Source organism: Proteus sp. fly-1013 (assembly GCF_040140245.1).
Lineage (GTDB): Bacteria > Pseudomonadota > Gammaproteobacteria > Enterobacterales > Enterobacteriaceae > Proteus > Proteus mirabilis_B.
Map to the genome: position 1 here is coordinate 1 of NZ_JBEEWD010000012.1, position 57,671 is coordinate 57,671.

Consider the following 57,671-nt stretch of genomic DNA (forward strand, 5'->3'; position numbering starts at 1 on the left):
TTCCGGTCTTCTGCGTTGTTGCGAGGAGGTGCATTCTACATCTTCCTCATTCAGTGTCAAGCGTTTATTTTCAAGGCTTTTCACTTTTTTTCTTCGTTCTCTCGGCTAACTCACTTAGCGTGGTTTGCCGTGACAACGAGGGCGCATTATAGGGAGTTTTGTGAAGCTGGCAACACTTTTTTTGAGTTTTTTTACTGACCGTTGAATTTTCAATCAAATTGCACTTAAAGCGCCAGTTTTCTGAGCGATTCGAAGCCAAAACTTGCTAAAACAGGTTTTAGTAATTCGCTATTCTCATCTTCTTTTAAGCAATAAGCGAAGCTAATTTCATTTGAACCTTTTATTTTCGCTTGATTTACGACCAACCACGCAGTTCTTCGTGCAATTGCAGCACCAGAATCGATAATTCGTGTGCCATCAGGTAAAACAGAAAGAAGTTCATCCGCTAATAAAGGGAAATGAGTGCAACCTAGTACCACTGTATCCGGTGGCTCTTTCATTTTTAGCCAAGGTGTAAGGATTTTGCGAAGCTCATCTAAAGAAACCTCTTCACCATGAAGTTTTCTTTCTGCCAGTTCCACCAGCTCAGCCGAACCTAAAGAGTGAACTTTGCAATCAGTTGCAAAGCGTTCAATAAGTTCATGGGTATAAGGACGTTTAACTGTTGCTCTGGTCGCTAATAATCCAACCACGCCATTACATGTTAATTTAGCCGCTGGCTTAATCGCCGGAACAACACCCACAATAGGGATCTCTGTAAACTTGGCGCGTAAAGCAGGAAGACTTACTGTACTAGCTGTATTACAAGCAATAACAATTGTGGCGAGATCATGTTTTTCAGCAACCGCGCTAACTATTCGAACAACACGGTCAATAATGAACTCTTGTGATTTTTCACCATAAGGGAAAGCTTCATTATCGAAAACATAGATATAGTGAGCCTCCGGTAGTTTTTCACGGATCTCACGATAAACAGATAAACCGCCAACCCCTGAATCAAAAACTAATACAGTAGGGTTAGCGGTAGATAGTGCATCAGAAGTTGTAACTTCCTGTGAGGAAGTATTCTCGTCCTGGCGTGCGATAGCCATAAGCTGTCTCATAATCTTTATCAAACAGGTTGGCTATTCTACCACGAATTGAGAGATGTGATGTAATAGGATATGAAGCAGTTAAGTCCCAAATACTCACTCCACCTAAAGAAACATTCTCATAAGTTCCGTAATCTTTATCTGTGCGCTGACCGATATATTGGTAAGTCACACCCATATCGAGTTTCTCGATTTGCCAATCAAGTTGATATTTCAACTGTTGACGAGCACGACGATCAAGGCGTTGATGCGTTTCTTTATTTCTTGCATCTATATATTGTAAGTTAAAGGTATGATGAAAAACCCAAGTATCCATTTCACCTGTAAATTCCACACCTTTAATTAATGCCTTTCCAACATTGTAATTACGGTATGGATAGTTCGATTCACTTTGGATCAACGAATCAACATCATTACGATACGCAGTTAATCGCCACGCTAAAGGCCCCGTTAATCCTTCAAAGCCCCCTTCCCACTGTTTACTCTTTTCGGGTTGTAAGTTCGGATTACTTCCCCATTCACTATAAAGTTGCATTAGTGTCGGTGCTTTAAATGCCGTACCATAACCACCAATCACACGATAACCGTCAACAAACTCCCAACCTAGGTTAGTTTGCCAAGTGGTATGCCAGCCATATTCTGAATGCTTATCAGAACGTACTGAGGCTTCGGCGATAATCTCACCTAATTTTTGCTGTCCTGTTAGATATAAGCCAGTATTGTCGAAGTGTTCTTTATTAGGAAACCCGTTAGAACCCGCTTTAATGGATTGACGTTGCCAATCAACACCACCACCAATACTGCCATTCCCTAATAAAAGGTGATTTCCCCACTGCACATTATATTGTTCAGAGTTGGTAAAACGGCTTCCTTTACCATAGCGACCATAACGAGGATCATAGTCATAATCTTTGGTGTAGTTATAACTGGTATTTAAAGAAGAAGAGTAGTTATCGCGATGAAACTTCACGCCACCATCATAGGTACGGCTAAATAGAGCTCTTGTATCCGTTAATGTATCGTTATAACTGTCATAATAAGCATCATAAGCGGTGCGATTATCAAAACCATAAGCTCGTGCATATAAAGAAACGTCATCATTAATATCATGATTAACCCCTAACCACAGTGACTTATTCATAAAGCCATCACGATCAGGTTGTGGATATCCACCAGTATTTCCATTCGCTTCTACATCATAACCTTTGGTATAGAGATAACTACCTGCTGCGGTTAATGTTGTTCTATCCCCGACTTTCTGTTTTACCGAACCATCATATTCTTGATAACCATGAGAACCCATTGTGGCATTAAGCGTTCCTCCTTCCGTTTTTCTTTCTGTGAGGATATTAATCACGCCGCCAATCGCATCTGAACCATAAACAGAAGAACGAGGCCCTCTTATATATTCAATACGTTGAACAAGAGAAAGGGGAATTTGGCTAATATCGGAACTACCAGATACGTTAGCCTGATTTAAACGCACACCATCCACTAAAATAAGAACATGACGAGATTCAGTTCCACGTACATAAATAGAGCTCATCTGCCCTATTCCGCCGTTTTGCCCCACATCAATACCCGGCATTCTGCGTAATACATCAATAACACTATTACTCTGCCAACGATCGATCTGTTCACGTTCAACAACAGTGATAGGCGCTAGAATAGAAGAGTTAGGCTCTTGAAAACGATTCGCGGTCACACTTAATGTATCGCTGTTATTCGCAAACGCACCAAAACTGCTCACCATTACACTCAAAGCCACACTCGAAGCCATACTAGAAATAAGAAAAACTTTTTTATTATTCATGAAAATCTGCATCCAACAGAATAAGTAGCAGGATGCCGCCAAAATTAAATAAAGCGCGTATTTAATTTAAGATGCGACAGGTCTTCGGCAGGTCTTCGGACTCTAGGTTAAATAAACAATTTTGTATATTTAAGATAATGACTTCCCACCGCACTTATAAGGTGCTTTGTAGTGTCTTTTATTATCCTTGATCCTATTACCGCTGCGCGTCAGTTCTGGCTTTGCACCAGATTCCCTTTTCACTCCTATTAGGAGACCGAATAACTATGCTACGATTTCAAATCCACTGAGTCCAGAAATTGAACATGAAGAATACTGGACATCTTCATGAGGATCTCTACAATTTCGCTCGCTTAACTTTATTACTGCCAAAAAAAGGCGAGATACCATGCAGAATTCATTACCAACGCAAACATATCAGTCTCAACTGAATGAAAAAACACAACGTCTACAAACAATGATGGCTCCTTTTAATGCGCCTGAAGCAGAGGTTTTTTCATCACCAGAACAGCATTATCGTATGCGTGCGGAATTCCGTATCTGGCATGAAGAAGATTCTCTCTATCATATTATGTTTGACCAAGAGACTAAGCAGCGTATTCGTGTTGACCAATTTCCGGTTGCCAGCCAACTTATTAATAAAATGATGGCTGCCTTGTTAGCAGAAATAAAAGATAAACCGACACTCAGAAAGAAACTGTTTCAGATTGATTATCTTTCTACGTTGAGTAATAAAATTATTGTCTCACTGCTTTATCACAAGAAAATTGATGAAACTTGGCAACAAGAAGCAATGGCGTTACGCCAATCATTAATTGCTCAAGGTTTTGATGTGCAATTAATTGGTCGTGCATATAAAACAAAAATTATGCTCGATAACGATTTTATTGATGAAGTGCTACCTGTCGCTGGCAAAGAGATGATTTATCGCCAAGTTGAAAATAGCTTCACGCAACCTAATGCACAGGTCAATATTAAGATGTTGGAATGGGCATTAAAGGCAACAGAAAATGCAAAAGGCGATCTGCTTGAGCTGTATTGTGGTAACGGTAACTTTTCATTAGCACTCGCACGTAATTTTGATCGCGTACTGGCAACAGAAATCGCCAAGCCTTCTGTTTATGCCGCACAATATAATATTGCAATGAACAATATTGATAATGTGAAGATTATTCGCATGTCTGCTGAAGATTTTACTCAAGCAATGAATGGAGTAAGGGAATTTAAACGCCTAGAAGGGATCGATTTAAAAGATTACCAATGTGAAACCATTTTTGTTGACCCACCTCGTAGTGGTTTAGATGAGAAAACTGTAGAGTTGGTTAAAAGTTACCCTAGCATTTTATACATTTCTTGCAACCCAGAAACACTGTGCCAGAATTTAGAAACGCTAATTAAAACACATAAAATCAGCAAATTAGCTTTATTCGATCAATTCCCATACACCCATCATATGGAATGTGGCGTGTTATTAGAAAAAAGATAACTGCTTATTTCACTTGTTATAGATAAAAAATCTCCAATAGCACCAATAAAAACAAAAACACCAGCAAGATAACTTGCTGGTGTCAAAATTTCGCTGTGTTTACAACAAAGAGATAAGTACAGACTAGTACTGTTCTGCTTGTGATGCTCTTTCAGCTTCTTCTGCTTGTAGGCGTAAGCGTTGGCGCTGTTTAAATTGACGATAAATCCACAACGCAACAATAACAATACAAACAGAAGAGAAAAAGTTTGAACCCCATTCAGGGTTAACGGTTCTGGTGTAAGCGTTATAACCGAATAGACCTAATAAAAAGAATGAAAAAATCAGCTTAGGCATACCATCGGTCATAGGTTGATTTAAATAACGCTGATATAAACAGTAAACTGCCAAGATTAAACTGATGAGTGGGAAAACTGACCACGTCTCAATAAATGAATTAAAAAAACTCGAATAAGTACCATGTAAAGCGACACCAATGACTGTGGCAAGTAATAGCGTGCTTTTTTCACAGCGATTTTGTTCCATCATTTGTCTCCTTTCTGATGCGTTTTTTTCTTTATCTCTAGGTTATCTTGTAGAGGTATTTGCGTTTCTTGCTCGCGTCGATACCAATAATAGGCACCTTTAGCAATCATTCGCAGTTGTATAACTAATCTTTCTTCTAATTGTTGACGCTTTTCAATATCAATATCCAGTGCTTCTGCGCCTGCACTAAATACAATAGTGACCATTGCTTCAGATTGCATTTCTGTAAAATAACGTGGCATATGACTTTCTTGCTCAAGGTAGTCTGCCAGTTCTGCAATAAAATGTTGGATCTCTCGTGCGACTGCGGCACGAAATTCCGCCGAAGTCCCAGAACGCTCACGCAATAATAATCGAAACGCATTAGGATTATTGCCAATGAATTCCATAAAAGTTGCTACTGATGTTCTAATAACACTGCCGCCTTTCGCAATACGTTGACGTGCTTGGCGCATTAATTGACGTAACATCAATCCACTTTCATCAACCATCGTGAGTCCTAGTTCATCAACATCTTTAAAATGACGATAAAATGAGGTAGGTGCAATACCAGCTTCTCTAGCCACTTCTCGTAAACTTAGGCTTGTAAAGCTACGCTCGGCACTGAGTTGGCTAAAAGCAGCTTCAATTAAAGAGCGACGGGTTTTTTCTTTTTGTTTAGCTCTGATGCCAATATTATTACTCACGGAAATCCTGATAATCCTAATTTGGTTTATACTCAATATATCAAACTTTGTTAAAAAAGCAGTGCGTACAATCATCTCTCAAGACACATTCTCATAAAAACTCAACAAAGTGTGACTAATGCCCTTAATGTCAATTGGGCTATTATTCATTCTAATGTTAATATAGCGTTGTCGGTTTGTATAAAACAGGTCTCTTCCTATGCAACATTCTCATTTCGATGCAATTGTGATCGGTTCAGGTCCTGGCGGTGAAGGCGCGGCCATGGGGCTTGTTAAACAAGGAAAGCGCGTCGCAGTTATAGAACGTTATAACAAAGTCGGTGGTGGCTGTACTCACTGGGGAACCATTCCTTCAAAAGCCCTACGCCACGCTGTAAGTCGTATTATCGAATTTAATCAAAACCCGCTTTACAGTGACCAATCTCGTCTTATTAACTCCTCTTTCTCTCAAATACTTCGCCAAGCCAGTACCGTAATTAGTCAACAGACTAAAATGCGTCAAGGTTTCTACGAGCGTAATAATTGTACAATGTATTCGGGCGAAGCTGCGTTTATTGATGAGCACAGGATCAGCGTGCGTTATCCTGATGGTACTTGCGATATTCTTTCAGCAGATAATTTTATTATTGCAACAGGCTCACGCCCTTATTGCCCACCAGATGTCGATTTCTCTCATTCTCGTATTTATAACAGTGACACTATTCTCGATTTAGAGCATGAACCTCACCATGTCATTATTTATGGTGCTGGTGTTATTGGTTGTGAATATGCCTCTATTTTTAGAGGATTAAGAGTAAAAGTAGACTTAATTAATACTCGTGATCACCTATTGTCTTTCCTTGATCAAGAGATGTCTGACGCGCTTTCTTATCACTTCTGGAATAACGGCATTGTTATTCGTCATAATGAAGAATATGAAAGTATTGAAGGTGTCGATGATGGTGTGATTGTTCACTTAAAATCAGGTAAAAAAGTCAAAGCAGATTGCCTACTTTATGCGAATGGTCGAACAGGAAATACAGACACACTTGGCTTAGAAAACGTGGGTATTAAAACAGATAGTCGTGGACAAGTTTCTGTTAATGCACATTACCAAACCAGTTGCGAACACATTTATGCCGTCGGTGATGTCATTGGTTACCCAAGTCTGGCTTCAGCCGCTTATGATCAAGGTCGAATTGCAGCTTTGGCGATCACAACCGGAAAATCAGAAACACATTTAATTGAAGATATTCCTACGGGGATCTACACCATTCCTGAAATTAGTTCTGTTGGTAAAACAGAGCAACAACTCACTGCAATGAAAATTCCTTATGAAGTGGGTCGCTCTCAATTTAAACATCTAGCAAGAGCACAAATTGCAGGCATGAATGTAGGGAGTTTGAAAATTCTCTTCCACCGTGAAACCAAGCAAATTTTAGGTATTCACTGCTTCGGTGAGCGTGCCGCTGAAATTATTCATATCGGCCAAGCGATTATGGAGCAAAAAGGTGAAGGCAATACTATCGAGTATTTCGTTAATACTACCTTCAACTATCCAACAATGGCAGAAGCCTACCGTGTTGCTGCACTTAATGGTTTAAATCGCTTATTTTAATGCGTTTTGTTTTTCTGCATAAAATGCGGTCATATGTTCACGGATTGTCTCTGCTAACTGTTCATAACGATTACGCAAAGGCGATCCGGGACGATAAACCAAAATAATAGAACGTGATGGATTGGGATCAGTACATTCTAGATAACAAACCCCATCACGTTTTTGTTCTTGAGGTACAGATAAATCAGGTAATAACGTGATCCCACTACCAGCAGCGACCATATTACGCAAAGTTTCTAAACTCGTTGCTCTAAAATGCGTATCTTCTTTAGCACCCGCTTGGAAGCAGAACCCTAACGCTTGATCGCGTAAACAGTGCCCATCTTCTAACATTAATAAACGCTGACCTGCTAAGTCGCCCATCGGCACAGACTCACGTTCATGCCAAGGATGTCCTTCATAAATTGCTAACTTCATTGGCTCTTCAAATAGAGGCACTTCAATAAATGGCGCACTCTCTTTTACCATTGCTAAAATTGCACAGTCGAGTTTTCCGCTATCTAACTGAGCTAATAAGCTATGAGTTTGTGCTTCATGAAGATACATCTCTAACTTAGGGTAGTTTTTATGTAATTCAGGAATGATATGAGGCAATAAATAAGGGCCAACCGTAGGAATAAGCCCAATATGTAAAGGCCCTGCCATACTTTCACCTTGCAATGAAGCCATTTCTTGTAGCACTTTAACTTCCCGTAAAACGGTTTTCGCTTGATCCACCAGCAACAAACCTTGTTGAGTAAACAGAACTTTACGGCTAGTTCTTTCAAGCAACATCACGCCAAGTTCATCTTCAAGTTTACGAATTTGGCCACTTAATGTTGGCTGACTCACATGGCAAGAATCTGCCGCACGACGAAAATGTTTATGCTCAGCTAGAGCCACCAGATATTCCAAGTCACGGATATTCATTGCAGATCCCACATTTATTGCTGATAGTTAATGTCTATAGATAATATAGTAACTGATAAATTTTTCTATCAGTCGAATGTTATTCTGTCTCTCTTTTTCAATATTTTTTGAATAAACAACCCAAACAAAACTAATTACTTCGTACTCTAAAGAATCCAAGATGGGTATAGATATTATCGGCAATTTAAAATAAAAGAACAGGGCGACATTCACCCTGTTCTTTTTGAATAACAGTAAGTTGTCTCAGATAAACGCTTTTCTTATTTATTTATATCTAAAATTTCTTTGGCTTTTTCTATCGCATAAGCAACCTGTTTTTGAGAAACACCGCCTTTTGCAAGACGTTTATCTAAACAAGATTGAAGCGATAAAATATCGTACACATCAATCATGATTTTACTGTTAAACATCTGTAATTCAGAAAGAGGGAGCTCTTCAATCGCTTTACCTTGCTCAATGGCACAAACAACCACTTCACCCACAATATGGTGAGCTTCACGAAATGGCACACCTTTAGCAACAAGATAATCTGCCAGTTCGGTGGCATTAGCATAACCTTGCTTAGCCGCTTCTTCACAACGAGGGCGACGAATTTGGAGCCCATCAAGAACAAGAGTCGCCATATGCAAACAATCAGACCATGTATCGATAGCGTCAAACAGCCCTTCTTTATCTTCTTGCATATCTTTATTGTAAGCGAGAGGCAAACCTTTTAAGGTCATCATCATGCCAGTTAATGCGCCTTGTACTCGCCCACATTTCCCACGGATAAGCTCAAGTGCATCTGGGTTTTTCTTTTGTGGCATTAATGATGAACCAGAAGTCACTTTATCTGATAATTCAATAAAGCCCGCTTCACCACTATTAAAGAAAATAAGATCTTCTGCAAAGCGAGATAAATGCACCATACCAATAGCCGCAGAGGATAATAGTTCTAAGACATGATCACGATCGGATACGCTATCTAAACTATTATTGGTTGCGCTGGAAAAACCTAACCATCCCGCCAGTTGTTCGCGATCGATATCATAAGCCGTTCCGGCTAAAGCACCACAACCTAATGGGCTGACATCTAAACGTTTTAATGCATCAGCTAAACGACTTTCATCTCTGGCTAGCATTTCATTGTATGCTAAACACCAATGTGCAAAAGTGACTGGCTGAGCGCGCTGTAAATGGGTGTAACCCGGCATCACAGCATTTTGATTCTGTTCTGCGGTGATAACTAAGGCTTTTTGTAGCTCAACAATCGCTTGGCGAAGATAAGTGACTTCTTCTTTACACCATAACTTTAAGTCTGTTGCGACCTGATCATTACGACTACGACCTGTATGTAATTTTTTACCTAAGTCACCCACTTTGGCAATAAGCTTACTTTCAACCCAGCTATGAATATCTTCTGCATCACTTTGTAAAATAGACTGTGGGTTTGCCGTTACTTCTTCTGATAATTCATTTAACGCTTGCTCAAGTTGAGCTTGTTCATCTTGCGACAATACACCAACTGTGACTAACGCTTTAGACCAAGCTACTGAGCCAAAGATATCCTGTTGTGCCAGTCGAAAATCAAACCGCAGTGAATCATTGAATTGTTTAAACCGTTGATCAGCTTCCTGACTAAAACGTCCACCCCAGAGTGCCATAATCGCTTCCTGTATTTATTCTGTGTAATAAAAAAGAGTGAGAGTGATACTTGTTAGCACCACTCTATTGCTTTGCGTTATTTCTTGCTCAGTGCACGAATACGTGATGGCAGGGAATATAAACGGATAAAGCCTTCAGCATGACTGTGATCGTAAACTTCATCTTCACCAAAGGTGGCAAACTCTTCAGAGTACAGGCTGTTGTCTGATTTCTTCTGAATAGCATTCACATGACCTTTATAAAGCTCTAAAACCACTTCGCCATTCACATCTTTTGCCAGTGATTCAGCGGCAGCTTGTAGTGAAGCGCGGATTGGCGTAAACCAGCGACCATCATAAGCTACATAAGACATCTCTAAGCCTAGTTGCTGACGCCATTTAAATGCATCTCTATCAAGAACAAGTTGCTCAACACCACGCAGAGCCGCCATCATGATAGTGCCCCCTGGGGTTTCGTAACAGCCACGAGATTTCATTCCCACTAAACGGTTTTCAACAATATCAATACGTCCGATACCATGCTTAACACCTAATGTATTTAATGTATCTAAACATTCAAAAGGTGATTGTGTTTTACCGTTTACTGCGACAACTTCACCCGCTTTAACTGTAACGGTGACTAGTTCTGGTGTTTCTGGTGCTTTCTTAGGATCAACAGTCCATGCCCAGCAATCTTCATTTGAGGCATTCCACGGGCTCTCTAATACGCCACCTTCCGTTGAAATATGCCATGCATTTTCATCACGGCTATAAATTTTCTCAAGAGTTGCTGTTGTTGGGATATTACGGACTTTTAGATAATCCAACAGCGCTTCACGAGAACGTAAATCCCACTCTCTCCAAGGAGCAACCACTTTAAGCTGTGGAGCAAGTGCCGCATAAGTGCTTTCAAAACGGACCTGATCATTACCTTTACCTGTTGCACCATGAGCAACAGCATCAGCACCTAATTTTAATGCGAGTTCAACTTGTGCTTTGGCGATAACAGGACGCGCCATTGAAGTACCTAATAAATAGCTACCTTCATATAAAGCACCTGTTTTTAATACAGGATAGACATAGTCTTTGATAAACTCTTCACGTAAATCAACGACGTAACACTCTGAAGCACCTGAGGTTAATGCTTTTTGTTCTACACCCACTAAATCATCGCGGCTTTGACCAACATCAGCAACAAAAGCGACAACCTCACAGTTATCATAATGTTCTTTTAGCCAAGGAATGATTGCCGATGTATCCAATCCGCCAGAGTATGCCAATACGATTTTCTTAATACCTTTAGTCATAGTGATAACCTTCAATTCCCAATTTGTTTAAATTCTGCCAACTACCAAATAGCGATAAGATTTATAGAGTGATTTTTAAGCTAAAATTCGGGTTCCTACTGCAACACCATTAAATAATGTCGTCAGTTTTTCAGCATGGCGCCAGCTTGCGATTTCAACAGGTCGTCCTAACGTTTTAGCTGCTTCCAATGCCGCGTTTACTTTCACTATCATGCCGTCAGTGATGATGCCCTGATCGATTAACATCTGTGCTTTTTCGGCTGACATCTCAGCAATCTTCTGACCTTTACCATCTAAAATGCCACTGACATCTGAAAGCAGGACTAAGTCAGCACCTAATGTTTCAGCAATAGCGGTTGCCGCTTGATCAGCATTCACATTCATCAGCTCACCTTTTTCAGTCATCCCAATAGAACTGATAATAGGGAGATAGCCAGCACCCAATAATAAATTGAGTAAATCAGGAGAGCCGGGAGTTGCATTTCCTACATGACCTAACTCTTCATTGATTTGAGTGACTTTAGCTAATTGTCCATCACCCAAAGAAAGCCCTACGCCATTAAGCCCAAACTTGGTTGCCCACGATAACAAGGTTTTATTGGCACTTCCGGCAAGTGCTCCTGTAATGATGTCTATCTGATCAGCCGGTGTGACACGAAGACCTTGCTTTTTCACCACAGGCAATTGCAATTTACCCATTAACTCATCCACCAAACAGCCACCACCATGTACGATGACTAAAGGACGAGAATGCGTTGAGCGATATTGTTGTAATGCAGTGAAAAATCGCGTTAACGCTTCTTCATTATCAAGGAGCACACCACCCAGTTTGATAATTAATGGTTCCATGAAACTTCCCTACTCATTATTTAAATAAGTGATTCGGTTTCAGCGAAACCAAACCGAATGTTCATACATTGCACTGCTTGTGCAGCAGCCCCTTTCAGCAAGTTATCTTCAACACCTACCACAATCAGATGTTCACCTTGCTGAGCAAATCCGATATCACAAAATGCGGTTCCTACAACGGCTTTTAATGCAGGCAATCCTTTTTCATAAACACGCACTAATGGTTTATCTTGATAAGCATCTTCAAAGACTTGTCTTACATCCTCTTGTGTCACACCCGCTTTTAACTTACAGGTGATAGTGGCTAAGATCCCTCTCGCAAAATTGCCTAAATGAGGTGTAAAAATCACATCAATACCCAGATGTGTTGCAATTTCAGGTTGATGACGATGAGTAAACACACCGTAAGGTTGCAAACTCACTTCACAAAAGCTGCTGGTTAGAGAGGCTTTTCTCCCTGCACCACTCACACCGCTGGTGGCATTAATAACAGGCCACTGTGCTGTATCTAAAAGTCCCGCTTCCACTAAAGGTTTTAGTGACAACTGAGAGACGGTTGGATAACAACCCGGCACAGCAATTAATTGTGCCTGACTAATAATGTCAGCATTCCATTCAGCTAATCCATAAACTGCCTGTGATAACCAATCAGTATTCTTATGCTCGAATCCATAGTATTGTTGATAAAAATGCTTGTTTTGTACTCGATAGGCACCAGACAAATCGAATACCACACAACCTTGCTCTAAAAAGACAGGAGCGATGTCATGGCTGACTTCGTGAGCTGTTGCGAGAAAAACGATATCAATGTTTTCAGCAGCTTTAGCGACATCAACCATCGGCTCAAGTGGCAGATCCACTAAACCACGATATTGTGGATGAAGTTCAGAAAAGCACTTTCCTGCATCTGCACTTTGAGCTGATACCATCAGTCTGCTCAAATTCACATGAGGATGCTGCTGAAGATAGGCGGCTAATTCAGCGCCAGTGTAACCACTTGCTCCTACAATCAGAGTATTTAACATGTCATTCTTACCTTGTACTATGAACACAAACCGATTAATGTATTTTTATTCAAAAAAAGTGCATGAATATTGATACTATTATGAAGAAAGGCTGTCAACAGTGAATATTAAATTACCTACATTTATTGAGATTTATCGTCAATTAATTGCAACGCCCTCTATCAGTGCTACAGACGCTAAGAACGATCAAAGTAATGAAGCACTGATTAATTTGCTTGCTAATTGGTTGGAAACATTAGGTTTTTCAATTGAAATTCAACCTGTACCTGAAACACGAGGTAAATTTAACCTTCTTGCAACATTAGGAAAGGGAAAAGGTGGATTATTACTCTGTGGTCACACTGACACAGTACCGTTTGATGAAGGTCGTTGGACGCAAGATCCTTTTACGCTGACAGAAAAAGAAAATAAGTTATATGGCTTAGGCACTGCTGATATGAAGGGCTTTTTTGCCTTTATTCTCGATGCATTGCGAGATGTAGACACTAAGACGTTAACTCATTCTCTCTATATTCTCGCCACCGCTGATGAAGAAACTTCTATGGCTGGAGCACGTTATTTTGCTGCTAACACGACAATCCGTCCTGATTTTGCCATTATTGGCGAACCCACATCGCTAAAGCCTATTCGTGCGCATAAAGGGCATTTATCGAATGCAATACGCATTACTGGGCAATCGGGACACTCTAGTGATCCAGAAAAAGGGGTGAATGCGATAGAACTGATGCATGAATCAATTACTCACCTTAGTACATTGCGCGATACGTTAAAAACTCGCTATAACAACCCCGCGTTTGTTATCCCTTATCCAACGATGAACTTTGGTTATATTAATGGTGGTGATGCAGCAAATAGAATTTGTGCTTGCTGTGAATTACATATGGATATTCGCCCATTGCCGGGATTAACACTACAAGACTTGGATGATTTACTTCACGAAACATTAGCACCCGTCAAAGCACGCTGGCCGGGTCGTTTAAGTGTTGAGGCGTTACACGATCCTATTCCGGGTTATGAGTGCCCAACCGATCATAAAATGGTTGCAGTGATCGAAGAACTATTAGGTGAGAAAGCGCAAACAGTGAATTACTGTACTGAAGCGCCGTTTATTCAAGATCTCTGCCCTACCTTAGTTTTAGGCCCAGGCTCTATTGAACAAGCACACCAGCCTGATGAATTTATTGATATGGCATTTATTGAGCCAACACGTGAATTAATGGGGCAATTAATTGAAAACTTCTGTTTAACAGAAAAAGCGCAATAATAAAAAAACCCTATCGGCTTATGTTGATAGGGTTTTTATCTTCAATTAATACTCTAAATAATTCGAGTTACGGATAGGCGATTAGCGTAACCAATTAGTTTTGGCTAGTTGAACAATTTCATCACCTCGACCATTAATAATCGCTTTCATCATATACAAGCTAAAACCTTTTGCTTGTTCAAACTTCACTTCAGGAGGCATAGAAAGCTCTTGTTTTGCAGTGACTACATCCACAATAACAGGCCCATCATGTTCAAAAGCCTCTTTCAGAGCATGATCCAAATCTTCGCCTTTTTCTACTCGAATTCCTTTGATACCAGACGCATTAGCAATAGCAGCAAAATCCGGATTATGTAAATCCGTACCATCAGTTAAATAACCACCAGCTTTCATCTCCATCGCGACAAAGCCTAATACACTGTTATTAAAGATAATCACTTTAACTGGTAAATTCATTTGAGCTAATGAGATAAAATCACCCATTAACATGGTAAATCCGCCATCACCACACATTGCTACAACTTGACGCTTTCTATCTAACGCCTGTACACCAATAGCTTGAGCCATCGCATTTGCCATAGAGCCGTGATTAAACGATCCCAGTAAACGACGTTTTCCATTCATTCCAACATAACGAGCCGCCCACACTGTTGGCGTTCCGACATCACAGGTAAAAATAGCGTCATCATTTGCTAGTTCACTTAATCGACGCGCCAAATATTGTGGGTGAATAAGTTCACGCTCACTGGGTTGTGCTAATGCATCCAGATCTTGCCGTGCTTTGGCATAATGTTTTAATGAGGCATCAAGGTGAGTGGTATCTGTTTTCTCTTTTAAACGAGGCTGTATCGCATTTAATGTTGCTTTAATATCGCCAATCATCGCCATATCGACATGGCAATGTGAACCAAGACTGCTTGGATTAATATCGATTTGAATAATATTCGCTTTTGATGGATAAAATGCACGATAAGGGAACTGCGTACCTAATAACACCAAAGTGTCAGCATTTTCCATCGCATGATAACCCGATGAAAAACCAATTAACCCTGTCATTCCTACACTGTAAGGGTTTTTCCACTCAATGTACTCTTTCCCTCGCAATGCGTGTACAACAGGGGCTTTTAAGGTTTGAGCCAGTTTAATCACTTCATCGCGAGCTTGAGCACATCCTGCACCGCACATTAAGGTGATGTTTTTTGCATTATTCAGTGCATCGGATAATTTTTCGATTTCGAAACGATTAGGCATGATGAGTGGAAACTGTAACGGATACCAATTTTCATGCGCATCTTCTGGGGCTGGTTTTAGTGCAACATCCCCCGGCAATACAACAACCGCAACCCCTTTTTTCAAAATAGCGGTTCGCATCGCAATAGCAAGCACTTGAGGGATCTGCTCTGGGTTTGAGACTAATTCACAGTAATGACTGCATTCGCGAAAAAGTTCTTGAGGATGTGTTTCTTGAAAATAATTGCTACCAATTTCGGCAGAAGGAATATGCGCGGCAATCGCTAACACAGGAACATGATTACGATGGCAATCAAAAAGCCCATTGATAAGATGTAAGTTTCCTGGTCCACAAGAGCCAGCGCAAACCGCTAATTCTCCATTGACTGAGGCTTCTGCTCCTGCGGCAAAAGCCGCGACTTCTTCATGGCGGGTTCCCATCCACTCAATCGTTCCCATCTTTCGCAAGCTATCACTTAATCCATTGAGAGAATCGCCTGTCACGCCCCAAATACGTTTTACACCTGCATTATGGAGTACTTTAGCAATATAGGTTGCAACGGTTTGCTTACTCATGGTGATATTTTTCCTCAGTTTTGGGTGAATTGCGCCTCTGCGAGCTGCACTTATCTTCTTCCCATATTCTGTTTCTCTTCCTCGCCAGCTTGCAGAGAAAATCATCTTACTAACTCAAATATAAAGAATAACACCAATCACTGTAATGTCACTGTCGTGATAAAGTGAGTGCTGATAAAATGTAAAAATAAAATATCACTTCCAAATACATTCATTAAACTTATAATAACCGCACCAAATAAGAATATATCTCATTAATAACGTATTATTATTTACTAAATTATAGACAAAGTCTGTTTATAGGATTATTTTAATAATTAAAATAATTTTTAATTATTATTTTCTCCTTCACATCTTTATTAACAATTAAGCTGACTCATTTCAGCCTTACTCACTGTCTTTATTAAAAAATTTAACTTTTTTCTATTTGTTAATAAATTTATCACCATTGTATTATTTCATGCCCCATGAAAAAGAGGTATGAAATAAACATGACATTGGTCACGCTACCTTTTGCTTTTTGTCCTCTAGAATAAAGCCTGATTATTTTTCAACGGAGATTAACGGATGGACAAAAGTAGAAGTCCGATAAAGGTTTTCTTTATTAGTATTCTGGCAGTCCTTTTCTTAATTTTTATTTCACAATATGTCATTGGTAAAAAAGAAATTAAGATTGGCATTGCGGTAATACCTATTTTACCAATGCTATTTGCTGTAATTATTGGTATGTGTATATCTGCTGGATTTACCCGTAAAAAAATTAAAGTATGGGGTAAATTATTTACAGAAAAAGAAGAAGGCTTCTGCGGTAAAATGGTAGGTTTCAGCCTGCTTATTTTAGGTACGCAATATGCAGGAATGATTGTTCCTAATATTAAAATGATTTTAAGTGTCGGTATTCCTTTATTTGTTCAGGAACTCGGAAACTTATTACCAGTATTAATTGCGGTTCCATTAGCCATTAAATTTGGATTTGGTCGTCGTGCAATTGGTGCTTGTTCATCTATTAGCCGTGAACCGTCTATCGCTGTTATTCAAGGTAAATTTGGTACAGGCTCTCAGGAATATATTGGTGTATTAGCCATTTATTTATGTGGTTCTGTTATCGGTACTTTATGGTTTAGCGTATTAGGTAGTATTGCTCCATTAACTGGATTACACCCACTTGCTCTTGCAGCTGGTTCTGGCGTGGGTTCAGGTTCAATGTTAAGTGCGGCATCAGGTGCATTAATTAATGGTCTTGATGAAGCATTAGCACAGCAAGTATTAAGTGTTGCCGCTGCATCTAACTTATTATCTTCAGCACTAGGCGCACTGTCATTAACCTATTTAGGTTTACCTCTTTCAGAAAAAATTTATAAAATTTTCACCAGAGGCAAAACTGTATGAAAAATATAATTATTGATATGAAATTTGTATTCGTTGCTATTTTACTGGCAATGTTTACTCAAACACTAACATCAGGGATCGCTCTTTATGCAATGTGGGATAGCTTTATTGCTATGTCATTAGTGGTATTTATTTCACTCGTTGCAAAACATTATTTACCTTCATCTTTACCAACATTTGCTTATGCAACAATTATCGGGATACTTATTTGTTTACCCGAAACTCCGGTAAGAGATTTCTTTATTAGTTCTATTGGTAAAGTTTCTTTCTTATCTTGTTGTGTTCCTTTATTAGCATTTGCTGGTTTATCTGTTGGTGGTCAATTAGAAGAACTTAAGAAAATGTCATGGAAAGTTATTCTTATTTTCATGATTGTTTCAACTTGTTGTTTCTTTGGAGCATCAATCGTCGCGCAAATTGGATTTACTATCCAGGGAGTTATCTAATGAATAATATTTATAATGTCAGTGAAAAACTCTTTCAATTAAATGACTTTAGTAAAAAAACACGACAAGACCTGCACAAAATACCTGAGCTATCAGGTGAAGAATATAAAACATCTAAATACTGTCGTGAATTAATGGAAAGTTTTGGTTATCAAATTAAAACTTTTGATGGATATACTGGCTTCACAGCAGACTTAATTGTTAATTCTGAATTTCCATTAATTGCTATCCGTGCTGATATGGACGGATTAGAAATGCCAGACTTAACGAATAATGAACATAGTTCAGTTCACCAAGGTTGTGCACACAACTGTGGTCACGATACTCATATGACTATGGCATTAACCAGTGCTAAATATCTTGCCGAAAATAGAGAAGAGATGAGTGCGAACGTTCGCTTTATTTTCCAAATGGCTGAAGAAGATATGCGTGTACCTGGCGCTGAAAAAATGGTTGAACTCGGTTGCATGGAAGGCGTTGATGAAACTTACGCACTTCATAATGATGCAGCGATCGAAACAGGTTGTGTTCGCTTTAATGATGGTGTGATGTCATCTTATGGCTCTGCATGGACATTAGATGTTTATGGTGTTTCCGCACATGGTTCAACACCACACAAAGGTTTAGATGCCATTCGTGAAGCAACCCGCTTAATTGATTATATGGATTACGTTGTTGCGAAGAAAACAGATCCATTTAGCCCTGCCGTCTTTGGTTGCGGCATGATCAATGGGGGAACAATCCCTAATGCATTAGCTGATCACGTACAAGCTCGCGGTACTATCCGCTCTATGGATGAAAATACCGACCAAGTGCTGAAAGCAAGTTTTGATGAAATTGTTGCACGCAGTACAGCTGGCGGATTTAAAACCACATTAAGCTATAGCGGATACCCTGCTGTTGTGAATCACCCAACTGCACACCAGCGTTTGTTAGATGCGATGCGTAAATTCTTACCAGAAGAGAATATTGAATCGAACGGTAAACCAATGACAGGTAGTGAAGACTTTAGCTATATGGTTAACGCTACAAAAGGCAAAGTCGGTGCAATGTTCTTCTTAGGAAGTGGTAATCAAGCGAAAGGTATTAATAATTACCTTCACGCAAATCCTTATTTTGTCGATGATGATTGTTTATTAGTCGGTGCTCAGATTTTTGTTAATATTCTGACTCGCTAATCTCTTATTATTCTGCCCAAAGCCCGTTATTGCCCCCGCAAAAACGGGCTTTTTTCTATTCTGATCTGACGTCTATTCTACAACGCTATTATTCACATTCACTGAACGTAAATCAGGTAATCCTTGGTATACCTCTTTACTGTGCCATTGGGTTTCCCATTGCTCTGGCATCTGAATAACATTTCTATCAATATGTGGCGCATAGAGAGAAATAAACTCATGCATATAATCTTTCATATGAGTATGTTTACTGACACAGATATGGGTATAACTCGGTTGCACTAAATGATCGATATTAATACATTTTAATGCGCCACCATCTTCAATCTCATCATAAGAGGCTGTTGCAATAACACCGATGCCTAAATGGCGCTTAACATAGTATTTAATAATCTCAGTATCCGTCGCGGTTAACGCTACCTTAGGCTTAAGATTATTTTTATAAAATACCTTGTCTAATTTAGATCCTCTTGTAAAACCAAAAACATAAGTAATCAGTGGATATTCAGCCATTTGTTCGATGGTAACCTGCTCATCATCTTTCAATAACGCAAGAGGATGATCATAAGGAACTAATAAACTACGAGTCCAACGATAACAAGGCAGTGTAATAAGATCTTCATAAAGGTGCATCGATTCTGTTGCGATAGCAAAATCTACATCGCCATTTTTAACCATCTCTGCTAATTGAGCGGGTGCGCCTTGATGAAAATGTAGCGAAATATTAGGGTAATAGCGACGAAAGTGATCAATCACATTCGGCAATGAATAACGTATTTGAGTGTGCGTTGTCGCAATATGTAAATCGACTTTTTTATTACGATCTTCTTCAGCCACAATGCTCTTGATTCGGTCAACCTGCCCAAGAATATCGCAAGCAATTTTATGGACTTCTTTACCCATCGGGCTCAATGCTAATAAGTTATTATTTTTACGCACAAACAGCGACACACTTAATTCATCTTCTAATATTTTTAGTTGCTTACTGATTGTCGGTTGTGAGGTATAGAGTTTTTCAGCCGCATTAGTAATGTTGAAATTATTTTTCACGACTTCAACAAAGCTTTTCAGTTGATTAATGTTCATAGAGGTACCTGGGTTAATCTGCACAAATGCGCGGTTAATTATTAATTTTATAAATTTTTATTCTAAATATGAGTAATAGATAAACTATCTTTAATATCTCTGTCGTGATATCTCGTCATACTATCTTGATTTAATCTTATAATAAGAATAGCGAGATCTATTCTATTATCCACATTTTCACTTTCACTATTCGAAAGAATAATAAAGCAAAATAAGGTGTTATTATTTTATACTTATCGATCAACCTTTGTATTATGCACAATGCTCATACAAATACGTTAGCCTATATCAAAAATAAATAGGTGATGGACATAACACATTGTTATTAAAATAAAAAATAAGTTTATTTGCTTGTTTTTCTATGTGATATTTTCGGTCAACTTAACGCAAATTAACCATTAGTAACACCATGAATTTTACACAAAAGCAGAATTACGTTATGATATTGATCACATTTTAATACATAGAGGCTCTGTTTTGTTATATCAAAACAACAAAGAAAAATTCCTAATATCTTATTCAATCTTATCTATACTTAATAAATATTCCCTTATCTATTAGCTTAATATCACTATTTAATTTTGGTAGAAGTAAGCTGTTTTTTAGTGAATTTTTATCACTCACTCTTCTCGCTAACAAATAGTCACTTCATTTCTTTTAATTAATTGATAAACAAAAAAATCACAAATACCTTAATAAAGGTCACTTAATATGAAAATGAAGAAAAAAAGAAATAAACCATTACAAATCAATGATATAACTATTATTGATGATAGTAAGCTCAAAAAAGCCATTACTGCTGCCGCATTAGGTAATGCCATGGAATGGTTCGACTTTGGTGTTTATGGCTTCCTTGCTTACGTTTTAGGTCAAGTCTTCTTCCCGGGTGCATCACCTGGCGTACAGATGATTGCAGCTCTCGCGACATTCTCCGTCCCTTTCCTTATAAGACCTTTAGGGGGTGTTGTATTTGGGATGTTAGGGGATAAATTTGGTCGTCAGAAAGTCTTATCTGTCACCATCATTATTATGGCGCTCAGTACGTTTGCCATTGGTCTTATTCCTGCTTATGAAACCATTGGTATTTGGGCTCCTGTTTTATTATTACTCGCTAAATTAGCACAAGGTTTCTCCATTGGTGGTGAATATTCAGGAGCGGCGATTTTCGTTGCTGAATACTCACCAGACCGTAAACGCGGATTTATGGGGAGCTGGTTAGACTTTGGTTCTATTGCTGGTTTTGTTATGGGTGCAGGTGTAGTTGTACTTATCTCAACTATTTTGGGTGAAGCCGCATTTCATGAATGGGGATGGCGTATTCCGTTCTTCTTAGCATTACCGTTAGGTCTTATTGGCTTATATTTGCGTCATGCTTTAGAAGAAACACCTGCATTCCAACAACATGTTGATGCAATGAATAGCGACGACCGAAAATCTATTCAAGATCCACCTCGTGTTTCATTACGTGAAATTGCATCGAAATATTGGAAAAGTTTAACCGTCTGTATAGGTTTAGTGATTGCCACTAATGTCACCTACTATATGTTATTAACCTATATGCCGAGTTATTTATCCCATAACCTAAATTATTCGGCAGATCACGGTGTGCTGATCATCATCGCGATTATGATAGGTATGTTGTTCGTACAACCTGTAATTGGGTTATTGAGTGACAAAATTGGCCGTAAACCCTTTGTTATAGGTGGTAGTATTGGCTTGTTTGTCCTTGCTTACCCTGCGTTTATGATGATTAACAGTGATGAAATCGGTTTAATTTTCTTAGGATTATTAATTCTTGCGGTTTTACTTAACTGTTTTACTGGAGTAATGGCATCCATTTTACCTGCCATATTCCCGACCCATATTCGTTATAGTGCATTAGCAATCGCATTTAATATCTCAGTATTAATTGCGGGTGCAACACCAACAGCAGCAGCTTGGTTAGTTGAAGCAACCGGTGATTTATATATGCCTGCTTATTATCTGATGATTGTCGCTGTTGTCGGCTTGATAACAGGTATCAAGATGATCGAAACCGCAAATAAACCTTTACGAGGTGCAACACCTGCGGCGTCGGATAAATCAGAAGCTAAAGAAATTTTATCAGAGCACTATGATAGTATTGAACACCGTGTTGAAGATATCGAAGCGGAAATTGAAGCATTGCAGAAAAAACGCCAAGCCCTTATCGATCAACATCCTAAATTAGATTAAGAGAGGTTACATGCACCCGTCTCCTGTTCATTTAGTTTGGTTTCGTAATGATTTAAGAGTGACGGATAACAAGGCACTCTTTAACGCTTGCCAAGATAAACAAGCACAGGTGCATGCTCTTTTCACCGTAACGCCTGAACAATGGAAAGCCCACAATATGGCTTTGTCATGTCAGGCGTTTATTCATGATGCTTTACTTGATCTTTCAATATCGCTGGCAAAACTTAATATTCCACTGACAGTAGTGATTAGCGATACTTATTCAAATGCAGCCGATAAAGTGGCTGAATATTGCCAACAATATCAAGTTACCGCGCTTTTTTTTAATCACCAATACGCCTTTAATGAACAACACCGTGATAAAAAAGTCACTGAGTTACTAGAAAATAAAACAACTGTTTATGCTTATCATGACAATGTGTTTATTCCACCGGGTAATGTAGTCACACAACAAGGGGAGATGTATAAGGTTTTTACTCCCTTTAGAAATGCATTTTTACGACTCTTTTTTTCACAAGATAACGCTTCGTTACCTATCCCAGAAATAAGAACACATCAAAAAACAGTCTCTCCTTTAAAAGCGCCGCTATTTTCACTTGAAGACACAAACACATCTTCTTTTATCGCTACGGAAGAAGAAGCACTTAAACGTTTAAAACAGTTCTGCTATGAAAGTGTCCCACATTATGCAAAATGGCGAGATATTCCGGCAGTTGATGGCACAAGCCGATTATCGCCCTACCTTTCTATCGGTCTGTTATCTATCCGCCAATGTTTTAATCGCCTTTACCAAACTGAACCTGATTTCTTAGAAAACAGTGCATCAGGCGCATTTGTTTGGTTTAACGAGCTTATTTGGCGAGAATTTTACCAACACTTAATTGTGGCAAATCCCAATTTATGCAAACACATTGCTTTTCAGCTTTGGACAGAAAAAATCAATTGGCGTAACGAACAAGATGAATTTAACGCTTGGACTCAAGGCTTAACGGGCTTTCCAATTATTGATGCTGCAATGCGACAGCTTAACCAGACAGGTTGGATGCATAACCGCCTACGTATGCTCACGGCGAGCTTTCTTATCAAAGACTTGCTAATTGATTGGCGTTGGGGTGAGCGCTATTTTATGTCGCAACTCATTGATGGTGATTTCGCATCAAATAATGGGGGTTGGCAGTGGGCCGCATCAACAGGAACAGATGCCGTACCTTATTTTCGAATTTTTAATCCAACTACCCAAGGGCGTAAGTTCGATCCTGATGGTGAGTTTATCCGCCATTGGCTTCCTGAACTCGCCGATGTGCCTAATCGATATATTCATACCCCTCACGAATGGTCAGCAAAAACCAATAACTCTCTCGATTATCCATTACCCATTGTTGATCACGCAAAAGCACGAATAAGAGCCATTGAATCTTATGAAGAAGCAAAAAAATAAAGCCGATAACCGAGATAAAAATAAGAGATAAAACATAAAAAAACAGCGCTATTATTAAGCGCTGTTTTTATTTCTAAATATTGGTGACTCTAGCCTGTATTACGCATACCTGCGGCAATACCTGCAATAGTAACCATAAGTGCCTGTTCAATACGAGGGTCCGATTCGCTATGAGTACGAGAACGCTGTAACAACTCAGCCTGAAGTACGTTTAATGGATCGGTATACACATTACGTAGTGCAATAGATTCAGCAACCCACGGCAAATCCGCCATTAAGTGTTCATCTTTTGAAATCGCCAAGACACTCTTAATATCATCAGAAAGTTGCTGACGTAATTTAGATCCTAATGGCCATAAACGCTCTTCAACTAAACGTTGATCGTAATATTCTGCTAACCATAAGTCCGCTTTAGCATACACCATTTCTAACATCGCAATACGTGTATTAAAGAACGGCCAGTTCTCACACATATCATCTAATACCGCTTGTTTTCCGCTATCAATTTCATGTTGTAATGCCGCGCCAGCCCCCAACCAAGCAGGTAGCATTAAGCGGTTTTGAGTCCATGCGAAGATCCACGGAATAGCGCGTAAGGTTTCAACACCACCAGTAGGGCGACGTTTTGCAGGACGTGAGCCTAATGGTAGTTTACCCAACTCGCCTTCTGGCGTTGCCGCTCTAAAGTAAGGAACAAAGTCTTCTTGCCCTCGTACATAGTCACGATACATTGCACAAGAAACGTCAGACAAGGAATCCATTACCTCAATCCAAGGCGCTTTTGGCTCTGGTGGTGGTAATAAATTCGCTTCTAAGATTGCACCTGCATAGTGAGCAAGGCTACTGATAGTGACTTGTGGTAATCCGAACTTAAAGCGGATCATTTCGCCTTGTTCTGTCACACGCAGACCACCTTTTAAACTTCCTGGTGGTTGAGAAAGTAATGCTGCATGTGCAGGCGCACCACCACGACCAATCGTACCGCCACGTCCGTGGAATAGTGTTAATGTCACACCTGATTTTTCACAGAGCTTAATTAATGCATCTTGAGCACGATATTGTGCCCATGATGCTGCCATCACACCCGCATCTTTTGCTGAGTCTGAATAGCCAATCATCACCATTTGTTTGTCATCAATTAAATCGCGATACCAAGGAATATCAAACAAACGCGTCATTACGCTTTCAGCATTATTTAAATCATCAAGCGTTTCAAATAAAGGGGCAACAGGTAATCGAATATTCGCGCCAGCTTCTTTCAGTAATAGTTTTACAGCTAATACATCAGAAGGCACTTTTGCCATTGAAATCACATAAGAGGCGATAGAATCTTTAGGTGATTCAGCAATCACACGGCAAGTCTCAAATACTTCTTGAGTCGCTGCACTTGGTTGCCAATTAGTTGGGATCAGTGGACGCTTAGAATTTAATTCTTCAAGTAAGAACGTTTGTTTCTGATCTTCAGACCAATTTGCATAATCACCAAGCTCTAAATACTGTGTCAATTCAGAGAGTGCTTCAGTGTGATTGGTACTTTCTTGGCGAATATCGAGCTTAACTAGTTGTAAGCCAAAGCAACGGATACGACGTAATGTATCTAACAGTTGCCCATTAGCGATAATACGCATACCGCACTGAGTCAGTGATTGATAACAAGCATATAGCGGCTCCCAAAGTTGGGCATTATCAATTAACAACCCTTCTGGAGGTAGAGATTGCTGTCCTTTAATGCGTTGTTCTAAATAATCACGAGTGACTTGTAAGCGAGTACGTAATTGTTTAGCAATTTCACGATATGGCTCTGCAACTTCAGCACCACCCGCTAATTCGCGCAGCTCAGGTGTACTTTCTGTCATTGAAAGTTCTGAAACAAGGACTTGAATATCATTTAAAAATAAATCAGCGGCTTTCCAACGGCTTAATAGTAAAGCATGGCGTGTGATCTCAGCCGTCACATTTGGGTTACCATCGCGATCTCCGCCCATCCATGAAGTAAAACGAATAGGAGAAGCTTCTACTGGTAAGTTGTAATCAATGGATTCTTTAAGCTGCTCATTAAATTCACGTAAAAAAGCAGGAACACCTTCCCATAAGCTATTTTCAACAACCGCAAATCCCCATTTCGCTTCATCAATAGGTGTTGGGCGAATTTTTCTAATTTCATCCGTGTGCCATGATTGAGCAACTAACTGACGCAGACGGCGCATAATATTAGTACGCTCATAATCAGCTAGATCGTCATGGTCGAGTTGAGATAAACAGGTATTTACCTCTACCAACTTATGAATAAGTGTACGACGTGCGATTTCGGTTGGGTGCGCCGTTAATACCAGCTCAATAGAGATTTGCTCTACCGCTTCTTTTAATTGCTCGTCGGTAAAATTCTTATCTTTTAGTCTGGTGATCAGTTTTGCCAATGCCACAGGATTACTCGCCGCTTCACCGTGAGGTGAAATGCTATGGTATTGTTCTGCCACGTTCGTCAGGTTTAAAAATTGATTGAATGCTCTAGCAACAGGTAATAATTCATCATTAGAGAGATTCTGTAACGTCAGCAACAGTTTTTGTCGCTGAACTTCATTACCCGCTCGTGATGATTTAGATAATTTTCGAATAGATTCAACTTTATCTAAAATTTCTTCACCGAGTGCTTCTTTTATCGTATCTCCAAGTAGCTTGCCAAGCATACTGACATTGCTACGCATAGCAGAATATTGTTGATTCATAAGACTCCTGACCTTGTCTTTGTGGCGGTAACAACATGCTTCTTCCTATTAAAAAAGTCATGTCCTCCCAGTTGTGTAATTAACTTTCATTTCTGATGTGACTTTATTTTGATTTTTGTGATAAGCCACACTGCTTTTTTTACTTAGCCTACTATTCATATCAGAAAATAATCGTTTTGGGGGATTTTTCTGAAATTTAATTACGGCTTTAGTCTTATAAGAATGACTAATATTCATGCTGTTCTAGCTCAATTTTACCTAGAATAAGGACTTTTTTTCGTTTCTTATCTACTACGAAGAGTTTTTTACTAGAAAGGGCGAGATACGTGAAAATTTATCTGGCGAGAAATTTAGATGATTTTTTTTAATATTGATAAATTGTCTGGTCGATTTTTTGGTTTTTAGCTAATTTTGCTGGTGGGTTATGACTCGTATTCCTATTTCATCGCTTATTTTTATTCTTTTTTACATTTTTACTAGGCTACGATTTCCAATTAAGTTTTTTATAAGACAAAAACGAATAAAGCGCTGAATATCAGCGCTTTAAGTTAAGAATAACGAATTGTCTTTCAGTAAATTAAGTTGTCTGTTGTAAATAATGTGGTTAATCGAATTGTACTCTTAATAACGTTCAAACACGTTGTAACCGTACTTCAACTTCCACTCAAGACGCTTAAATTTCACATCATGAGCTACCGACAAAAGTTCTCTTTAGCTTGATGGTTCACCTCCGTCATTTCATTTCTTAGTGGGACAATCTGTCTTACTACCTTTGACATCAATCGCTCCTTTGTGACTAGAGATGCTTCAAGTATAGCCAAAGAATTTAAAAAAATTGAGTGATATGACACAAAAATGACAAAAGGTTATCAGCATAAAATAACTCGCTGATAACCTTTATAAAAAAGAAATAATTAAATTACAGTAACTGGGAAAGGCGGTTTAAATCTGACTGAATTGCGCCTGCGGTCACATCTCTGCCAGCTCCTGGCCCTCTGATCACAAGGGGGTTATCACGATACCAACGGCTTTCAATCGCAAATAAATTATCACCCGGTAATAGCGAGGCAAGAGGATGATCTTTTCTCACAGCTTCAACGCCGACTTTTGCTTTACCATTAGCATCAAAACGGGCGATATAACGTAATACCATATCCATTTCATTTGCGGCAGCTAATCGCTGTGCCATTTGTTCATTGATCAATGCACTGTTATCAAAAAACTCTTCTAGCGAACCCGTTTCAGCTTGTGCAGGTACTAAAGATTCAACTCGGACTTGCTCTGGCTCGATGTCATAACCTGCTTCACGAGCAAGAATAACTAGTTTACGCATCACATCTTGCCCTGATAAATCAATTCGGGGATCAGGCTCTGTTAACCCTTGTTGCCAAGCTTGTTCCACCAGCTCACTGAAAGGCACTGTGCCATCAAATTGCAAGAATAACCAAGAGAGTGTGCCAGAGAAAATACCGCTAATTGATAAAATAGTGTCACCACTTTCACGCAGATCACGCACCGTATGATTAATTGGCAATCCCGCACCGACTGTTGCGTTATATAACCAATGGCGACCTGTTTTAGAAAAGGCATCTCGTGTGGCACGATAACGTACACTTGAAGCCGAGCCAGCAATTTTATTTGCACTAATAACATGAAAACCATAGCTAGCAAAATCTTCATAAGAGGCAGCAAGAGACTCATTAGCCGTAATATCAACAACCACTAAATCATCATAAGGATGAGCTCTCATCCAAAGATAAAGCGACTCTTCATTATGCTCTGTTGCTTCTTCATCAAAGAAAGCCAATGCACGGCTTGGATTGATACCTTGATAATCAAGTAAACTACGACGGCTATCGACAACACCCGCAAGAATAAATTCAAAATCACTACGTGCTGATAAAGGCTCTTGCTCACGAGCAAACAATTCTAACCAACGTGAACCAATATTCCCTTTACCAAACAGCACTAAGCCAATCTGTTTTTCAGCTCTAAATAGCGTTTGATGTAAACCTTGCAGTAGATGCTCAGTATAATTACGCAATACTGCAACTAAGCTGATGTTATCTTCAGCATGCCAAATAAATTCAACAGGTTGGTCTTTAAGTTGTTGATAGAAACGATGACAATGAAGTGGATTTTTACAGACACCTGCACCGACTAAAGCCACTAGTGAGAAGCCTTCTCGTAGATGTAATTTTCCCGGTAAAACCGCATCTTGTAATACATCTAATGCACTATTAGCGACTTCACTGGTATAGCAAAGCTGTAAAAGTTGGCTGTCTTTATCAACACCAGTCGCTAAAGGACGGATTTGCGCACGTTTAAGTAATTCATCAACCTCCTTCGCCACTTGTTCAAAGTTTTGATGAGAGGGAAGTTGGAGTTCAATCAAACAAACATCATCATGGCTAGTAACGATTTTAGCGCCTGTTCCTGATGCCAAAACACGTTCTATACGCGTTGAACCCTGTTCTGGTTGATAGCTACAACGAAGTTGCAAATCAATATTACTGCCTGAAACGGGTTGAAGTGTGCGTGTATGTAAAACGGGGGCAGCTAATCGAGCCAATTCGCTCGCTTCATCTAAACGCAATAACGGCAATAAACAAGCATCTTTAACTTTACGAGGATCCGCACTATAAACACCTGCAACATCACTCCAAATTGTTACTTTACCGACATCCGCTAAGGCACCCACTTGTGTGGCAGAGTAGTCGCTACCGTTACGACCTAATAAAACCGTTTCGCCTTGTTGGTTGCGACTAATAAAACCAGTTACAACAAAACGACTTTCAGGGTGTTTAGCTAATAGTGATTGTAATAATGGACGAGATAAAGTTTCGTTTACTTGGGGCTGAGCCGCTCTCTCAGCACATAAAAACTCACGCGCATCTAACCACACGCTAGGTAAACCCTGCTCTGTGAGCAATTTCGCCATTAATCTTGCAGACCAAATTTCACCATGACCGACAACTTCTGCATAAGTCGCGTCTGTAATTGGTTTATCCAACAAATAGCTTAAGCGTTCAAGATCAGCAATAAAAGCTTGAGAAAGTAATTCTGCATTCTCTTTTGAAAGTAGCCCTTCAATTAAAGATAATTGGTAACGACGCAAAGTTTGCTGAACTTGATGGGCAGAAATACGATCACTTTGACTAAGTTTCAACCAGCTAATCAACTGATTCGTCGTCGAGCCCGCCGCAGAAACCACCATTAGGTCATTAGGTTGGCTATAGTTCGTCATGATATTCACGACACGTTGATAACATTTTATGTCCGCAAGACTGCTACCACCGAATTTATGTAACTGGCGGCAAATCGGCTCCGCCTGTTGTTTAATCGCCACTACGCTCATGATCCATGGTTACCTTTTAGTTGCTGCATCAAACGCACTTTGCAAATCGTTGATTAAATCCTGACTATCTTCAATTCCGACTGAGATACGAAGTAATGAGGGGCTGATCCCTGCTATTTTTTTCGCTTCTTCTGACATACCTGCATGTGTCATGGTGGCAGGGTGACAAATTAAGGTCTCTACCCCACCTAAAGATTCTGCCAGTGTAAAGAGTGTTAATTGAGATAAAAAGAGTTTAATCACATCCAATCCTCCTTTTAACTCAAAACTTAACATTGCACCGAAACCTTGTTGCTGTTTTTTCGCTATTTGATGACCAACATGATTTTCCAGTGCAGGGTAATACATTTTTTCGACTAAAGGCTGTGTTTGTAAAAACGCCACTAATGCCTGTGCATTTTCTTGTTGAAGTCGAATTCGAGGCACTAATGTTCTTATACCTCTTAATAATAAATAGCTATCAAATGCGCCAGAAGTGACGCCAATATTATTCGCCCACCAGCTTAGCTCCTCAAGCTGTTTCTGACACTGACAGATAACAACCCCTGCAACAATATCTGAGTGTCCATTGAGATATTTTGTGCATGAGTGCACAACAATATCTGCTCCTAATGCTAATGGCTTTTGCAAAACAGGGCTCATAAAGGTGTTGTCAGCAACCACTAAAGCACCGTGTTGATGAGCAAGTTCACTGATTTTTCGAATATCCGTTATTCTTAAAAGAGGATTACTTGGGGTTTCGATAAAAACAATTTTAGGTTGATGTGCTAGAGCCTGTTTCAGTGCGATATCATCATTTTGATCAACAAAAATCACACGGTAGGCACCACGCTCTTGTTGGCTGTTAAAAAGGCGATAGCTTCCTCCATAACAATCATGAGGCGCAACAATCACATCGCCAGGCTTTAGAAAAACGGTACAAATTAAGTGAATTGCTGACATCCCACTGCTAGTGACAACTGCACCTACACCACCTTCTAGCTCCGCTAATGCCTTTTGCACCATATCGCGTGTTGGATTACCTCGGCGAGAATAATCATGGTCACGAGGTTGATTAAATTCTAAAAAATTATAGGTACTAGAAAGATAGATAGGCGGTACGACACAACCAAATTGAGTGTCTTCATTTAGCCCATTATGGATAGCAATTGTTGCTGTTTTCTTCGTCATACAGGCACCTTGTCACAGCGATAAGTGGAGAAGTCTACAACAGCATATCCAATTAGACACCAAGACGTCAACACATCTAGACATCTAAACTCCTTTACGGATAGATTAAGTAATGGAATAATACCTAAATTGAGAATATCGCCAGTGACTGTTACTTTTTCTCTCACCCTCAGCCAGAAGAGTCGATGGTTTTAGAAAAGTCATGATAAACTGGTATTGCCCATCAGAATGTGGGTTGACCCTATTCTGACTTCAACTAAATGATATTAATTAAGGTAATCCATGGCTGAATGGAACGGTGAATATATCAGCCCTTACGCTGAGCATGGCAAAAAGAGTGAGCAAGTTAAAAAAATTACAGTTTCAATTCCATTGAAAGTGTTGAAAATTTTGACTGATGAACGCACTCGCCGTCAGGTTAATAACCTAAAACATGCAACCAATAGTGAATTATTGTGTGAAGCATTTTTGCACGCATTTACCGGACAGCCTCTCCCAAATGATGAAGACTTACGTAAAGAACGTAACGATGAAATCCCTGAAGAGGCAAAAGAAATAATGCGCCAGCGCGGGGTTGATCCCGATACTTGGGAGTATTAATCAGCGTCAATTTTTTGACTTATTGCTTGATTAACACGAACAAAAAAGCCCAAAGCAAAAACTTTGGGCTTCAGATTATGACAACCCCCTTGGTTTTACTCAAAGGGGGTTATTTAGATATACATCGAAGATTTTTCCCATCAGTTATCTGCGTCAAACACAGCAATGCATTATCTTAACTTAATTTTTTTTAAGTCTATTTGTCATTATCCTAGGCGAGATATACGCGAACTTGCTTCATCAAGATGACTACGTAATGCTTTAAGGCATGGCGAAAAATTGTCGGAAAAACAATTACAGCTATTAGCTAAAGTATAAAACTGCTCGGCTAACTCTAAACATTCCTGCCAGATTTCACCGCTGATCCCATCAAGTAATGTTACTGGGCGAAGCGTATTAACTATTTCACCACCAGACTTAGGCGCAAATCCCATTGGTAAAATATCGTAGGCAGGTGAAAGCATATTGAATAGAAGATCCAGAACCAATTCGAACAATATCATCACTCAGAGTATTTAATGCCCGTGACAATGTTGGCTGACTAATATTCATAATATCAGTAAGTTGCCTTGATGAGCGAGGTCCATTACGTAGTATTTTTCGTATCATTTCAGCACGTATTGTCATGACATTAATTACTTTATGAATAGATAGATGAATAGATGTGTGAATAGATAATTTATCAGTTGTAATCTGGCTTGTCACTACCAAAACCGTTATCTAAAAAGAGAAGGCTTTACCCATAAAAAAAGCCCAAAGCAAAAACTTTGGGCTTTTTTTCAATTCCGAACTGTCTGCAAGATGCCAGACTAGGCTGACATCTTGTGACAACAAATATCTTATTTGCTGCCTGGAATTTTGAAGCGTTTGTTGAACAGATCAACACGACCACCAGTTGCAACATCACGTTGTTTACCAGTATAGAATGGGTGGCATTTGTCACAAACGTCCAGATTCAGGTTATGACCTGCAGTGGAGTTGATTTTCATAACGTTACCGCAAGAACAAGATGCAGTAATTTCTTCGTATTTAGGATGGATATCTTTTTGCATGGAAAACCTCTACTAAGGCCGTGTCGCCATTCAGCCCACAGCCGAACACCACACGTCGTGTTGATTGAAATTAAGTGTTTGGTAATTTATCTACCAAAGGGGGCGGATCATACAGAATATCCACTAAACGCGCAATGAAATCTGCACACTTTTTGTGATATTCTTAAGGTCATCTTTTCGCTAAAACTCTCGGAAACCCTGATATGACTATAGTTCAGGTAATTTTGCCTGTACCACTGTTCTCCTCTTTTGATTATCTGTTACCAGAAGGGATCGATGCGCCGGTTGTAGGTAGTCGGGTGATCGTGCCTTTTGGGAATAAACGCCGCTCCCTTGGTATTGTCAAAGGACTCAGTACACACAGTGAGTTTCCTATCGAAAAGCTAAAGCCTATTGATGAAGTCCTTGATAGTGAAACACTCTTTCCGGGTGTTTTATGGGATATGCTAAATTGGGCATCGGCTTATTATCACTATCCTTTAGGGGAAGTGCTTTTTCATGCCATGCCGATTTTATTACGACAAGGAAAACCCGCAGAATTCACACCATTATGGCAATGGTATGCCACAGAAGAAGGGGTTAATCTCGACCTCAACAGCTTAAAAGGTGCAAAAAAACAGCAACAAGCACTAGCAGCTCTACGCCGTACACCTTTGTATCGCCATCAACTTGATGAGTTTGAGATCACCACAGCAACACTCAATAACTTAAAAAAGAAAGAGTTTGTGGATCTCCGCCCTATCCAACCCGCTCCAATACACTGGCAGAGCAGTCTTGCTGTTCAAGGTGAATGCTTTAAATTAAATACAGAGCAAGCTGTTGCAGTAGGTGCAATCACAGCACAGGCAGATCAATTCTCACCTTGGTTATTATTGGGTATTACAGGTTCAGGCAAAACTGAAGTTTATTTGAGTGTATTAGAAAAAATTCTCGCACAAGGTAAACAAGCTCTGGTACTGGTGCCTGAAATTGGCTTAACACCTCAAACAATTCGTCGTTTTAAAGCTCGCTTTAATGCCCCAGTGGACGTGCTTCATTCAGGATTAAATGATACTGAACGCTTAGCCGTTTGGTTACGAGCAAAACGAGGGGATAATGCCATTATTATCGGTACGCGTTCGGCACTTCTAACTCCTTTTCAGCATCTTGGTATTATCATTATCGATGAAGAGCATGATGGCTCTTATAAACAACAAGATGGTTGGCGCTATCATGCCCGTGATCTCGCCGTTTTCCGTGCAAAACAAGAAAATATTCCTATCGTGATGGGAACTGCAACTCCATCAATTGAAACCAGTTTTAATGTTGAGCAAAAGAAATATCAACAACTCACACTGACTCAACGTGCAGGTAATGCAAAACCTGCAACAGAGCATTTAATAGATTTAAAAGGGCAACCGCTGACAACAGGATTATCTCCTATTCTTATTAAAGCGATAAAAGAGCACCTTAATGCGGGTAACCAAGTGATGCTCTTTTTAAATCGCCGTGGATTTTCGCCTGCATTGTTATGTCATGAATGTGGTTGGATAGCAGAATGTCCTCGCTGTGATCACTATTACACAATACATCAAAAACATGGCATGTTACGTTGCCATCAATGTGATAGTCAGCGACGAATTCCAGAGCAATGTCCACAATGTGGCTCAACTAATTTAATGCCAGTAGGATTAGGAACAGAACAACTTGAACAAGGGATTGGGGAATTATTTCCTGATACGCCAGTGACGCGAATTGATAAAGATACAACAAGTCGCAAAGGCGCTTTAGAGCAACAACTGGAAGATATTTATCAAGGCGGCTCACGTATCCTTATCGGTACACAGATGTTAGCCAAAGGGCATCACTTTCCTGATGTCACCTTAGTGGCTTTACTTGATGTAGATGGCGCGCTGTTCTCTAGTGATTTTCGTGCAGCCGAACGCTTTGCTCAGCTTTATATTCAAGTATCAGGTCGTGCTGGCCGTGCAGGTAAACAAGGTGCGGTATATTTACAAACTCACCAACCCGATCACCCTCTTTTGCTAACACTATTAGAAAAGGGCTATGACGCTTTCACTAAAGAAGCTTTAGTGGAGAGACAAGCAACTTTTCTCCCCCCTTATTCTAGCCATATCATGATCCGCTCTGAAGATCACAATAATCAACGTGCGCCTCAGTTCTTGCGACAACTCAAACAGTTTTTTGAACAACACCCAATGCGAGACGCTAATTTATGGGTAATGGGGCCAGTTCCTGCCATTCAAGCTAAACGGGGTGGAAATTATCGCTGGCAATTATTGCTTCAACATCCTTCCCGGGGTTATTTACAAAAATTAATGTCTATCACTTATCCTCAGATTGTCGCCTTGCCTGAGAGTAAAAAAGTGAAATGGAATATTGATGTTGACCCAACTGATTGTTAAGAGTCTTTTCAACTTAAGTCGAATGCATTTTAGCCCGATTTATGATGAGGATATAATTTCGAGTGAGCACTAGTTACCACCCAAGACTATTTATCAATTTTGCGAACTACCTCATAAAAACGATTGGTATCACACTTTTTATGCAAACTAGGTAACAGAATCTATTTAAAAAGCGGGTAGAATAACAATTTAGAATATTTCTTGAATTAAAAACCGTCGATAAAATCCTTTTTTGAATATTGGCGGTTTTTTTGCAATAAAAAAGCAATCGTTTAACTAAACCATCCAAAAGGGAGGTATGGGGTTTGCAACAGAATAATAAAGATAATACGCAAGCAACAATGAAAGATGTTGCCCTTGCAGCCGGCGTGTCCACAGCAACTGTGTCACGTACTTTAATGAATCCGGAAAAAGTATCCTCACAAACCCGTCAGAAAGTTGAACAGGCTGTTCTTGATGTGGGCTATTACCCACATAACCTGTCAAAGAACCTTAAGCGTAACGAGTCAAAAACGATCCTTGTGATCGTACCTAACATCAGTGATCCATTTTTTACTGATGTTGTGTGCGGCATCGAAGAAACTGCAGCACAACATGGTTATCTCGTGTTAATTGGTGATTGTAAACACCAGCAAAAACATGAAAATGCCTTTATTAATCTTATTATTACCAAACAAATTGACGGTATGTTACTTCTTGGCTCACACATTCCTTTTGATGTTTCCAAAGAAGAGCAGAAAAATTTGCCACCGATGATCATGGCAAATGAATTTGCACCTGAACTCGAATTACCTACTGTCCATATTGATAATCTCACTGCATCTTTTAGAGCAACACACTATTTACAGCAAATGGGTCATAAGCGTATTGCTTGTATTACAGGCCCTGAAGATATGCCTTTATGTCGTTATCGCTTACAAGGCTATATTCAAGCCATGCGTAGAACAGGTGTACCGTTGCGCGAAGATTATATTATTCGGGGTGATTTTACCCATGAAAGCGGTGCAGAAAGTCTGAAAAAGCTGATTTCTTTACCTGAGCCACCGACAGCAGTCTTCTGTCATAGTGATATTATGGCAATTGGCGTTATGTGGCAGGCGAAAAAGTTAGGATTAGAGCTCCCTAGAGATCTCTCTGTGATTGGTTTTGATAATCTTGATATCACACGTTATAGCGAGCCTGCACTAACAACAATGGAACAACCTCGTTATCAAATTGGTCGTGAATCTATGTTGTTATTACTTGACCAATTACAAGGTAGACCTGTTGCACCCGGCTCTCGCTTATTAGATTGTGAGCTAATTATAAGAGATAGTGTCTGTCGGCTTAAAAGCTAGGCAAAACACACTATGTTAAGTAACATATCGTTTGTGATACCTATTCCTTTAATTATCAGCGAATCGAACTGTGGCACAACGAGACTATGTGGGACGAGGGCAGACATCTGCTCGTCGTAAAAAGACAACGAAAAGTAAAAGCAAAAAGGCTGCTAAAGGGCTGCCTTTAACGACGCTTATCGCGGCAATCGCTATTGTGGCGCTGTTTGTCGGCGGCCTCTATTTTATTACACATAATAAAAAAGAAGCCGTAGAAACAACGCCAACTGTCACTGGACAACATCCAGCGAATAGCCTACCGCCAAAACCTCAAGAGCGTTGGCAATATATTAAAGAATTGGAAAATCGTCAGGTAGGTACGCCTTTACAGCCTGAATATCCTTCATCGGGTAGCCAGATTAATCCGAAAGCAACACTTTCGCCTGAGCAGTTGCGTTTTTTACAACAAATTGAAGCGGATAAACGCCAACCTGCCGTTCAACTGCCAGAGGTGCCTTACAATGGTGAAGTACCTCGCTCACAAGTGGTTGTAACACCACCTGCAATAACAACGCCTTCTGTTGCACAACAGCCAGTGCAAACTCAACAACCGCAAGCGCCTGCACCTGCGATAGTTACACCACCTAAACCTGCCGTTACTGAAGCAAACTTTTTAGTACAATGTGGCTCATTTAAAAATACCGAACAAGCTGAATCAGTAAGAGCAACTCTGGCTTTTTCTGGTGTTGAAAGCCGAGTAACGAAAGGCAATGATGGTTGGATCCGCGTTTTATCAGGCCCTTACAATAAAGAACAAGCCAACTCTGTGAGTAGACAAGCAGCTGGAGCTGGCGTATCAGGTTGTATTCTTCGCTCTTCTGGGGGTTGAAAAATAAATTTTCTCCCCCACCTATAATTCTAATTCACACAACGGGCAGTGCTTTATCTTAAATAAAAGCACTACCCGTCTCACTTTTTTATTGATTAAACCAGGGGCTGACTCATGACTACAATCGTAAGTGTTCGCCGTAAGGGCCAAGTTGTAATCGGTGGTGATGGACAGGCGACGATGGGTAATACCGTCATGAAAGGCAATGTTCGCAAAGTACGCCGTCTTTATAACGACAAAGTCATTGCGGGATTTGCTGGCGGCACTGCTGATGCTTTTACTCTTTTTGAACTGTTTGAGCGCAAATTAGAACTTCACCAAGGGCATTTAACGAAAGCTGCGGTAGAACTTGCTAAAGATTGGCGCACGGACAGAATGCTACGCAAATTAGAAGCGTTGCTTGCTGTTGCAGATGAAAATACATCTCTTATCATCACGGGTAATGGTGATGTGGTTCAACCAGAAAACGATTTAATTGCTATCGGCTCTGGTGGCCCTTATGCACAAGCAGCGGCTAGAGCTATGCTAGAAAATACTGAACTCTCTGCACGAGAAATTGCTGAAAAAGCACTTAGCATCGCTGGAGATATCTGTATTTACACTAACCATAATGTCAACTTTGAAGAACTCTCTTCAAAAGAGTAAGGATTAGAGAGCATGTCTGAAATGACTCCTCGCGAGATTGCCAGCGAACTTGATAGATTTATTATTGGTCAAGATAAAGCGAAACGTGCTGTGGCGATTGCCCTACGTAACCGCTGGCGTCGTATGCAGCTTGATGAAGCGCTGCGCCATGAAGTAACACCTAAAAATATTCTGATGATTGGACCTACAGGTGTAGGTAAAACTGAAATTGCACGCCGTTTAGCAAAATTGGCGAATGCACCTTTCATCAAAGTTGAAGCAACTAAATTCACCGAAGTGGGTTATGTGGGTAAAGAAGTTGATTCTATTATCCGTGATTTAACCGACTCTGCGGTTAAAATGGTACGTAGCCAAGCTATCGATAAAAATCGCTTCCGCGCTGAAGAAATGGCTGAAGAGCGTATCCTTGATGTACTGATCCCACCAGCAAAAAATAACTGGGGTGTAGCAGAGCAAGCATCAGAACCTTCTGCCGCACGTCAATCTTTCCGTAAAAAATTACGTGAAGGCCAATTAGACGATAAAGAGATTGAAATTGAGTTATCTGCAACACCAATGGGTGTTGAAATCATGGCTCCTCCAGGAATGGAAGAGATGACGAACCAATTACAATCTATGTTCCAAAATTTAGCGGGGCAAAAACAAAAAGCGCGCAAGATGAAAATCAAAGATGCGTTTAAGCTTATTGTTGAAGAAGAAGCGGCTAAATTAGTTAACCCTGAAGAGCTTAAACAGCAAGCTATTGATGCGGTAGAACAACACGGTATCGTCTTTATTGATGAAGTAGATAAAATCTGTAAACGTGGTGGACAAAGTTCCGGCCCTGACGTTTCTCGTGAAGGTGTACAACGTGACCTCTTACCACTGGTTGAAGGTTGTACAGTTTCAACAAAACACGGTATGGTAAAAACAGACCATATTCTGTTTATTGCATCAGGTGCTTTCCAAGTTTCAAGTCCTTCTGATTTAATTCCTGAATTACAAGGACGTCTGCCAATTCGCGTTGAACTTCAAGCGCTGACAGCAGAAGATTTTGAGCGTATTCTAACTGAACCTAATGCATCGTTAACAAAACAGTATGAAGCATTAATGGCAACCGAAGGTGTGTCTATTAGCTTTACTGAAGACGGTATTCGCAAAATTGCTGAATCAGCATGGCGCGTAAACGAAACCACTGAAAATATCGGTGCTCGTCGTTTACATACTGTTTTAGAGCGTTTGATGGAAGAAATTTCCTATGATGCAAGTGAACGTCAAGGTCAATCAGTATTGATTGATGCAGAATATGTGAAACAGCATCTGGATGAGCTTGTAGCAGATGAAGATCTGAGTCGATTTATTTTATAATCAACTTGTGCGATCCTTATCAGCAATATTTACGTGGGAGGCTTGCCTCCCATTCTTATTTTTATAATAACAACGAACATGAGTATCGAATTTCAGCATGAGCTCTCTAAATTCCACTAGCCGGACTCAAGCCTGGCTTGAAAGTTTACGACCCAAAACACTCCCTTTGGGGTTAATTGCCATTGTAACGGGTTCCGCATTAGCGTATTGGATGGGTCATTTTGAGCTACCTATTGCACTGCTTGCTATATTGACGGCGGGAACGTTACAGATCCTATCAAACCTTGCCAATGACTATGGTGATGCCGTAAAAGGAACGGATACTGAAGAGCGTTTAGGGCCACTTCGTGGAATGCAGAAAGGTATGATAACCGCAGCTCAAATGAAAAAAGCGCTGATCCTAAATGTTATTATTTCCTGTATCTGTGGTATTGCACTGATTATTGTCGCCTGTAAAAAGCCTGAAGACGCTATTGGCTTCTTAGTGATGGGTTTACTCGCTATTGTTGCCGCAATTACTTATACCGTGGGTAAGCGTCCTTATGGTTATATGGGATTAGGTGATATTTCTGTTTTAATTTTCTTTGGCTGGTTAAGTGTCATCGGAACTTATTACTTACAATCCAATACCTTTGATATTGTTACCCTACTTCCTGCCACAGCCTGTGGTTTACTTTCTGTCGCTGTTCTAAATATTAATAACATGCGCGATTTAGAAAGTGATATTCAGGCGGGTAAAAATACATTAGCTGTTCGCTTAGGTCCTGCTGGCTCACGTACTTACCATACTTGTGTTATTTTTCTCTCTATAGCTTGCTTAATTATCTTTACCCTACTTTATATGCATCGCTGGACAGCGTGGTTATTTTTACTCGCTATCCCTATGCTTTTACTGCATATCAAGCGTGTGAATGCCGATCACTCAGGTGAGGCGATGCGTCCCCTACTTGAGCACATGGTAAAAGCAGCACTATTAACTAACGTTCTTTTCTCTTTAGGTTTAGTTTTAGAATAATTTCACTCGATTGTTGATTTGACTCACTGAATTTTCAGTGAGTCTTTTGCCAACCGCCCCTGTTAAGGGATATACTGGACTTTCCTGTGGCAACCTGACGTAATCTCCTATGAAATATGATACTTCTGAACTCTGTGATATCTATCAAGAAGATATCAATGTCGTAGAACCGCTTTTCTCAAACTTTGGTGGTCAAAGTGCCTTTAACGGGCAAATCATCACCGTTAAATGTTTTGAGGATAATGGCCTGCTTTATGACTTACTCGAAGAAAATGGCAAAGGCCGTATTCTTTTGGTCGATGGCGGTGGCTCTGTACGTAAAGCCTTAGTTGATGCTGAACTAGCGCGACTCGCTGTTTCTAATGAATGGGAAGGCATTGTCGTTTACGGTGCGGTACGTCAAGTTGATGCATTATCAGAGCTTGATTTAGGTATTCAAGCGATGGCAGCTATCCCTGCGGGTTGCCCAAGTGAAGGCATTGGTGAAAGTGATATCCGTGTTAACTTCGGAGGCGTTACCTTCTTCTCTGGTGATTATCTTTATGCTGATAACACAGGGATCATCTTATCTGAAGAGCCATTAGGCTTAGATGAAGATTTAATTGAAGAGTAATTGTTACTTTTTATCTGCATTCTTACGATTTCAAATACTCAAAAGCCACCTAACGGTGGCTTTTGTTTTCTTAGGCTTTAAGCAAACAAAGACAATTATTGCACGTCTTCCATTTTGCCTAACAGTGCGCGTAAACGCTCTTGCCAGCTTGATTGCTCTTGTTTCAGCTCTTCGTTTTCACGAACAAGAGCTTCGCGCGATCCTTTCGCTTCTTGAACTTCTTGGTTCAGCGCATCATTTTTTTCTTTTAGCTCTTCGATTTCCATCTGTAATAACGTGATGGTATCAATTGCTTGTTGTACTTTTGATTCTAACTTCTCGAAAACTTCAAATGACATACTGTAATCCCCCATATAATCGATACTTCCGATTGTAAGTAGCCTATCAACAACTGTCTAGCATCTTCCGAGGAATTACATTCTTTTTTCAATTTATCAAAAACACTGGTCAGATCACATTACAAATGTCGATCAAGTCACTAATTAAGAGCGTTTTCACTCATTTTCTTGATGAGACACACAAATTTCAATTTCGCTTATTCTCGTTTACGCTCATTAACGATAAATTCACAGTTATCTTTTCAATTCGAAAAGAATACTAACAATAAATAACCCTCTTTCAGGATAGAATATATGAGCCAGACGAAAACCTCTCTTATGGGTCAATGCATTTCTGAATTTATCGGAACTGCGTTGCTAGTCTTCTTCGGCCTTGGTTGTGTTGCTGCAGTACGTATTGCAGGAGCAGAGCTAGGACTGTGGGAGATAAGTATTATCTGGGGGCTGGGTGTTGCCTTAGCCGTTTATCTTACCGCCGGCACTTCTGGTGCACACCTGAACCCTGCTGTTACCGTTGCGTTTTGGCTATTTGCTTGCTTCGAACGCAGAAAAGTTGTTCCTTATATTATTGCACAAATGTTAGGTGGCTTCTTTGCCGCAGCCATTGTGTACTTTATGTACTACAGTGTTTTTCTCGACTACGAACAAGTTAATGGCATTGTCAGAGGCTCACAAGAAAGTCTCTTCACTGCCGGTGTATTCTCTACTTATCCCGCAGCTCAAATTTCCGTTGCACATGCCTTTGTTGTCGAAGTTATCATTGCCGTTATCCTTGTTGGCTTAATTTTAGCCTTAACTGATGATGGTAACGGTGTACCTAAAGGCCCATTAGCTCCGTTATTAATTGGTATCTTAATTGCCGTAATCGGTGGTGCATTTGGTCCATTAACCGGATTCGCCTTAAACCCAGCTCGTGACTTTGGTCCAAAACTGGTTGCGTACTTTGCTGGCTGGGGTGATATTGCGCTGACTGGTGGACGTGATATCCCTTATTTCTTAGTTCCAATGATTGCTCCATTTATCGGTGGTATCTTAGGTGCATTGGCTTACCGTAAATTAATTGGCCGTCACTTACCTTGCGATACCTGCAAAATCGAAGACGATAAATAAAATTAAGAGCAATATTGTTGATTATCAGAACAGGTTACTAACATGACAACAGAAACAAATACATCGAATACCGAGAAAAAATACATTGTTGCGCTGGATCAGGGCACAACCAGTTCACGCGCCGTAGTCATTGACCACGATGCAAACATCGTCAGTATTTCACAACGTGAATTCACCCAAATTTATCCTAAGCCAGGCTGGGTTGAACACGATCCAATGGAAATTTGGGCAACACAAAGTGCAACCTTAGTTGAAGTATTAGCAAAAGCAGATATTCCATCTGACCACGTTGCAGGTATTGGTATCACAAACCAACGTGAAACGACTATTGTATGGGATAAAGAAACCGGTAAACCTGTTTATAACGCGATTGTATGGCAATGTCGTCGTACTGCGGATTTCTGTACTCGCTTAAAAGATAAAGAAGGTGTTGAAGAATATATTCGTCAAAATACCGGTTTGATGGTTGACCCTTATTTCTCTGGTACAAAATTAAAATGGATCCTCGACAACGTCGAAGGTGCTCGTGAAAAAGCAGAAAAAGGTGAGTTATTATTCGGTACTGTTGATACTTGGTTAGTTTGGAAAATGACACAAGGTCGCGTTCACGTTACTGACTTTACTAATGCCTCACGTACCATGTTATTTAATATCCACTCTTTAGATTGGGATCAAAAAATCCTCGATCTGCTGGATATTCCTCGCAATATGCTACCAAAAGTGGTGCCATCTTCCGAAGTTTATGGTCAAACAAACATTGGTGGTAAAGGTGGTACACGTATTCCTATCGCGGGTATGGCGGGTGACCAACAAGCTGCGCTCTATGGTCAACTTTGTGTACAAAGCGGTATGGCGAAAAATACCTATGGCACAGGTTGCTTCTTACTGATGAATACAGGTAAAGAAGCGGTTCGCTCTAATCATGGTTTGTTAACAACAATCTGTTGCGGTCCTCGTGGTGAAGTGAACTATGCTCTAGAAGGTGCAGTATTCGTTGGTGGAGCTTCTATTCAATGGCTACGTGATGAGCTAAAACTGATTGATGAAGCCACTGACTCTGAATACTTCGCAACGAAAGTTAACGATACTAATGGTGTCTATGTTGTTCCTGCATTTACAGGTTTAGGCGCGCCATATTGGGACCCGTATGCGCGTGGTGCTATTTTTGGTTTAACCCGTGGTGCTAACCGTAATCACATTATTCGTGCAACTTTAGAATCTATCGCTTATCAAACACGTGATGTGCTCGATGCAATGCAAGCCGATTCAGGTGCGCGTTTACAATCACTGCGTGTTGATGGTGGTGCTGTTGCTAACAACTTCTTAATGCAGTTCCAATCCGATATTTTAGGTACTCGTGTAGAACGTCCTGTTGTCCGTGAAAGTACCGCATTAGGTGCTGCATTCCTTGCAGGTCTTGCTATCGGTTTCTGGAATGATTTAGAAGAAGTTAAAAACAAAGCTGCTATTGATAAAGAATTCCGTCCTGGCATCGAAACTACTGAGCGTAACTATCGTTATAACGGCTGGAAAAAAGCTGTTGCTCGCGCTCAAGAGTGGGAAGATCGTGGTTAATTGCTGTAAAACAGTTTGAGAGAGAAGTAGCCTAGGCTACAAAACCAAAATGCCGAGATTTTTTATCTCGGCATTTTTTATTTAACTTACTGTATCAGTCAATTAATACTGTATCAGTCGATTAAATAGTATGTTCTTCATGGCTAAAACGATGAGCCAAAGGAAGCCAACAAAGTACAATAGCCACCGACATACCAAACATAATCATACCTAAGCTAAATTGGTTATGCTGTGGTAATAAAGCTGAAAACCATGTTGCTACGCCTGAGCCCACATTTTGTAAACCACCCACCAATGCACCCGCAGAGCCTGCTAAATAAGGGAATGGCTCCATCGCACCTGTTGTTGCTAATGGGAATAACATACCTGCACCAAAGAAAAACAGTGCCGCGGGTACCAGTAATGTCCAGATATTAATAATATTTAGCCAACCAGGGATCCACATTAAAATACCCGCAGATAAACAACAAAAAACAGAGTGCCACATCAGTTGCACAAAGGTTTTACCTTCACGACCAGCATACCAAGCCCCAAAGAATGCCGCAGGGATCGGTAAAATAAATAATATACTGATAGTAATACTATTTAAGCCTAATACTCCCCCCATTAACACACCGCTTGATGCCTCAAAAACAGCAATACCGGATAATGCGCAAATCAGCATAATCAAGAATGCACTGAAGGTACTATTTGAAAGCAGTAAGTAAAATGATGATAGCATTTTACGTTTTTCAACTTGTACTGGGCGCGTTTCTGGCATCCAACGATACATACAAAAAAGAACGCTGCTTCCCAATAATAATAAGAAGATATAACACGCATGCCAGCCAAAGAAGTGAGCAACAACACCACCAATCATCGGCGCTAATAATGGGCTAACTAAAACACCCATATTTAATAAGCTATTGGCGTAACGTAATGCAGTTCCTGTATATAAATCACGAGGTTGAGTACGTGTCATGACACCTGCAACACCGGTTCCCATCCCTTGTAAGGTACTTGCAATAACCAGTGTGGTTAAATTTTGCGAGAAAATTGCCACCAGCGTTGATAAACAAAAGATCGTCATTCCGACTAAAATAACAGGACGACGCCCTACTTTGTCGGAAATAGGTCCATAAATTAACTGTGAAAAACCATAAGAAAAAAGATAAGCCCCCATTACTTGCTGTACCGCCCCAGTGGGTTCACCAAAGTAAACCGCCATATCAGCAATAACAGGAACATAAATAGTTTGAGTCATTTGACCCACAGCAACCAGTGCAATTATCAATAATAATAAATTTGCATGTTCTAACTTTCTCATTTCTTTTCTTTGCTCAAGAATTTCAGATAAATAAATTAACGGACAGGCGCACACCACAGAGAATTTATAAAAATAAACTCCGTAAAATGCATACCTTTTCAGAATGAGACTAAGTTAACAAATTTGGAGAAATTTGCGAGATAGCCAGCAATTTTTGTATAAAGATTAATGTCAGAGAAATACACCATAGTTGTCAATATAAATGTACATATTGTGTCATTTATTGACAAAATCTTAGATTAATCACATCACCACACCATCTTGATAAATAAAAAGCCGCTTCCTATTTAGAATAAATAAGCAACATAAGCATGTTTATCAAAAGGAGATAATCTCTATGGCTAATTGGGTGAATGGAAAAGTTACTCAAGTTCATCACTGGACTGATGCGTTAATGAGTCTCGTCGTCAATGCTCCTATTGATAAGTTTACAGCCGGGCAATTTGCAAAATTAGCGCTAGATATTGATGGTGAGCGAGTACAACGAGCCTACTCTTATGTAAATGCACCAGATGATCCAAATTTAGAATTCTATCTAGTAACTGTTCCTGATGGAAAATTAAGTTCTAAATTAAGCGCACTAGAAGTCGGTGATGAAGTACTGGTAACTGAACAAGCCAGCGGCTTTTTTGTATTAGAAGAGATTCCCACAGTAAATACGCTTTGGATGCTTTCGACGGGAACAGCCATTGGCCCTTTTCTATCTATTTTGCAATTAGGACACGATCTTGAGCGATTTGAAAATATCGTTCTTGTTCATGCTGTTCGATACGCCAATGACTTAAGCTATTTACCTCTAATGGAAAAACTCGTTGAACGTTATCAAGGTAAGTTACGCATTCAAACCGTTGTCAGCCGTGAAAATCATATTGGCTCATTAACAGGACGTATCCCTGCACTCATTGAAAGTGGCGCTTTAGAAAAAACGGTTGGCTTAACTATCAGCCCAGAAGAGAGCCATATTATGTTGTGTGGTAATCCTCAAATGGTCAGAGACACTCAACAATTATTAAAAGAACAACGGGAAATGCGTAAGCACTTACGACGCAAACCCGGACATATCACCAGTGAGCAATATTGGTAATAATACAAAAAATAAGGGTGAGTCTATTTATCTCACCCTTATTCATTTGATTTTAATAATATGAATTAACGCCAACGACGATAGTTCACTTGTTCTGCTTGTTTACCAAAGTAGTTTTCGCCGTCATTACCGACAAATACACCGCAATCAAGCAACATGATCATCCCAATAAAAGAAGGAAGAAAGCGTCCAATCGCCCATTGCCAAAATGGTTCTAAACTACTGGTATCGGCTAACCCTAACATCACGGCAAGTAGGAGTAATAAAAGCCATATCCCTCTTTTATTTCTGTCATGAAGTCTTTTTGTAAAAATTGCACATAGCGGATAAAGAATAAAAAGGAATACTATCCATATTACAGTGGTAGGTAATGGGTAAATCACATCGTTAATAATAAAGAGGCCTAAAAACAGCGCAAAGCAAGCACCCAAACCAGCCCAGAAGTCACGACGCCCAATTCGTCCTTTGAATGAAAATGCCCAATGTTGTAAGGTCATAAATTCTCAATAATTTACTTAATTTGTGAATTACACTGTCCATTTAGTATCAAATAATACAGACTAGCCAATAACAGCACAGACAAGCGGAGGACAGATGATAAAAGCAAACACACTTTCTACGTTATACCTGATAATCATAAGCATTGCTCTTTGTTTGCCAACTTCTGTTTTTGCAACAGAGATGTCTGTCGCACAAAAACAGCCTACAAAGGATGACATTGCTTATCTTAAACAAGATGCACCTGTTTTTGAGATAACTATTCCGGAGCTAAGAGCCAAATTTAATCAACAAAATCCGTTGTTATCGCTTAATGAATATAAAATTATCACCAATCACGATATTGCGATCCCTCTTGTCAGAGCAGCAACACGCATCACGCCTTATCTCTATTCATCTGCAATACTAGAGCGCGGTAGCGAAAAAATAAAAAGTTTACAACTAACGCTGATCCACTCCCCTGATTCACCTGAACTAGAAAAGATAAATCGTGAGATCACAACGCAATACATTATTACTTTGGTTTCTCAATTTGACTCATCAATAACCTCAGAGCAAATTCAAGAGGCTCTTAATTTATTCGCATTTAAAAATCAAACTTCTGATTACATTAGCCATGATGTGGGTGCAATTCGCTATATTATTGTCCATGAAGGTGACCAATTAACAACCTTCGCCATTGAACCGATTAAGCTTTCTTTAAACAGCAAGATCGTTTCAGCTATTCCGTGATAAAAAACAAAGCTATTCTATTCATTGTTCTCTATACTGTTGTGCATCAACAGAATTCGTGTTTATTAGCAAACTAAATTTAAACCACTCGGTTGGAGGAAAAGTTATGCGCCATCCATTAGTCATGGGTAACTGGAAACTCAACGGCAGCATTCATATGGTTCATGAATTAATTGCTGCATTACGTAAAGAAGTTAGCGGTGTTGCTGGTTGTGATGTTGCTATCGCACCACCAGCAGTTTACCTATGCCAAGCACGCCATGAAATTGGTGGAAGCCGTATTGCATTAGGTGCTCAAGATACAGGTGTTAACTTATCAGGTGCTTTCACTGGTGAAACTTCAGCAGAAATGCTGAAAAACGTTGATGTTAAATACGTTATCATTGGTCACTCTGAGCGTCGTACTTATCATAAAGAATCTGACGAGTTTATCGCTCAAAAATTCGGCGTATTAAAAGAGTTAGGTTTAACACCAGTATTATGTATTGGTGAAACTGAAGCAGAAAACGAAGCTGGCAAAACTCAAGAAGTATGTGCTCGCCAAATCGATGCTGTATTAAATGCACATGGCGCAGCAGCATTTAAAGATGCCGTTATCGCTTATGAGCCAATCTGGGCTATCGGTACAGGTAAATCAGCAACTCCAGCACAGGCTCAAGCTGTTCATAAATTTATTCGTGATCATATCGCGAAGAAAGATGCCGCTATCGCTGAACGAGTTATCATTCAATACGGTGGCTCTGTTAACGATAAAAATGCAGCGGAACTGTTTGGTCAACCAGACATTGATGGTGCATTAGTTGGTGGCGCTTCACTGAAAGCTGACGCATTTGCCGTTATCGTTAAAGCAGCAGCACAAGCTAAAGCGAAAAAATAATTTTTATCTTTCTGACCTATGCGGTTAATCGATAAAAAATAGAGAAAATCACCTTACTGGATATAAAACAGAAGGTGATTTTTTTGTTTCTCTCACCTTTAATTATCAACGACGACTAATTTCATCAAAGATACCGCCTGTCGCAAAATGTATTTTCTGTGCGGATTGCCAATCACCAAAAACTTCATTCAGTGTAAATAGTTCTAGTTTTGGAAAACTGTTTTGGTATTTCTCTGCTATTACTTTATCTCTAGGGCGATAATAGTTTTTTGCTGCGATCTCTTGCCCTTCTGGTGAGTAAAGATAGTCTAAGTACGCCGTGGCAATTTCTCGCGTTCCTCGTTTATCAACAACCTTATCGACTACCGACACCGTAGGCTCTGCAAGAATAGATATTGATGGTGTAACTATCTCAAATTTATCTGCACCTAATTCATTAATCGCTAATAACGCTTCGTTTTCCCATGCAATCAATACATCACCAATACCTCGCTCAACAAATGTATTTGTTGCTCCTCTCGCACCTGAATCTAATACTTCGACTTGCTGATAAAGTGCTTTAACAAAGGCTCTAGCTTTTTCACTATCTTGATGATTGGCTTTTAATCCATAGCCCCACGCCGCAAGGTAATTCCATCTTGCACCTCCTGAAGTTTTAGGATTAGGAGTAATAATTGAAACCCCCGGCTTAATTAATGAATCCCAATCAACTATTTGCTTAGGATTTCCTTTTCTCACCAGAAAAACGATTGTTGAAGTATAAGGCGCTGAATTATCAGGTAATCGTGTTATCCATTGTTTATCGATACTTCCTCTTTGCGCGATTGCATCTATATCATAGGCAAGGGCTAATGTGACAACATCTGCCTCAATGCCATTGATAACTGATGTTGCCTGCTTTCCTGATCCACCATGTGATTGGCGGATAGTGACTTTATCTCCCGTTTTTTGCTCCCAATACTGACTAAATGCTTGGTTATACTGCTGATAAAGTTCTCTCGTTGGATCGTAAGAGACATTTAATAGTTGAATATCTTTAGCCCATAAAATATTAGAAAAAAGTAATGTCACTAAAGCTGCCGATAATAAACCCCATTGTTTAAACATATCTATCCATCCCCTATCGTTAAGTATTTAACTAGGCTGACAGAAAGTTTTATAACGATGAAATAACAAAAAGCCGATGGATATACACAACAGGAATATAACTATCAATATAAGGGGAATAAGATGAAATAAAGGAGGATAGAGATCGTTAAGTGAAATGTTTTCACTCGAGAAGCTACTCTGACACAAGCAGAATGTATCAGAGCAGTTCACGAATAAGGATAGAACTCAGAAAGGCTCGGGTATTGCGAAAAATCTATTAATTAATACAGTTTTTTCGCTGTTTCATACCAGTCAGCTTTAAAGACACGTTTCATATTCATAACCGCGTCAATAATATCATGGTGAACCAGTTTTTCGTTTTGAATACCGACACAACGACCGCCATAGCCTTCTAATAGCAGTTGTACAGAGTAAGCACCCATACGAGAAGCAAGAATACGATCGTAAGCAACTGGAGAACCACCACGTTGGATATGGCCTAATACCGTTGCACGTGTTTCATGTTTAGTTTCAGCTTCAATAAAACGTGCTAATTCATGCACATCACAAACGTGTTCTGTAATTGCGACGATTGCATGACGTTTACCACGTTCAATACCTGCTTTGATTTCTGCCAGCAGTTCATCACGGTTAAATGGTAATTCGGACTCAGGCAGAACAACAAATTCACAGCCCCCAGCAATTGCCGCAGACAGTGTTAAGTCACCACAGTAACGTCCCATCACTTCTACGATAGAGATACGTTTGTGAGAAGTTGAGGTATCACGTAAACGGTCAATAGCTTCAACAGCAGTTTCTAATGCAGTGAAATAACCGATGGTGTAGTCAGTACCCGCTACGTCATTATCAATTGTGCCCGGTAAGCCGATACATGGAAAACCTGCTTCCGTTAATTTTTTTGCACCTAGATAAGAACCATCACCACCAATAACGACTAAGGCATCAAGCTCATTTTGTTTCATGTTTTCGATGGCAACAGCACGCACATTGTCTTCACGGAATTCAGGGAAACGAGCAGAGCCAAGGAATGTACCGCCACGGTTGATCATGTCTGACACGCTAAAACGGTCGAGTTTTTTCATGCGATTTTCGTATAGCCCCATATAGCCATCCATAATCCCATAAACCTCTAAACCTTCACTTAGTGCGGCACGAACAACACCACGGATCGCGGCATTCATACCTGGTGCATCACCACCACTTGTTAAAACCCCAATTCTTTTGATCCCATTGACCATGATTACCTCTGATTCTTATTCGATGTAATTATTGCAAAATTGTTGGAATAACTTTTTTATCTCAATACCGGCTTGTCTGGTGTTATATACCGATATCGCAAATGCTGAATTGATTCAACAATACCATTGTACGCATATTTTTTACCAGTTCATCATTATCGTACATTTTTTTTCATAAACTTGATGCGCATTAAACTAATCAGATAGCCTGTATAAAGATTATACTAGTCTATCTCAAATGTGTTTCACTAATAAGTTAACACTTTTTATACAGACACTTTACTGCCTTTTTGCATTCATCTCAAAAAAACGCTATTTATGCTAAAAAATAGCATCGGCATATTTTGATAAATATTCAGTTTTTCTCTTAAACAATGTTTTATCTGCCGTTTATCTTCCTATTTTGATAAGTCATCCTTTTAAAGAAAAAAATCATCTAAGGTACATTTGTGACTTATGGCAAAGTTCTTTGGTTCATTCTCCGCTTTTTAGCTTAGACTGATACAGTAGAACTTACACTTAATAGGAGGTTTTATGTTTGATTTAACGGGTAAAATCGCTTTAGTTTCAGGTGGCGCAAAGGGTATTGGCAAAGGTATCGTTATCGCACTAAAAAACAGTGGTGCGAAAGTGATTATTGCGGATATTGATGATGTAGCAGGTAATAAAACAAAAGATGAATTAGATGTAGGTTTTATGCATCTTGACGTCACTCAGCAATCTGCCTGTGAAAAAGTCATTGATGATGTCGTAAAAGAGTATGGCAAACTCGATATTCTTTGTTCCAATACTGGCATTTTCCCTCAAGCAACGATTAAAGAAATGACAGAAGCTGACTGGGATAAAATGCATACCGTAAACTTAAAAGGCATGTTCTTTTTAGTAAAAGCCGCACTTCGTGTAATGGAGAAACAAAAACAAGGTCGAGTGATCATTACCTCTTCCATTACGGGAGCAATCACAGGCTATCCAGGTTGGAGCCACTACGGCGCAAGTAAAGCAGGACAACTTGGCTTTATGCGCAGCGCAGCATTAGAATATGCACGTCATGGTATTACCATTAATGCTGTGATGCCGGGAAATATTCTCACTGAGGGTTTGCAAGCCCAAGGCGAAGCCTATTTAAATCAGATGAAGGCTTCTATCCCAACTCACACATTAGGTGAGCCAGAAGATATCGGCTACGCTGCCGCATTCTTTGCATCGAATGAAGCAAAATATATTACAGGCCAGACAATTATCGTCGATGGCGGACAGATTTTACCTGAATCGCCAGAGGCGCTGTTGTAGGTTTTTTGGATAAAAAAAAGCCCCTCTCCAGAGGGGCTGCAAAAGACAGGGATGGTGTCTATGGCAAGGAAAAAACTTCGTTGTTGCTACTTACTCTCTAACTAGGTACATCTTTACTACACTCTTACTCAACTACTTACTAATTAGTTACGTGTGTCAAAATCTGACATTTGCTGTTGGTAATTCTTTTCCAACTGCGCTTTCTGTTCTGGGGTTAACAACTGATACATCTGATTATGGACTTTTGCCATTTCTACATGGCGTTCAATTGCTTGTTTGTCCATATCTTGCATCTGTGCTCTTACTGCAGCTTCATCAAATTGAGGTGCTGTCACTAATTTGTGCATATTCTCATGACGTTGACGGTAATTTCCGTTATATCTGTCTTGATGATGCTGGCGCATTAAATCGCGCATTTGAGTACGTTGTTGCTCAGTTAATGTGATACCGTTAAACATACGTGATTCGGCATAACCGCGATCCATCATATGTCCACCGTTGTTCATCATATGGCCGCGTTGTCCGCGATGACCTCGATAATCACGGTCACCATGCATACCATAGCCATAATCACAGTGATAATTGCCATTATATCGTTGCTCAGTAGGCGGATTGGTGTTGGCGGTTTCGGCTAACACTACCGTCGGAGCTGCCAAAAACATTGATGCTAATGCAACTACTGCTACTTTACGCATTGCTTTCACTCCTAATTTGGTAATTTCATACCGACCTAATTAATGCTACCTAAATATGTGTAATTCTTTGCTATGTGGATTACTATACCGTTGCGGCTGCAAACTAGCGTCAGAGCGTGTAAAAGAACGTAAAGTCATAGATTCGCGCTATTTATTATCGTATTTTTCTCTTGGAGGAATTGACGAATGCATAAAATCTTATTAGTGGATGACGATCGCGAATTAACATCGCTATTGAAAGAACTGCTTGAAATGGAAGGCTTTAATGTTGTAATCGCCTCTGATGGCGAACAAGCACTTAAACTTTTGGATGCTTCTATCGACCTGTTATTACTGGATATTATGATGCCACGTAAAAACGGGATTGAGACACTCAAAGAGTTACGCCAAAATTTCCAGACCCCTGTCATTATGTTAACGGCAAGAGGCAGTGATCTTGACCGAGTACTTGGCTTAGAGCTTGGTGCTGATGACTATTTACCAAAACCTTTTAATGATAGAGAGCTGGTTGCTCGTATCAGAGCTATTTTGCGTCGTTCTAACTGGAGCGAACAAAAACAGACTGACAGCAATACATCTCCAACATTACAGGTCGATAAATTACAACTTAATCCTGGTCGACAAGAAGCAAGTTTTGATAATGAACCGCTAGAGTTAACGGGAACTGAGTTTACTTTGCTTTATCTACTTGCTCAGCACTTAGGGCAAGTCGTATCACGCGAACATCTAAGTCAAGAAGTGCTTGGCAAGCGCTTAACACCGTTTGATAGAGCGATTGATATGCATATTTCTAATTTACGCCGTAAATTACCAGAAAGAACAGATGGACAACCTTGGTTTAAAACTTTACGTGGCCGCGGTTATCTGATGGTTTCAATAACTTGATAAATATTCTTTATGATAAATAGTCTGTCAGCGCGCATTTTCGCAATATTCTGGCTGACGCTAGCACTAGTTCTTGTGCTAGTTATGATGGTTCCAAAGCTGGACTCGCGCCAGCTTACCCCTCTTTTAGAGAGTGAATACCGTCAAGGCGTTATGCTAGAACAACATATCGAAGCTGAATTAGCTCAAGATCCCGCTAACGATCTCCTTTGGTGGCGTCGATTAATTCGTGCCATTGATAAATGGGCTCCACCTGGTCAGCGCTTAATTATTGTTACGAGTGAAGGCCGTATCATTGGTGCTCAACGTAATGAGATGCAGGTTGTCAGAAACTTTATTGGTCAATCTGATAACGCAGATCACCCTAAAAAGAAAAAATATGGTCGTTCTGAGATGTTAGGACCATTTTCTGTAAGGGATGGTGAAGACCATTACCAACTTTATCTCGTGCGCCCTTCAAGTAGCCCTCAATCTGACTTTATCAACTTATTATTTGATAAACCGTTATTGCTACTCATATTCACCATGCTTATCAGCACACCATTATTAGTGTGGCTTTCTTGGAGCTTAGCAAAACCTGCAAGACAGCTTAAAAATGCGGCAGATGATGTTGCTAAAGGCAACCTACGCCCTCACCCTGAACTAGAGACTGGTCCGCAAGAATTTTTAGCCGCAGGTACAAGTTTTAATCAGATGATAAGCGCACTAGAACGCATGGTTGAAGCACAACAACGCTTAATTTCTGATATTTCTCACGAGTTACGAACACCATTAACACGCTTACAATTAGCGAGCGCATTGTTACGTCGTCGTAGTGGAGAAAGTAAAGAGCTAGAGCGTATTGAAACTGAGACTCAACGCCTTGATGGCATGATTAATGATTTACTGGTTCTTTCACGCAACCAACATAAAAACGAGTTATTACGTGAAACAGTAAAAGCCAACGAACTGTGGGATGATATTTTAGATAACGCTAAATTTGAGGCTGAACAGAGTAATAAGACGCTACAAGTGACAACACCTCCGGGAGCATGGCCTATCTACTGCAACCCATATTCACTTGCTAGTGCATTTGAAAATATTGTTCGTAATGCTCTACGTTATTCAAATTCTCGCATTGAGGTTGCCTTTACTGAACGAAACCAAGGTATTACGATTATTGTTGATGATGACGGTCCAGGTGTTAGCCCAGAAGATAGAGAGCATATCTTCCGACCGTTCTACCGAACAGATGAAGCAAGGGATCGCGAGTCAGGTGGTACTGGCTTGGGATTAGCTATTGTCGAGACGGCAGTAAGCCAGCATAGAGGCCATGTTAAAGCCGATGATAGCCCATTAGGTGGGTTGAGGGTTGAGATTTGGTTGCCGAGGGCTGGAAAATAGCCTTAATGCCTATTAATTTTTATTAATAAATTATATAAGAAACCACTAGTCATTCAATCCTATGATTAGTGGTTTTATTTTCATGTTAATTATAAATATAGTTCTCAGTCCCATTTTAACTCAATAGTTTCTTACTGAAGAATATGATCAGATAGCTATCATTTCCAATTATATTGCTCATTACACTTTTATAACTTAATCAATAGACTATCTAATACTACTCCCTAATAATATTGCCCCAAGCAATGCATTACTGCATTTCATAAAGCTCACTTTAAGACTAATATATTTACATTGTGTATAATAACAAAACTATACACATCATGAACTCTGGGTACTTTCCCAGTGCGGTAGCTATATCTTTAGCTTTCAGAGAATAAGTTAATGAATACAATAACAGTCACAAGTCCATTGTTTCCACCATTGGAAACTTTAGAACCTTACTTAAAAGATATATGGGATAAAAAATGGCTAACGAATAATGGATATTATCATCAATGCCTTGAAAATGCGCTTTGTGAATACCTAGATATCCCTTATATTAGTTTATACTCGAATGGAACATTAGCTTTAATAGCTGCAATCAATGTATTAGAACTTCGAGGAGAGGTGATAACGACACCATATAGTTTTGTTGCAACAAGTCATTCTCTATTACACAGTAATATCTCCCCTGTCTTTGTTGATATCGAACCAGATACCTATAATATTGATCCAAGTAAAATAGAAGCTGCAATCACAGATAAAACAAGTGCAATTTTACCTGTTCATGTTTATGGTCGACCATGTAATTATGAAGCAATACAAAAAATTGCAGATAAGTATAATATTCCTGTTATTTATGATGCAGCTCATGCCTTTGGTGTTAAAGAGAATAACCAATCAATATTAAAAAAAGGTGATCTATCTATTTTAAGTTTTCACGCAACTAAAACTTACTCTACCATCGAAGGGGGAGCAATTATTTGTCACACCAAAGAAATGAAAGAAAAACTCGATAGATATAAAAACTTTGGTTACACAAATGAAACAACAATTGACGAATTAGGCTTCAATGCAAAACTCAATGAAGTACAAGCTGCATTTGGCTTAGCTACATTAAACTATATCGATGAAGCAATAGATAAAAGACGAAAAGTCTCTGAGTTTTATCACTCTCATTTAAGTAATATGCCTGGCATTACTCTACCTACTATACCCGAAAACTTAAGATGGAATTATTCTTACTATCCTATAATAATCGATGAGAATAAATATAGTAAAAAAAGAGATGAGCTTTATCTAAAATTAAAAGATAATAATATTATAAGCCGTCGATATTTCTATCCATTAATTACTGACTTTAATATTTATAGTCAATATAAAGTAGAAACACCAATTGCAAAAAAAATATCTGAAAATGTTATTTGCCTACCAATTCATCACTTATTAAGTGATAACGACTTATATAGAATCATAAATGTTATTAAAAGCTTAAAATAATGATAATAAATAAATTGATAACACCTCTCTCTGAAAAAGAAATAATCGATAGATGGGACTCTAAAGAGGTTATCGTTAGTGTAATATGTTGCACGTATAATCAAGAGAAATATATAGAAGATACTATACTTGGTGTACTTTGCCAAAATACATCTTACAGATATGAATTTATTATACATGATGATTGCTCTACGGATTCAACATCAAATATAATAAAAAAATATGCTGATAACTATCCTAATATAATTAAACACATCATTCCACCTAAAAATATTTATTCACAAGGAATACAGCCTGGAATTAATGCGTTCTCATTTACAACAGGTAAATATATTGCTCTATGTGAAGGTGATGACTTTTGGATAGATGAAAATAAAATAACAAAACAAGTTGAAATTTTAGAAATAGAAAAAAGCATTAATTTATGTTTTAGTTCAGCTTATACACTACAACCCAATGGAAAGATTGAGGTTACAGCAAACTATAACGATGAAATTTTTATTTCATCTATTTCCACTGTTATTCGTCAAGGTGGCGCATATATGCCCACTGCTTCCATTATATTTAGAAGAGAAGTTTTCATTTTATTTAAAGATAATTTTTCAAGAGCCTCCATTGGTGACTATTACTGCCAAATACTTGGTAGCATAGGAAAGGGAGCTATATATTTACCAGATATTACATGTGTCTATCGTATCAATTCTGTAGGTTCTTGGTCTGAAAACAGAAAAAATATTAATAAAGAGTTTTTATTTTCAGAAATAAATGAATACGAGAAATATTTATATAAATTAATTAACTTAGATGTAGATAAAAAAGATATAGACTTTGCACTAGCAGATCTTATAAGAATAAATGCCAATCAGTTATTCCTTAAAAAAGAATGGAATGGCTCAAAGTCATTAATTATAAAATCTTGGAACCTTTATAAGGATATAAATAGAAATCAAGAAAAACTATATTTATATAGAAATTTTTTGCCTATTTTATTTATAAGAGAAAAAATAAAAATGTTATTAAAGAAAATAAAATTTAAAAAAATAGGATGAATATATAATGAAACTAGCTGTTATGCAGCCCTATCTATTCCCGTACATAGGATACTACCAATTAGCTTACTGCAGTGATCTTTTTATCTTTTATGATGATGTTAATTATATAAAAAAAGGATATATAAATAGGAATAATATAGCAACTAAAA

Annotated in this window: 50 protein-coding genes and 1 riboswitch (1 of these 51 running past the window's edge); of the genes, 27 read left to right on the top strand and 23 right to left on the bottom strand. The window is 39.4% G+C overall.

Features of this window, described 5'->3' with window-relative positions; all coding sequences use genetic code 11:
* Window positions 1–224 precede the first annotated feature (224 nt).
* Complete coding sequence (gene murI / locus ABN236_RS17980; RefSeq protein ID WP_194951598.1) at window positions 225–1,091, bottom strand: glutamate racemase; 867 nt, start codon at window positions 1,089–1,091, stop codon at window positions 225–227.
* Window positions 1,036–2,904 carry a TonB-dependent vitamin B12 receptor BtuB gene (btuB, locus tag ABN236_RS17985; RefSeq protein WP_349474589.1) on the bottom strand — a complete coding sequence of 623 codons (1,869 nt, stop codon included), beginning with the start codon at window positions 2,902–2,904 and terminating at the stop codon, window positions 1,036–1,038. The genes murI and btuB overlap by 56 nt, the downstream gene beginning before the upstream one ends.
* A gap of 69 nt (window positions 2,905–2,973) precedes the next feature.
* A riboswitch (cobalamin riboswitch) is annotated at window positions 2,974–3,180 on the bottom strand.
* A gap of 112 nt (window positions 3,181–3,292) precedes the next feature.
* Here btuB and trmA point away from each other — a divergent pair.
* Window positions 3,293–4,390 carry a tRNA (uridine(54)-C5)-methyltransferase TrmA gene (gene trmA, locus ABN236_RS17990; RefSeq protein WP_194951596.1) on the top strand — a complete coding sequence of 366 codons (1,098 nt, stop codon included), beginning with the start codon at window positions 3,293–3,295 and terminating at the stop codon, window positions 4,388–4,390.
* 123 nt (window positions 4,391–4,513) lie between these two features.
* On the opposite strand, the gene ABN236_RS17995 is transcribed toward trmA, so the two are convergent.
* Window positions 4,514–4,915, bottom strand: a complete 402-nt coding sequence (locus ABN236_RS17995) for a YijD family membrane protein (RefSeq protein WP_036933245.1) — start codon at window positions 4,913–4,915, stop codon at window positions 4,514–4,516.
* On the bottom strand, window positions 4,915–5,601 hold the full coding sequence (gene fabR, locus ABN236_RS18000) for an HTH-type transcriptional repressor FabR (protein ID WP_349474590.1): 687 nt from the start codon (window positions 5,599–5,601) through the stop codon (window positions 4,915–4,917). Before fabR ends, ABN236_RS17995 begins: the two co-directional genes overlap by 1 nt.
* Before the next feature lie 199 nt (window positions 5,602–5,800).
* Here fabR and sthA point away from each other — a divergent pair, with 199 nt between their 5' ends.
* On the top strand, window positions 5,801–7,198 hold the full coding sequence (sthA, locus tag ABN236_RS18005; protein ID WP_069366816.1) for a Si-specific NAD(P)(+) transhydrogenase: 1,398 nt from the start codon (window positions 5,801–5,803) through the stop codon (window positions 7,196–7,198).
* Here the strand turns inward: sthA and oxyR are convergent.
* From oxyR to argC, 5 genes are all read right to left on the bottom strand, one after another.
* Window positions 7,190–8,107: a DNA-binding transcriptional regulator OxyR gene (gene oxyR / locus ABN236_RS18010; protein ID WP_075672972.1), complete on the bottom strand. Its 918-nt coding sequence runs from the start codon at window positions 8,105–8,107 to the stop codon at window positions 7,190–7,192. The two genes, sthA and oxyR, sit on opposite strands and share 9 nt — an antisense overlap.
* 260 nt (window positions 8,108–8,367) lie before the next feature.
* Window positions 8,368–9,750 carry an argininosuccinate lyase gene (gene argH / locus ABN236_RS18015; RefSeq protein ID WP_349474591.1) on the bottom strand — a complete coding sequence of 461 codons (1,383 nt, stop codon included), beginning with the start codon at window positions 9,748–9,750 and terminating at the stop codon, window positions 8,368–8,370.
* A gap of 77 nt (window positions 9,751–9,827) precedes the next feature.
* Window positions 9,828–11,036, bottom strand: coding sequence for an argininosuccinate synthase (locus ABN236_RS18020; protein ID WP_088494072.1), 1,209 nt, complete (start codon window positions 11,034–11,036; stop codon window positions 9,828–9,830).
* Window positions 11,037–11,111: 75 nt separating this feature from the next.
* Window positions 11,112–11,885 (bottom strand): acetylglutamate kinase, encoded by a 774-nt coding sequence (argB, locus tag ABN236_RS18025; protein ID WP_088494073.1) that lies wholly within the window; start codon window positions 11,883–11,885, stop codon window positions 11,112–11,114.
* Window positions 11,886–11,905: 20 nt separating this feature from the next.
* A complete protein-coding gene (gene argC, locus ABN236_RS18030) occupies window positions 11,906–12,910 on the bottom strand; it encodes an N-acetyl-gamma-glutamyl-phosphate reductase (RefSeq protein ID WP_075672976.1) in 1,005 nt (334 codons plus the stop codon).
* A gap of 100 nt (window positions 12,911–13,010) precedes the next feature.
* Here argC and argE point away from each other — a divergent pair, with 100 nt between their 5' ends.
* On the top strand, window positions 13,011–14,174 hold the full coding sequence (gene argE / locus ABN236_RS18035) for an acetylornithine deacetylase (protein ID WP_349474592.1): 1,164 nt from the start codon (window positions 13,011–13,013) through the stop codon (window positions 14,172–14,174).
* 81 nt (window positions 14,175–14,255) lie between these two features.
* Here the strand turns inward: argE and poxB are convergent, their stop codons facing one another.
* On the bottom strand, window positions 14,256–15,980 hold the full coding sequence (gene poxB / locus ABN236_RS18040) for a ubiquinone-dependent pyruvate dehydrogenase (RefSeq protein ID WP_349474593.1): 1,725 nt from the start codon (window positions 15,978–15,980) through the stop codon (window positions 14,256–14,258).
* Window positions 15,981–16,547: 567 nt separating this feature from the next.
* Between poxB and ABN236_RS18045 the strand changes: the two genes are divergently transcribed.
* The 3 genes from ABN236_RS18045 to ABN236_RS18055 are packed head-to-tail and all read left to right on the top strand — an operon-like array spanning window position 16,548 to window position 18,993.
* Window positions 16,548–17,369 carry a DUF3100 domain-containing protein gene (locus tag ABN236_RS18045; RefSeq protein WP_349474594.1) on the top strand — a complete coding sequence of 274 codons (822 nt, stop codon included), beginning with the start codon at window positions 16,548–16,550 and terminating at the stop codon, window positions 17,367–17,369.
* On the top strand, window positions 17,366–17,815 hold the full coding sequence (locus ABN236_RS18050) for a hypothetical protein (RefSeq protein ID WP_006534124.1): 450 nt from the start codon (window positions 17,366–17,368) through the stop codon (window positions 17,813–17,815). Before ABN236_RS18045 ends, ABN236_RS18050 begins: the two co-directional genes overlap by 4 nt.
* Window positions 17,815–18,993, top strand: coding sequence for a M20 metallopeptidase family protein (locus ABN236_RS18055; RefSeq protein WP_023583449.1), 1,179 nt, complete (start codon window positions 17,815–17,817; stop codon window positions 18,991–18,993). The genes ABN236_RS18050 and ABN236_RS18055 overlap by 1 nt, the downstream gene beginning before the upstream one ends.
* A 72-nt stretch (window positions 18,994–19,065) precedes the next feature.
* On the opposite strand, the gene ABN236_RS18060 is transcribed toward ABN236_RS18055, so the two are convergent.
* The gene (locus ABN236_RS18060) at window positions 19,066–20,079 is read right to left on the bottom strand and encodes a LysR substrate-binding domain-containing protein (RefSeq protein WP_318621033.1); all 1,014 of its coding nucleotides are present in this window, start codon (window positions 20,077–20,079) and stop codon (window positions 19,066–19,068) included.
* A gap of 711 nt (window positions 20,080–20,790) precedes the next feature.
* On the opposite strand from ABN236_RS18060, the gene proP reads away from it, so the two are divergent.
* Both proP and phrB read left to right on the top strand, forming a co-directional pair.
* Window positions 20,791–22,293, top strand: coding sequence for a glycine betaine/L-proline transporter ProP (proP, locus tag ABN236_RS18065; protein ID WP_349474596.1), 1,503 nt, complete (start codon window positions 20,791–20,793; stop codon window positions 22,291–22,293).
* A gap of 10 nt (window positions 22,294–22,303) precedes the next feature.
* Window positions 22,304–23,731, top strand: coding sequence for a deoxyribodipyrimidine photo-lyase (gene phrB / locus ABN236_RS18070; protein ID WP_349474597.1), 1,428 nt, complete (start codon window positions 22,304–22,306; stop codon window positions 23,729–23,731).
* 89 nt (window positions 23,732–23,820) lie between these two features.
* Here phrB and ppc read toward each other — a convergent pair whose 3' ends face one another.
* The 3 genes from ppc to metB form a co-directional block, all read right to left on the bottom strand.
* Window positions 23,821–26,457: a phosphoenolpyruvate carboxylase gene (ppc, locus tag ABN236_RS18075; RefSeq protein WP_349474598.1), complete on the bottom strand. Its 2,637-nt coding sequence runs from the start codon at window positions 26,455–26,457 to the stop codon at window positions 23,821–23,823.
* 919 nt (window positions 26,458–27,376) lie between these two features.
* A complete protein-coding gene (locus ABN236_RS18080) occupies window positions 27,377–29,815 on the bottom strand; it encodes a bifunctional aspartate kinase/homoserine dehydrogenase II (RefSeq protein ID WP_270756764.1) in 2,439 nt (812 codons plus the stop codon).
* 9 nt (window positions 29,816–29,824) lie between these two features.
* A complete protein-coding gene (gene metB, locus ABN236_RS18085) occupies window positions 29,825–30,985 on the bottom strand; it encodes a cystathionine gamma-synthase (RefSeq protein ID WP_088494080.1) in 1,161 nt (386 codons plus the stop codon).
* Between the two features lie 282 nt (window positions 30,986–31,267).
* Between metB and metJ the strand changes: the two genes are divergently transcribed.
* Window positions 31,268–31,585, top strand: a complete 318-nt coding sequence (gene metJ, locus ABN236_RS18090; protein WP_006534139.1) for a met regulon transcriptional regulator MetJ — start codon at window positions 31,268–31,270, stop codon at window positions 31,583–31,585.
* 206 nt (window positions 31,586–31,791) lie between these two features.
* Here the strand turns inward: metJ and ABN236_RS18095 are convergent, their stop codons facing one another.
* The 3 genes from ABN236_RS18095 to rpmE all read right to left on the bottom strand — a co-directional run bounded on the left by ABN236_RS18095 (window position 31,792) and on the right by rpmE (window position 32,637).
* Window positions 31,792–32,049: a hypothetical protein gene (locus ABN236_RS18095; protein ID WP_349474599.1), complete on the bottom strand. Its 258-nt coding sequence runs from the start codon at window positions 32,047–32,049 to the stop codon at window positions 31,792–31,794.
* Window positions 32,003–32,212, bottom strand: a complete 210-nt coding sequence (locus tag ABN236_RS19370) for an ArsR family transcriptional regulator (protein ID WP_502929630.1) — start codon at window positions 32,210–32,212, stop codon at window positions 32,003–32,005. Before ABN236_RS19370 ends, ABN236_RS18095 begins: the two co-directional genes overlap by 47 nt.
* Before the next feature lie 212 nt (window positions 32,213–32,424).
* Window positions 32,425–32,637 carry a 50S ribosomal protein L31 gene (rpmE, locus tag ABN236_RS18100; RefSeq protein WP_006534140.1) on the bottom strand — a complete coding sequence of 71 codons (213 nt, stop codon included), beginning with the start codon at window positions 32,635–32,637 and terminating at the stop codon, window positions 32,425–32,427.
* 203 nt (window positions 32,638–32,840) lie between these two features.
* Here rpmE and priA point away from each other — a divergent pair, with 203 nt between their 5' ends.
* The 7 genes from priA to rraA all read left to right on the top strand — a co-directional run bounded on the left by priA (window position 32,841) and on the right by rraA (window position 40,867).
* Window positions 32,841–35,042: a primosomal protein N' gene (gene priA, locus ABN236_RS18105; protein ID WP_349474600.1), complete on the top strand. Its 2,202-nt coding sequence runs from the start codon at window positions 32,841–32,843 to the stop codon at window positions 35,040–35,042.
* A 305-nt stretch (window positions 35,043–35,347) separates the two neighbouring features.
* The gene (gene cytR, locus ABN236_RS18110; protein WP_194951584.1) at window positions 35,348–36,379 is read left to right on the top strand and encodes a DNA-binding transcriptional regulator CytR; all 1,032 of its coding nucleotides are present in this window, start codon (window positions 35,348–35,350) and stop codon (window positions 36,377–36,379) included.
* Window positions 36,380–36,449: 70 nt separating this feature from the next.
* A complete protein-coding gene (ftsN, locus tag ABN236_RS18115) occupies window positions 36,450–37,247 on the top strand; it encodes a cell division protein FtsN (protein WP_194951583.1) in 798 nt (265 codons plus the stop codon).
* A gap of 114 nt (window positions 37,248–37,361) precedes the next feature.
* Complete coding sequence (gene hslV / locus ABN236_RS18120) at window positions 37,362–37,892, top strand: ATP-dependent protease subunit HslV (protein WP_006534149.1); 531 nt, start codon at window positions 37,362–37,364, stop codon at window positions 37,890–37,892.
* A 12-nt stretch (window positions 37,893–37,904) separates the two neighbouring features.
* Window positions 37,905–39,239, top strand: a complete 1,335-nt coding sequence (hslU, locus tag ABN236_RS18125) for an ATP-dependent protease ATPase subunit HslU (protein ID WP_075672990.1) — start codon at window positions 37,905–37,907, stop codon at window positions 39,237–39,239.
* 97 nt (window positions 39,240–39,336) lie between these two features.
* Window positions 39,337–40,254: a 1,4-dihydroxy-2-naphthoate polyprenyltransferase gene (locus ABN236_RS18130; protein WP_318621020.1), complete on the top strand. Its 918-nt coding sequence runs from the start codon at window positions 39,337–39,339 to the stop codon at window positions 40,252–40,254.
* Between the two features lie 109 nt (window positions 40,255–40,363).
* Window positions 40,364–40,867 (top strand): ribonuclease E activity regulator RraA, encoded by a 504-nt coding sequence (rraA, locus tag ABN236_RS18135; protein WP_088494084.1) that lies wholly within the window; start codon window positions 40,364–40,366, stop codon window positions 40,865–40,867.
* A gap of 95 nt (window positions 40,868–40,962) precedes the next feature.
* Here rraA and zapB read toward each other — a convergent pair whose 3' ends face one another.
* Entirely contained in the window at window positions 40,963–41,205 is a 243-nt protein-coding gene (gene zapB, locus ABN236_RS18140) for a cell division protein ZapB (RefSeq protein ID WP_036933299.1), read from the bottom strand.
* 294 nt (window positions 41,206–41,499) lie between these two features.
* On the opposite strand from zapB, the gene ABN236_RS18145 reads away from it, so the two are divergent.
* Together ABN236_RS18145 and glpK are read left to right on the top strand one after the other, a co-directional pair.
* Window positions 41,500–42,315 (top strand): MIP/aquaporin family protein, encoded by an 816-nt coding sequence (locus ABN236_RS18145; protein ID WP_088494085.1) that lies wholly within the window; start codon window positions 41,500–41,502, stop codon window positions 42,313–42,315.
* 42 nt (window positions 42,316–42,357) lie between these two features.
* Window positions 42,358–43,890 carry a glycerol kinase GlpK gene (gene glpK, locus ABN236_RS18150; RefSeq protein WP_088494086.1) on the top strand — a complete coding sequence of 511 codons (1,533 nt, stop codon included), beginning with the start codon at window positions 42,358–42,360 and terminating at the stop codon, window positions 43,888–43,890.
* Window positions 43,891–44,011: 121 nt separating this feature from the next.
* Here the strand turns inward: glpK and emrD are convergent, their stop codons facing one another.
* The gene (emrD, locus tag ABN236_RS18155) at window positions 44,012–45,196 is read right to left on the bottom strand and encodes a multidrug efflux MFS transporter EmrD (protein ID WP_318621016.1); all 1,185 of its coding nucleotides are present in this window, start codon (window positions 45,194–45,196) and stop codon (window positions 44,012–44,014) included.
* A 337-nt stretch (window positions 45,197–45,533) separates the two neighbouring features.
* Between emrD and fpr the strand changes: the two genes are divergently transcribed.
* The gene (gene fpr, locus ABN236_RS18160) at window positions 45,534–46,280 is read left to right on the top strand and encodes a ferredoxin--NADP(+) reductase (protein ID WP_349474602.1); all 747 of its coding nucleotides are present in this window, start codon (window positions 45,534–45,536) and stop codon (window positions 46,278–46,280) included.
* 65 nt (window positions 46,281–46,345) lie between these two features.
* On the opposite strand, the gene ABN236_RS18165 is transcribed toward fpr, so the two are convergent.
* Complete coding sequence (locus tag ABN236_RS18165; protein ID WP_194951579.1) at window positions 46,346–46,777, bottom strand: DUF805 domain-containing protein; 432 nt, start codon at window positions 46,775–46,777, stop codon at window positions 46,346–46,348.
* Between the two features lie 97 nt (window positions 46,778–46,874).
* Here ABN236_RS18165 and ABN236_RS18170 point away from each other — a divergent pair, with 97 nt between their 5' ends.
* Both ABN236_RS18170 and tpiA read left to right on the top strand, forming a co-directional pair.
* Window positions 46,875–47,510, top strand: coding sequence for a DUF1454 family protein (locus ABN236_RS18170; protein ID WP_349474603.1), 636 nt, complete (start codon window positions 46,875–46,877; stop codon window positions 47,508–47,510).
* Between the two features lie 106 nt (window positions 47,511–47,616).
* Window positions 47,617–48,387 carry a triose-phosphate isomerase gene (tpiA, locus tag ABN236_RS18175; RefSeq protein WP_349474604.1) on the top strand — a complete coding sequence of 257 codons (771 nt, stop codon included), beginning with the start codon at window positions 47,617–47,619 and terminating at the stop codon, window positions 48,385–48,387.
* A 105-nt stretch (window positions 48,388–48,492) separates the two neighbouring features.
* On the opposite strand, the gene ABN236_RS18180 is transcribed toward tpiA, so the two are convergent.
* Both ABN236_RS18180 and pfkA read right to left on the bottom strand, forming a co-directional pair.
* Complete coding sequence (locus tag ABN236_RS18180; protein ID WP_349474605.1) at window positions 48,493–49,494, bottom strand: sulfate ABC transporter substrate-binding protein; 1,002 nt, start codon at window positions 49,492–49,494, stop codon at window positions 48,493–48,495.
* Window positions 49,495–49,757: 263 nt separating this feature from the next.
* Entirely contained in the window at window positions 49,758–50,735 is a 978-nt protein-coding gene (pfkA, locus tag ABN236_RS18185) for a 6-phosphofructokinase (protein WP_075673000.1), read from the bottom strand.
* A gap of 534 nt (window positions 50,736–51,269) precedes the next feature.
* On the opposite strand from pfkA, the gene fabG reads away from it, so the two are divergent.
* Window positions 51,270–52,025 (top strand): 3-oxoacyl-ACP reductase FabG, encoded by a 756-nt coding sequence (gene fabG, locus ABN236_RS18190; protein WP_166539327.1) that lies wholly within the window; start codon window positions 51,270–51,272, stop codon window positions 52,023–52,025.
* A gap of 143 nt (window positions 52,026–52,168) precedes the next feature.
* Here fabG and cpxP read toward each other — a convergent pair whose 3' ends face one another.
* A complete protein-coding gene (gene cpxP, locus ABN236_RS18195; protein WP_349474606.1) occupies window positions 52,169–52,720 on the bottom strand; it encodes a cell-envelope stress modulator CpxP in 552 nt (183 codons plus the stop codon).
* 186 nt (window positions 52,721–52,906) lie between these two features.
* Here cpxP and cpxR point away from each other — a divergent pair, with 186 nt between their 5' ends.
* The 5 genes from cpxR to ABN236_RS18220 form a co-directional block, all read left to right on the top strand.
* Window positions 52,907–53,605, top strand: a complete 699-nt coding sequence (gene cpxR, locus ABN236_RS18200; protein WP_023583423.1) for an envelope stress response regulator transcription factor CpxR — start codon at window positions 52,907–52,909, stop codon at window positions 53,603–53,605.
* Between the two features lie 12 nt (window positions 53,606–53,617).
* Window positions 53,618–54,988 carry an envelope stress sensor histidine kinase CpxA gene (gene cpxA / locus ABN236_RS18205; RefSeq protein ID WP_349474607.1) on the top strand — a complete coding sequence of 457 codons (1,371 nt, stop codon included), beginning with the start codon at window positions 53,618–53,620 and terminating at the stop codon, window positions 54,986–54,988.
* Between the two features lie 384 nt (window positions 54,989–55,372).
* Window positions 55,373–56,470 (top strand): DegT/DnrJ/EryC1/StrS family aminotransferase, encoded by a 1,098-nt coding sequence (locus ABN236_RS18210; RefSeq protein ID WP_349474608.1) that lies wholly within the window; start codon window positions 55,373–55,375, stop codon window positions 56,468–56,470.
* Window positions 56,470–57,519, top strand: a complete 1,050-nt coding sequence (locus ABN236_RS18215) for a glycosyltransferase (protein WP_349474609.1) — start codon at window positions 56,470–56,472, stop codon at window positions 57,517–57,519. Before ABN236_RS18210 ends, ABN236_RS18215 begins: the two co-directional genes overlap by 1 nt.
* 7 nt (window positions 57,520–57,526) lie before the next feature.
* Window positions 57,527–57,671, top strand: the 5' end (the start) of a protein-coding gene (locus tag ABN236_RS18220; protein ID WP_349474610.1) for a WbqC family protein. 548 nt of this gene lie beyond the right edge of the window; the window shows 145 of its 693 coding nt (coding positions 1–145); its start codon is at window positions 57,527–57,529; the stop codon falls past the right edge of the window.

What these genes read in the sequence shown, in the direction of transcription:
- zapB (WP_036933299.1), bottom strand. Translation starts at nt 41,205, where the DNA reads ATGTCATTTGAAGTTTTCGAGAAGTTAGAATCAAAAGTACAACAAGCA.
- ABN236_RS18215 (WP_349474609.1), top strand. Translation starts at nt 56,470, where the DNA reads ATGATAATAAATAAATTGATAACACCTCTCTCTGAAAAAGAAATAATC.
- ABN236_RS18165 (WP_194951579.1), bottom strand. Translation starts at nt 46,777, where the DNA reads ATGACCTTACAACATTGGGCATTTTCATTCAAAGGACGAATTGGGCGT.
- sthA (WP_069366816.1), top strand. Translation starts at nt 5,801, where the DNA reads ATGCAACATTCTCATTTCGATGCAATTGTGATCGGTTCAGGTCCTGGC.
- fpr (WP_349474602.1), top strand. Translation starts at nt 45,534, where the DNA reads ATGGCTAATTGGGTGAATGGAAAAGTTACTCAAGTTCATCACTGGACT.
- ABN236_RS18180 (WP_349474605.1), bottom strand. Translation starts at nt 49,494, where the DNA reads ATGTTTAAACAATGGGGTTTATTATCGGCAGCTTTAGTGACATTACTT.
- ABN236_RS18080 (WP_270756764.1), bottom strand. Translation starts at nt 29,815, where the DNA reads ATGAGCGTAGTGGCGATTAAACAACAGGCGGAGCCGATTTGCCGCCAG.
- hslU (WP_075672990.1), top strand. Translation starts at nt 37,905, where the DNA reads ATGTCTGAAATGACTCCTCGCGAGATTGCCAGCGAACTTGATAGATTT.
- glpK (WP_088494086.1), top strand. Translation starts at nt 42,358, where the DNA reads ATGACAACAGAAACAAATACATCGAATACCGAGAAAAAATACATTGTT.
- trmA (WP_194951596.1), top strand. Translation starts at nt 3,293, where the DNA reads ATGCAGAATTCATTACCAACGCAAACATATCAGTCTCAACTGAATGAA.
- ppc (WP_349474598.1), bottom strand. Translation starts at nt 26,457, where the DNA reads ATGAATCAACAATATTCTGCTATGCGTAGCAATGTCAGTATGCTTGGC.
- rpmE (WP_006534140.1), bottom strand. Translation starts at nt 32,637, where the DNA reads ATGCAAAAAGATATCCATCCTAAATACGAAGAAATTACTGCATCTTGT.
- hslV (WP_006534149.1), top strand. Translation starts at nt 37,362, where the DNA reads ATGACTACAATCGTAAGTGTTCGCCGTAAGGGCCAAGTTGTAATCGGT.
- fabG (WP_166539327.1), top strand. Translation starts at nt 51,270, where the DNA reads ATGTTTGATTTAACGGGTAAAATCGCTTTAGTTTCAGGTGGCGCAAAG.
- btuB (WP_349474589.1), bottom strand. Translation starts at nt 2,904, where the DNA reads ATGAATAATAAAAAAGTTTTTCTTATTTCTAGTATGGCTTCGAGTGTG.
- tpiA (WP_349474604.1), top strand. Translation starts at nt 47,617, where the DNA reads ATGCGCCATCCATTAGTCATGGGTAACTGGAAACTCAACGGCAGCATT.
- phrB (WP_349474597.1), top strand. Translation starts at nt 22,304, where the DNA reads ATGCACCCGTCTCCTGTTCATTTAGTTTGGTTTCGTAATGATTTAAGA.
- argH (WP_349474591.1), bottom strand. Translation starts at nt 9,750, where the DNA reads ATGGCACTCTGGGGTGGACGTTTTAGTCAGGAAGCTGATCAACGGTTT.
- proP (WP_349474596.1), top strand. Translation starts at nt 20,791, where the DNA reads ATGAAAATGAAGAAAAAAAGAAATAAACCATTACAAATCAATGATATA.
- rraA (WP_088494084.1), top strand. Translation starts at nt 40,364, where the DNA reads ATGAAATATGATACTTCTGAACTCTGTGATATCTATCAAGAAGATATC.
- murI (WP_194951598.1), bottom strand. Translation starts at nt 1,091, where the DNA reads ATGGCTATCGCACGCCAGGACGAGAATACTTCCTCACAGGAAGTTACA.
- emrD (WP_318621016.1), bottom strand. Translation starts at nt 45,196, where the DNA reads ATGAGAAAGTTAGAACATGCAAATTTATTATTATTGATAATTGCACTG.
- cpxR (WP_023583423.1), top strand. Translation starts at nt 52,907, where the DNA reads ATGCATAAAATCTTATTAGTGGATGACGATCGCGAATTAACATCGCTA.
- ABN236_RS18170 (WP_349474603.1), top strand. Translation starts at nt 46,875, where the DNA reads ATGATAAAAGCAAACACACTTTCTACGTTATACCTGATAATCATAAGC.
- argC (WP_075672976.1), bottom strand. Translation starts at nt 12,910, where the DNA reads ATGTTAAATACTCTGATTGTAGGAGCAAGTGGTTACACTGGCGCTGAA.
- ABN236_RS18095 (WP_349474599.1), bottom strand. Translation starts at nt 32,049, where the DNA reads ATGCTTTCACCTGCCTACGATATTTTACCAATGGGATTTGCGCCTAAG.
- ABN236_RS18045 (WP_349474594.1), top strand. Translation starts at nt 16,548, where the DNA reads ATGGACAAAAGTAGAAGTCCGATAAAGGTTTTCTTTATTAGTATTCTG.
- metJ (WP_006534139.1), top strand. Translation starts at nt 31,268, where the DNA reads ATGGCTGAATGGAACGGTGAATATATCAGCCCTTACGCTGAGCATGGC.
- cpxA (WP_349474607.1), top strand. Translation starts at nt 53,618, where the DNA reads ATGATAAATAGTCTGTCAGCGCGCATTTTCGCAATATTCTGGCTGACG.
- oxyR (WP_075672972.1), bottom strand. Translation starts at nt 8,107, where the DNA reads ATGAATATCCGTGACTTGGAATATCTGGTGGCTCTAGCTGAGCATAAA.
- ABN236_RS19370 (WP_502929630.1), bottom strand. Translation starts at nt 32,212, where the DNA reads ATGACAATACGTGCTGAAATGATACGAAAAATACTACGTAATGGACCT.
- cpxP (WP_349474606.1), bottom strand. Translation starts at nt 52,720, where the DNA reads ATGCGTAAAGTAGCAGTAGTTGCATTAGCATCAATGTTTTTGGCAGCT.
- priA (WP_349474600.1), top strand. Translation starts at nt 32,841, where the DNA reads ATGACTATAGTTCAGGTAATTTTGCCTGTACCACTGTTCTCCTCTTTT.
- ABN236_RS18055 (WP_023583449.1), top strand. Translation starts at nt 17,815, where the DNA reads ATGAATAATATTTATAATGTCAGTGAAAAACTCTTTCAATTAAATGAC.
- poxB (WP_349474593.1), bottom strand. Translation starts at nt 15,980, where the DNA reads ATGAGTAAGCAAACCGTTGCAACCTATATTGCTAAAGTACTCCATAAT.
- ABN236_RS18060 (WP_318621033.1), bottom strand. Translation starts at nt 20,079, where the DNA reads ATGAACATTAATCAACTGAAAAGCTTTGTTGAAGTCGTGAAAAATAAT.
- ABN236_RS18210 (WP_349474608.1), top strand. Translation starts at nt 55,373, where the DNA reads ATGAATACAATAACAGTCACAAGTCCATTGTTTCCACCATTGGAAACT.
- ABN236_RS17995 (WP_036933245.1), bottom strand. Translation starts at nt 4,915, where the DNA reads ATGGAACAAAATCGCTGTGAAAAAAGCACGCTATTACTTGCCACAGTC.
- ABN236_RS18020 (WP_088494072.1), bottom strand. Translation starts at nt 11,036, where the DNA reads ATGACTAAAGGTATTAAGAAAATCGTATTGGCATACTCTGGCGGATTG.
- pfkA (WP_075673000.1), bottom strand. Translation starts at nt 50,735, where the DNA reads ATGGTCAATGGGATCAAAAGAATTGGGGTTTTAACAAGTGGTGGTGAT.
- argB (WP_088494073.1), bottom strand. Translation starts at nt 11,885, where the DNA reads ATGGAACCATTAATTATCAAACTGGGTGGTGTGCTCCTTGATAATGAA.
- metB (WP_088494080.1), bottom strand. Translation starts at nt 30,985, where the DNA reads ATGACGAAGAAAACAGCAACAATTGCTATCCATAATGGGCTAAATGAA.
- ABN236_RS18050 (WP_006534124.1), top strand. Translation starts at nt 17,366, where the DNA reads ATGAAAAATATAATTATTGATATGAAATTTGTATTCGTTGCTATTTTA.
- ABN236_RS18130 (WP_318621020.1), top strand. Translation starts at nt 39,337, where the DNA reads ATGAGCTCTCTAAATTCCACTAGCCGGACTCAAGCCTGGCTTGAAAGT.
- ABN236_RS18145 (WP_088494085.1), top strand. Translation starts at nt 41,500, where the DNA reads ATGAGCCAGACGAAAACCTCTCTTATGGGTCAATGCATTTCTGAATTT.